The following is a 54,973-nucleotide window of genomic DNA, read 5'->3' as shown; positions in this document are numbered from 1 at the left end:
CTGTTCTTTTCCTCGTTTAAGCGGGCCAGATACCTGTCAACCGCCTCAATTGTGTTCCGCTGTTTCTCCGTTGTCGGGTCCCTATACCACGCGCTTTCGATTCCGCTCGCCGCTGAAACGATCTTATCGAACCACCCGTCTCGGTCTCTGGCATCCCGGCGACGTGCCTCATACCGAGAAACGAGAAGTGCGACGATGGCGGGAAGAATCAGATAGGAAGCGACAATCTGAGACCACGATGGCTGCATCAATTCAACCTTAGTCGACATAGTTTCAAACATTTTGTGAAGTTCGTGTGGGTGAGGACGCGTTCTCGGTCTACGTGGAGTGGCTATTGGGGCGAGCTGTAGCTGAGGACGGCTATTCCATAGCCGGAGGGACGTCGTATAGCCCAATTCACGCCCGTTGGGTTACTTCTAAGTGGCTGTATCGGGGTATATCATAACGGATTCAGAATGTCGGATGATTTTACACCGTTCCTCGCCTCGGGTAGCGCCGATTCAGTCTCCGAGAAGTACGAGGACCTTCAGTCGCTTAATGTCGAGATCGAGATGCAAAAGATAGCGGGCGAGAAGGTGGGCTACAGGACCTATGACGAAACAAACCTGCCGAGTCACATCACGTGTCCTGTATGCGACGCAAAGGCCTCAGTTGGGTGGACTGTGGCCGACCACATCGAAGATCAGGAGACCGATTTCGAGGACTCGATGGCGTGCGGCGGGGAGGTTCTCGAAGGTAAGAGCTGTGTTGTCAACATCAAGATCGACGGGACGGCCAGATACGAGTAGTCCGGCCGTAAACGGCTCCGCCGATCAAGGCCGAGCCGCTCGCTGATCCCGACGCTGCGGTAGACGCGAACGAGATACCCTCCTCGAACTCAGCATATAATAAGTAGCTCAACCGTATCTCAAACCTGACTATCCAAGTCGACCGGTTATATCCGGTGGTCTATTACCGAGGGTGAATGTTAGGCCGAGAACGCTTCACTCGATCTGGGGGAGGCCAGAGACGGCTCTCGTGTATGTTGTATGCGTATGAAGACTATGCCCAACAGGGCGTCGTGATTGCCTACCACGAGCGGCCCTGATTGGAGCAGACCGTCTTTCCGGTAACCAGCCGGTCAAGCGACGGCCTTAGTGTGCAACCCAACCAGATGGGGACTAAACCACCTTAGATTGCACCTTGTGGGACTACCCAACCAGAGTGGTCCCCAGAGTAGTGGATGGTTCGAGAACCAATAAACTTATCGAACAAAATATGCTTAGATGGCTGAGTATTTTATGGCGTGGGATTTTTGTCGATTTCCACAAGACCGCAAACGTGGGTGAGGACGTGACCCAGCCTACCACGACTCTGGCACGTCCCCACCCACACATAGGACGAGAGGGGTGTTATTTCAATCTGCCGGAGGTTACTATTCATAGAAATGTATCAAGACTGGCATCTAGTATATAAACCTCAGATAGGGTATATTAAAGGGTGTATCCTAATAGGGGTAAGAGGAAGCATCGGGACAGGTGGGATTTCTACTACGTTTTCTGGTTTAGGATGTCCCGGATAGGCAGCCTCTGTTCTACTTTTCTCTTTTCGGGACCTCCCAGCTACTCCGTAGAGGAGTTCTGAAACAGTTGGAGGGTTCCCGGTCTAATCAGGCTACGTAGGTTGGGTATTTCCCCGACTCGGAAACATCCGAGGAGGGGTCTATTTCTATACCTTCAGTCCGACCAACCAGCCTGACCAATTACTACGTAATCTGACAAATGGCAAAAGAACAGGTCTCAGGAAAGACAGACGAGGAGCTAATCGCAGTCCGCCAGAAGTTCCTCGACTCGTCGAAAGCGGAATGGTACAACTTCGACGAGTGGTACTGTCTGGCCGGACCTCTCAATCAGCCAGACGACTACGACGGCCCGCCACGGTACTGCACCAAATCGGCCAAAAAGTACGGCCGGTGCAAGTTCCACGGCGGCTCGTTCAACGCGGACCCCCAGACGCAGCATCTCGACAGATACGCGAATCTCAAACATTCTATGAACGCCCAGCGACGAACCATTTTAGATACCCTCGATGAGGCCGAGCAGGACCTCTACGAAGCGATCACGACCGAGTGGCCCAAGGCCTACGAGATCGACCTCGACTCGGACCCGGTCGCTCAATACGAGTTCCACGCGCTGGCCGTCGAGATCATCCGAAATGAGCGCGGGTCGGGCTACGTCCTCCGAGAGGGCGAGAAAGGTCAGAAGAAGGTCTTTAGCCCGCAGGGCGACGTCCTCTATGAGGATATCCCGCACTACCTTTCTGAGATGCTCCAGCGGAACCGCAAGCTGGTGATGAAAATGGAGGACAACCTCGGTATCTCGCGGAAGGCCCGCCAGAAGCACGAGGACAATCAGGACGCAACAGACGTCCTCAAGTCCTTCGCCGAGGTCGGAGCCTCGCTGATCACCAACTCCGAAACGACTTACGACCCGACCCAATTCGACCCCGACATCTAACCCCGACCGGCCGAGAAGCGAGCCGGTCTCTGATATGACTTCCCTCATCTCTTTCAGTTCCGGCTACTGGCTGGCCGACGACCTCGACGTCTCCACCTACGGAGGCGCGTTCGCGGCCGTACAAGACACCGTCTACGACGAGCTTGTCTACCGCGTCGGTGGACCGCTGATCGGCACGGTCGGCGGTGGGCACTTCCGTATCTACCCGGATGCGGCGATGCCCACACACATCGTTGCCGTGCCCGACGATCACGGACTCAGGCCCCGCGACGGCGACCCGCTCTTGCTCCGCAAGACGCCGGGCGACGACGGCCGCGGGCTGGTGTTTTGACGTCGATAGCCGGACCGGGTGAAGGCGTTGACCCGCCCGATGACATCCACATCGAGCGCGTCGACCCGGATGGGTCCGATTGGGAAGCGGCGATTTTGACCATACGCTGGAGCGGGAACGGATACGACCCAGACGAGTGCTGGATTCGAGTCGACGAAGACTCGGCATCCAGCCTCGGCTGTTGGGAATAGTTTGCCCCAGCCCAGCCTAAATTAATCTCTAAATCTACTTGGAAAATGACTACGCAACTACACGACACCGGAGAGGAGTTCATCATGCAGGAAGCGTTCGGCAGCGGCACGGGCGCGACGACCGTCACGGTCGGTCTCTACAACGACGCCACGGACGGCCTGTCTGACTCCTCAGACGTCTCTGCGATCACGACCGAACCATCTGGCTCGAACTATAGCCGCCAGACGGTCACGCTGGGAGCGGATTTCACCATTCAGGACAGCGGCTCGAATTGGGAAGCGATCCTCGCGGACGTCACGTTCGACACCTCGAACTCGTCCCAGCAGGTCGACTCCTACTTCGTCGTCGTCAACTTCACGAGCGCCGACAAGGGTGACGCTGGCGACACCGATCACCTGCTCTTTACGGGTAGCCTCGATCAAACCTACGATCTTGGATCGGTTGACCAATTCACCCTCAGCGGCTCCGGCATCAGCATCAACTAATAGGGATTAGCAAAAGGATTCAGACAGTCACGCAGTCTACTCTCCAAGAGTTGTCAGAAGCGGCGTGCTGAATATAGAGGATCCCTTCATCACCGATTATATTCCAAGTGAAATTCCTTGCAAAAGGAACCCTGTGATTAACAGGCATAATCCCATACGTCTAAATCGCGCATCTGACCGTCTAAGTTTGTTTTTTATCGAAGCAAATGGATTATCGAATGAGGATTTAAGTTTGACCTCAGGTTCTCCGTTTTTGTTATGTAATACGTAGATTCTGTGCTCATCATGTTCATCTTCATAAGTCTTGAATCCGAATACATGATTCCAGAGACTATCGTTTGTTCCCTCATGGAACGCTCTTCTGAGTTCATAGAAACCCTCGGTAGACGGTTCTGGGGCTCTGCGCACATTCTTTAACAGTTCACTCTCCGATATTGATTCTCCAGAAACATCCTCTACAATATAAAGAGAATCAACGAATATTTCCTCGGTTTCTGGCTTGACAAGAACGCTCTCCCTTGCGGTCCATTCCGGATCGAGATGGTCAACGGCACTCTGAACCATACCTGAAAAGAAGAGTCGATGAATCGTTGGTATATCCGGAATGGCAAGAATAGCAGCACCAATTATGTCAAGAAAAAGGCCCGCAGCTAAAATCGTATCAGGTAACTCTGTCCCAAGATAATGCCACACACAAAGAGCTATAAAGTTGACAACAAAGACGATAACCGCAGAGTACCGGGCCTTGGGCAGTTTTGGTTTTGTCACTCAGAAAAACTTCCGAAAGGAATTGTAAAATAACTTGCTCTGCCGAACACTCAGAAGTTAATAGAAACCTCATTCTGAATAAGCGTCCTGAGTTCAGCACGCAGATTTCAGCAGGTCGGAAACGTGTGACGTTGAAGAGTACGAAGACTTCCGCTAATCGCGATAAGCATAGACTGGCCCCCTCACGGGCTGTTTTTATACTATAGATGGAACGATTTGCTGAAACCGGCTCTGTTCAGTTGGCCGGGAATGACGCTGGCATCCCGAACGCCGCGGACAGCGCCTCCATCTCATTCAGTAAGCTCTACTCGAACCCCGTTGTAGTCGGGTTCATTCCGACCACGGCCGGTGGCGAGGACATCAACGTCCGGGTGACCAATCTGACGTCATCCGGGTGTGACATCTTCGTCCACGAGCCAGATCACGCCGGTCACAACGACGAGACCGTGACGTGGATGGTCGTCGAGCAGGGCGCGTGGGAGACCGCTGACGACGTTGTCGTTGAGGCGGGTATCCACCAGACCGAGACGTCGCTTGAGGACGGGGAGTCCTTTGTCGGCGACGCTGTCGAGTTTGAGTACGACTGGCAGGAGACGCCTATCGTCTTCGCCATGCCGGTCACCCACAACAACGCGGATTGGGCGACGGTCGGCATCGAAAACGTCTCGGCAGCTGGCTTCGAGGTTGCCCAGCAGCGCGGTGGGGATACCCCGACGACGAACGCGGCTGCCTCAGAGGAGATCGCCTACGTGGCTATCAGTCCCGGTTCCGGGACCTTCTCCGGTAGCCAGTTCGAGGCGGGGCTGACGACCGCGACAGCCGTCACCTACGGCGCAGCGTTCTCGGCCCAACCGGACGCCTTTGTCATGTGGCAAGAGCGGCCCGGAACCGAGTGTGGCTGGGTCCGTGGCAGCTCGTGGACGACGACTGACCTCGATTGGTACGTCGAGTCTGCGGCCGGAAGCGGCACCTACGGTTATCTGGCTGTCAAGCCCAACTCGACGTTTGACGGTTACAACGTCGGAAACTCGGGGTCCGGAACATTTGCATACCGCTCTGCGTCCGGCTCTTCTGATCCGGTGGCTGGCTACAACAGTACGACTGGTTCCTCCGGTGGGACGTATTCAGGCGTGCTGACGGTGAACAAGTCGGTCAAGTCCGTCTCGTCGACGGCTACTCCGACGGTGTTCGAGGCGTCTGGTTCGGCGGCGACCGCGACCGGGGCGTCTGCTTCGGCCGGGAACGCGACTGCCTACGACGTCACCTCGTCTGCGGCGACCGCGACCGACATGGTCGTACAACCCGCGGTGATCTCGTCGACCGAGTTCGGCAGTTCGCCGTCGACGGCTTCGGTCTCGGAGATCACCCTTGACGGGATGCTGACGTTCCCCCAGACGGGGACGGGCGTCAACAGCGTGACCGGAAACGCGACGAAGAACCTGTTTCGGACAAAGGAGAACGAGCCGTGGTACATCGTCCGCCACGGGAACGGCGACGGTCGGATCACCTACGATTACGACCGCGTCGATGCGCCCGTTGGCGGCCAAGTGGTCGTCTTGGAGAAGCTGACGACCAGCGACGACCCGGATACCACGACCGACGATCAGGTCTGGCACGGTGTTCATACGAGAGCCGCCCAGAAGCAGTACACCCTACCGGGTACGGTGTGGACCTTCTCAGGATACTACAAGCTCTACGACGAGACCGGGAATCCGCGCCCGCTTCGTGCTAATCTGTACGAGGAAGACTACGACCACGGCTGGCACCATGCGGGTGTTGAGTTCTACGATACGGTTGCCGACGATACGTGGCGACATTTCGAGTTCTCGGTCGTTCAAGACGACGGACACGGCGACTACCCGGTCACCCCATCCATTCAATGGGGATACGACTACGGCTACCAGAAGCTCGAACTTTGCGGGCTTCGGATTGAGCCGGATGGTCGGATTCAGGCGAGAACGAGCGGCGCTGTGTCGACCTCGGTGGTCGACTCGGCTTTCGTAGCCAGCTACTCGTCGACCCCGATCATGGCGACCGCAGCGACGGTTACGGGCGCTGGTTCTGGTGTCTCTGCTGTGTCTCACGAGGGAGCCGTGGCGGCCCCGTTAGCGGCTTCGGCCGCACAGACGACCAATCCCGTTGCGGGGGTCACGGTGGCCGCTGCTGACGGCTCTGGATCGACGACGGGGGACTCTCTTGGGACTCCGTTCTCGACTGGCTCACACGCGGCACTCGTCGACACATCCGCTTACGGCGGCGGTGTCGTGTCCGCGTCCACACAGGCGCTTCCCACGGAGGTTGTGACGGCCTTCGTCGCCAACGTTGGGCCGCAGACGACTAATCATCCCTCTCCGGTCACCGCGGACGCCCACACGGCCAAAACTGGGCGCTCTGGTGAACTTCCACAGTCGCCGGTCGTTACGGATGGTCTGGTGTCCTACTGGCCACTCGATCAACCCGGCGACGTCGTCTACGACGCGTGGGGCGAGAATCACGGCTACTACGAGGGCGTGTCTCACGATGATGGGTACTCCAACAGCGGTGTCTCCGTCGACGAGCGGACCCAGCGTGTTCGGATTCCCTACGACCCGTCTCTGGACGTCACGGGTGGGATCACGATGGCGGCGTGGGTGTATCTGGACTACGACATTGACACGACCGAGAGCAACGACTACCGACATCTGCTCACTCGTGGGAACAATCACGTTCCATACGGCCTCCTGTTAGAGGAGGGCCAAGATTGGACCGGAAATGCGTTCATCAACGGTCAACGCCGATTCATTGGTAGATCTGACCCGATTCCGATTGGCGAGTGGACGTTCGTCCTCTACACGTTCGATGCCGCGACCGGCATCGGGCGCGTCTACCAAGACGGACAATTAACGCTCGAACGGTCGTGGACTCCAGATGGGCCGATTGACACGTCTACGGAAGACCTGTTCATCAACGGCAACTCGGGAACCACCAAGTGGTGGCCCGGCGACGTTGACGAGGTCTATCTCTACAATCGGGCGCTGACTATTGAGGAGGCCGACGTGATCTACGAGTCATACGCGACTCAGCGGTCCGTCCCGGCGGCGTATGTCTCGGTTCAGCCGATCACGACGCAGCTTACGGCGGCCGCATCCGGCCCCTCGTTCGGCTCGTTGACGATGACGGCCGTGGGGACGCCGCGGCAGGTTGCGGGCGGCATGGTCGCTGCTGCGTTCGAGTCTTCCGGCGCGGTCGGTGGCACGGCTGCTACCCACTCGGGACGAGAACGCGATCTCTCCCCGGTGATGACCGCGGCGACCGCGACGGCGACCACGGCAGTTGCCGGTGGTGGCTCGGTCGTGGCTGGGATCGGCCCCCTCGTCCCGAGCGGCCACATTCACAATATCGGCGAGGCGTCGAACCCGGTGGCTTCGGTGGCCGCGGTGGCCCCGACGACTGGACTCAATGTCCGGCCGTTCGTTGAGACGGCCGCTCTCGGATTCGTCCCCGCTGACGGCCTGACGTGGTCGTCTGGCGGTACAACCGAGCGGATTCGGGCGACCTCGCTGGCTCTCGATCCCGCGACCTCCTCTGGGGCGGTCGTGATCTCCGATGGGATGCTGGCTGGTGGGAAGCGGGCGTCTGCGTCGACTATCCAAGTGGTCGATGCGGCTCAGACGTCGTTCGCGGCGTCCACCCACGGCGGCGGTGTTGCGGCGTCGTTCCCGGTTCCGTCGAATCCGGTTGGTGGCTTCGACTCCGGTGCGGCAGTCACGTTCTCGGCTGTGTTCGACGATTCGGCCACGGTTCCGGTCTCGACGTCCGGTGTTGTGTCAGGGTCGTTCACGGAACAGGTGACGGTGCCTGTGCTGTCTGCGGCGACGTCGTCTTCGGCTGGCGGCATCGGTGCGACGGCGACGTCTGATGGCGGGTTGACCGGGTTCGGCCACTCGACGGCTGGGTTTGGGTCGACAGCGACGGTCGGTGAGAGTTCGGTTGGGTCGCTGTCGGCGGCGACCGTGGTTGGCGCTGCTTCTACGGCGTCGGTCGTTCCGGGCGCTGTCCACACCGGGTGGACGTACCCAGCGACGCTCGATCCGTTCGTGGTTGTTGACCGCGACCAATCTGTGACGCCCGCTGGGGCCGAGACTGGCGCTGGTGCAGGCACGACGAGTGTGTCTGCGTCGGCGCTGGTGACGGCTGCTGACGTCTCCGAGGCCCCGTGTTCGGTGGCGACCGTGACCGGGGCTGTTGGCGGCGTGTCTTCTTCGGCGGTGATCGAGGAGGAGGCGGCCGCGTTCTCGGTCTCGGTGGACCACTCGTTCCCGGCGCTCGGTTCTGTCGAGTCGCTCCCGGCGGCTGTTGAGGCAACGACTGTCTCCGGCTCGCCGATGGAGCTGTCGATGGCGTCGACGAGTGGCGGTGTGGCCGCGACGGTCACGACCGGCACCGATGACGGTCCGACGATGGTTGCGACTGCGTTCAGTACGATCTCGATTCGGGCGACGGTTACGGTCAGCCGGATCGACGGCCCGATTGGTAACCCGGTGGTGAGCTTCCCGAGTACGGGGACGCTTGGCGCGGGTCGCCTGACGTCGGTCTCGGGTGGTGGTCATGGGCGAATTCGTCCGTTCACGGCCTCGACGACGACGGTGGCAAGTGCGACTGCCGAGGTGGCTCATGTGGAGGCATCTGGTACGACTGCTGCGACCGGCTCTGGTTCGGTCTCGGCGACCGCGACCGGGACGACTGGTTTCTACTTCGTCGGCTGGCGTGGGTCGGGCCTCGTCGTGACAGAGGAGGTCGTCCTCAGCCGAGAACCCTCCTCGTCTGTGGTGATCACGTCTGCGGCGAACGATGCCGAGACGGGCGATTCGGCCAACTCGGCGGATACGGATAGCTGATTGAACGACTCCGATTCTGACTCTCGAACTCTGGCTCTCATATGGTGACTTCCGATGACTGACTTTGAACTGAAACGTAACGATACTTCTCCGGCTATCGAATCGACGCTCCAGCAGCCCGATAAGCAGGGCGAGGACTTGACCGGGGCGGTGGTTCGGTTCAAGATGGTCTCGGCGTTCACTCGGGAGGTCGTCGTCGACGCTGTTGCTGACGTGGTTGACGCGACGGCTGGTGAGGTTCGCTATCGTTGGCAGCCCGGTGACACCGCCGAGGCGGGGAAGTACCTCGCCGAGTGGGAGGTGACGTGGGCGAAGGATACGAGCGGCGAGCAGGTGGAGACGTTCCCGAACACGGATTTCATCGAGATTTTCGTACACTCAGATAATTGATATGAATACGGACGTTCTCGAAACCTTCGCCGACCAGCTTGGCGTCGATTCGTCGGTGGTCGAGGAGAGGTGGGCTGGTCGTCCTGATCGGGTCATCGAGGACATCTTCCGTATTCAGGATATGGACACGGGGGAGGTCGGCGACCTCGAATTGTTCGACGCCCAGCGGAAGGCCGTCATGGCCTACTTCTTCGGCGACGCGGACAAGATTAACAACTACAAGGGTCGCCGTATCGGCTACTCGTTCATCTACGGGGCCTGCTTCCTCCTTGAGGGGATGTTGATTCCCAACTCGGTCTACCCGGTGGTGGCGAGGAAGTACAAGCAGGCCGAGAATCGGATTCGTGACATCAAGAATCTGATTGATAACTCCAAGGTCGCTATCCCGACCCAGAAGGACAACAAGGGTGAGATCGTCCTCTGGAACGACTCGAAGTTCAAGGCGTACTCGGCCAACCCGGACGCCGAGCGTGGTGACGATTCTGCCCGTGCGGTGATGCTCGACGAGATGGCCTTCATGGAGGATCAGAAGGCGGTCTCGCGGGCGTTCGGTGCGTTCATTGCCCTCGGGAAGGGCCGGAAGATGGTCCAAATCTCGACGCCGAACGTCAAGAACGACCTGTTCATGCAGACCCATAATCGTGGGTCTCCGACCGGGTACGTTGATGCGGACGGGAACGCGTGCTCTCCAGACGAGCCGGGCGCGAAGCGGGTGGGGATCATCTCCATCAAGCAGCCGTCGTTCTGGAACGCCGACGACATCGACATCCACACTCCGCTGACCGAGCAGGAGCTTCACCCGGCGCGGCCGGACATGAACATCTCCGTGATCGATGAGGAGCGGGCGGCCGATCCCGAGGGCTTCGGTCAGGAGTACCTCTGTCGGCCGGTCGTCGACGAGTACCGCTTCTTCTGTGCTGACTCTATCGAGCGGGCAATGGCCCGTAGCGAGGAGTCAGGCTACATGACGGGTCTTTCGACCCCGAAGTCTGGGTTCCGCGCTATCGGCGTCGACATCGGTATCTCCTCTGACGATACGGTGGTGTCGGTGTTCGATCACGTCGGCGATCAGCGCCTCCAGCGGTACATGGAGGTCATTACCGACGAGTTGCTGTTAGAGTTCGGCATCCCGAACGCCGACCGCGGAAACGCGGATCATGTGGCACAGCGGTTGTCCTACCTCTACAGGCAGTTGGATGCGGACTTGCTGGTGCTGGATAAGACCGGCCCCGGTGAGACCTTCGCTCGGCAGGTGGAGGCGGCTATCGGACGCGGCGTGCTCGGGTTCAACTTCTCGAATCTCAAGGATGTCAACCGGATGATGGGCGACATGAACGCTGCCCTTCGTAACGACCGGGTGACTCTCCTGAACGACGAGCGGCTCCAGAACGAGTTGGAGTCCATCGTCAAGGAGAAGAAGCAGGAGTCGTCGACGCCGAAGTTCTCTGGGAAGGATAACTCCGACTCGGGGAAGGACGACGCGGCGATGGCGTCTGTGTTGGCGGCGTTCCCGCCCGGTTACGGCGTTGAGCCGGGTCGCGGGGCTTCTCAACGGTCGCCGGAGGAGGTTGTTCCGGGTGAGGCCGAGAACCTCGCGCCTACTGGAGAGCCGCAACAGCACTCAGACGGACTTGTATCACGACAGCCTGCCCAACGCGAGAGTGGACAGTTTGGGCTGGCCAGTATCGCGCCGCGGAGTAACTCTCGCTCCCGGCGGTATTCTTCAAGACATAGACGATAACGAATGGGCGATATACGAAACGAAATCCTACGCCGAGCCGCGGCTGGAGAAATTCCGGGCGCGACGTTCGCGTTGGATAAGCCCAAGGCGGTAATCCGACAGACGGAGGGTCGTGGCAACGCTGCCCGGCCGTCCGCTGCGCCGAAGACGAAGATCGAGGATTATCGACTGATCGTCGACACCGACCCCCACGTCGGCGAGGCAATTGATACCCTCGTCGACTATCTGGTTGGGTCGGGCTTCTCTATTGAACCATACAACATCGTCGGCGTTGACGACCAGCAGACCGACGAGGACATCGCCCCGCTCAAGCAGCTCATCGAGACTTCCAAAAAGTTCGAGACCGAGTTGTATGAGTGGGTCTGGCACGCCCTCGTAGACGGGACGGGCTTCTTGGCTATCGTGGTCGAGGACGATGTCTTTAAGCCCAAGGTGTTGCCGACCGAGTCGATGGAGATTCTCCCCGACAAATTCGGTAACATCGTCGGGTACAAGCTCTATACGTCGGACGGCGACGAGGTCGAGTTCGACCCTTACGACATCGCTATCCTGACGTTCCACAAGCACCCGGACGAGGACTTCGGCCGGTCGCTGGTGGGCCGTATCGAGGAGCAGGCGGATATGCTCCGGGATATGGAGATCGACATGGCGCGGTTCATCGCCACCAAAGCGTACCCGCCGATCCTCTGGAAGCTCGGAACGGACGAGCGGCCGTGGACGCAGCCCCAGATCGACGCGTGGCTCGAAACCATCTCTGAGATCGAGCCGGAGTCGATGCTGGCGGTTGGCCATGACGTCGATCACGACATCGTGGGGACGACCAGTACCTCGTCGACCTCGGGCGCGATGCGTCTGGAGCCGACGTTCGTTCACCTGTTGAAGCGGATTTACACGGGGCTTGGGTTACCGGCTTTCCTCGGCAACATCGACTCCGATGGTGGCCGGAATGAGGCCGTTGCGACGATGCCCAAGTTCGACCGCCGGATTCAGCGGTATCGGAGCATCATCCGGTCGGCGATTCGCCACCAGATGTTCGTCTCGATTCTGGCCGGTGACCGTGATCCTGCTGAACTCGACATCATCCCGCCGGACTTCCAGTTCGGCCAGCACTCCTCTGAGGAGGAGCGGCTGGACGCGGAGATGGCGATTCAGCTTGTGAACAACGGGCTGCTAACGTTCGAGGCCGCGGCCAAGCGGATCGGGATTGACCCCGAGACCGAGATGCCGGGCGAGGACGAGATTGCCGAGCACATCGCTCGGATTCAGCAGTTGGCCGGGAAGGGCGACTCGATTCAGAACCCCGACGGCGGCCACCCGACGGATACGGGCGGAGGAGCAGAGTCGGCGGACAGGGCAGTAAAGACTCGGCAGAACCCGGAGCGAGTTTCCGGTGACAGCCGCAAGAAGCGGTCTGTAGAGGACGAATGAACGATGACGAATTAGCGGTCCTCTACCGGGTCGACGAACGGACGGCGCGGATGGATAGGCGAATCGAGCTAATGGAGGCTCGGATGGAGAAGCAGGATGACGACGTCAACGAGCGGTTCTCGGCTGTAGCCGACGACCTCGCTGGGCTTGATGATCGTGTCCAGCGTAACACGACGATTCTCACGGCTATCACATTCGGGGCGTCCGCGCTCGTCACCGCGGTAGCGACCAAAATAGGCGCTCTTTTACACATTTTCAAATGAGTGACACGAACCACAGCCAACACAGGATTCATCTGGGCGAGGACCTCACGTTCTCGGTCCAGTTAGACCCCGTCGACCTCGGCATGGTCGGGTTCAACGAATACGGCGTCAAGGAGTACGATGACGGCTCGATTGACGTGATCTTCGCGGCGATGGAACCCGGCGTCCGAAAGGGGATTCGCGTCACCGAGGAGTTCCTCGCACGGGTTGCAGGTAACTTCGCCTCTGAGCTTCCCCTCCAGCTTGACCACTCGATGGCTCAGATGGCTAACGTCGGGGTCGTCAAGGAGGTCAAATTCTCGGATAACTTCCTCCGGGTCCTCGGCCACATCCCGAACACGGGGTCGAGTGTCCGGTCGGACGTGATTGCCGATTTTACTCACAGCCCGCCAGCGATCTCGGATGGCTCGGTTGGGTTTGGACAGTCTTACGAACTTACCCGGAATGACAACGGCGAGTTGGAGTTCACCAACGGGACTCTCAGCGAGTTCTCGTTGACTCCGTTCCCGGCCGGGTACGATAACGGCGGGTTGAGTCCGGCTTTCTCGGACGCCGTTGATGCCTACGTCGCCTCCGTCGATGACCCCTCTGCGGGCGAGAACGGTGGCGCTGCTGGCACGTCCCACGCCAAGGTGGGGCGCTCCTACGCGAATATATCTGATTTCTAATATGAAGCACATCGAGCTTGAAGTCCCCATCGAGGACATGGACGAACAGGACCTCCGAACGACCTTCTCGGAGGTCATGGAGGCACACGAGCAGAACGCCGCCGTCTTCTCTGAACTGGAACAGGCGAACGAGAACCTGACTGATCAGGTTGAGGCTCTTGAGGGCGACATCTCCACCTACAAGGAGACCCACGAGAAGCTCCACCTCCAGTATGCGGAGGTCGTTGCTGAGCAGACGCCTCTGTTCGACGCCGAGGAGGTCGCCGAGCGATTCTCGCTGGCTGACCTTCTGGAGAAGGTCGACGGGCCTGTCGCGTTCTCGGCTGAGGACGACGATCCCGTTGACGACCTCGTCGACGACGAGGGTGACGAGGGCGAGGGCGAGGACGAACAGGTCTTCGCCGACAAGCCGGACAAGGCACCAGTCGAGGGCGGTAACCGCTTCTCGGAGGAGGTCCAGTCTGACCTCGACCGCGCTCTCCAGTTCTAATTCTCATTCGACTACCTGCTGACTACTCTACTTTCAACTTTCTAACATGACAAAGGTTCGCATTGCGACTTCGGCTGAACAGCCTATCAACAAGGACGGTGCCCTCGCGCAGTACGCGGGCGAAGAAGGTGACCTCGTCGGGATGGACTCGACGGGCATCATCAAGGCCGACGCTGACTCGGTGGTCGCCGTCAACGCTGTCGGTCTTCTGGCGGCTCCGGTTCTCGATCTTGAGGCCAAGTACGGCTCGCTCAAGGAGGAGATTCCGGCTGTCTACCACACCGCCAAGGAGAAGTACACCCTCCTCGGCGAGCACCGCGTTGCCGTCGTAAAGAACGGCATCATCGTCGAAAACCTCGACGAGGATTGGGGCTTCGACGTTGGCCAGCCGGTCTATCTGGCTCCCGGTGGCGGCTTCACCCAGACGAAGCCCTCCGCTGTTGGCGACATCGTTCAGGTCCTCGGCACGGCGACCGACGATGGCGAGGCTGTCTGGCTGGACATCCAGCCCGGCTACGAGGTTGTCGCCTAATCAGGCCGAGAACCCCCCGACCGCTCTCTGACTACTCTCTGACTTTCAAGTCAATTTCTCTAACTTTCTAATGGCAAGCAACTACCGCACCCGCGAACTCAAGACGAAGGACGACATCCCGATTTCGGAACTGCTCGACTACGCCTACCAGCTTTTCGACGCCTACAACGACGAGGCACCTCGGGGCTTCGTTGGGCGCTTCACCGAAGAAGTCTCCAGCCGCACCTTCCGTCAGAACATCCCGCGTGAACTCCGCTTCATCGAAGCAGCAGAGATGGAACCGGCCCGCATGGGTATCGAGGATGGTAGCTCCCGGCACGCGACCTTCCTGCTGAAGACCTACAACCGCTCGCTCGGCTACACCCGCGAGTTCATCGAAGACAACCCCTCGGAGATGGTCCGCGAAGACCTCCGCTCGCTCATCCGCGGTGCCGAGATGACCCGCTGGGAACAGCTCTTTGAGATGTTCAAAACGGGCATCGCCGACGGCTCCAAGCTCTGGTTCGAGCCGCAGGACTACGGGGCGTACTCCTTCTCGGACACCCACAACCACACCTACGGCAGCACGGCCGAGTTGTTCAACGACTCGACCGCGGCGCAGACGCCGTCGGACCACATCCGCATGATGAACAAGGACCTCCGCCACCATGGCCTCAAGCCCGACGTGGCGATCATGGGGTCTGACCTCGCCGAGAAGTTCGTCAAGGAGCGCACCGACGACATGAGCTTCCACATCCCCGAGGCAGAAGGGATGCGTGAGACGGCCCTGCCGGACCAGACGCTCATCGTCGACGGCACCCGTATCATGCAGACGGCGTGGCTCACCGGTAACGACTGCTATGTCTTCGCTTCGGGCGCGAAGCCGATCAAGACGCACACGCTGCGGCCGCTCGAACTCACGGACAACACGGGCGCTCCGATTGGTGGCGCTGGTGGCAGCCGCGGCGACCCGTCGGCCCTCCTCGGTGCCTACGCGTCGATGCGCTTCGGCAACATGGTCGCTGACCCGCTCGCTGGTGTCAAGGCCACGTTCGACGACCTCGCATAAACGGAGTCTAACTCATGGCCATTGACGACTCTACTCTGATGGCCGAGGTGCGGGCGCTGACCGACTACGACGAGGCTATCCTCGATGATTCGGACCTGTTCGACGTCGCCAATCTGGCCAAGGAGGAGATTCTAACCGAACTGGAAGACCCCTCCATCCAGTTCTACGGCGAGAACTACCGGGCAACCCGTGCGCTGTTCTGGCTCACCTGCCTGTTTGCGAAGGTCCGCGTCGGCGAGATTGCCTCGACTGACGTCAAGATCGGCTCGCTCCGCGTCCAGCAGACGGAGATGACGACCCAGATTCGCGTCTGGTTCGACAACTTCGAGCGGCACCTCGCGGCGGCGCGTTCTCGGCCGATCATGGGCCACCTCAAAGGGCACCGTGAAGACCGCACCTACGTCTTCGAGAACCGCTAAGATGACGGCCCGCAGTAAGCGGCGTCTGATGAAAGTCTTCCTCCGGCGCGAGGGGATAGACGCCACGATCTACCGGCCGGTCTCGGGCGCTCGAAACGCCTACGGGAAGGCCGAAGAACGGTGGACCGACGCAGGCCGGGAACGCGCCTACCGATCCTACTCAGAGTCGAACGACCCCCAGCGGACGGATGACGTTGCTGGCGCGGTCGTTCGCGGTGCTCCGGTCCTGCTGCTCCCCGCTGACACCTCGGTCCGGGCTGGCTACAGGGTCGAGTATGACAACCTCCTCTACGAGGTCGATGCTGTGACTCCTTACGGCAGCCACGTCGAGGCCGACGTCACTCGCGTTACGCTCTAATAGAGATTTACAGAAGTTCCCATACATTCGATTGACGTACATCCCTCTGATTGATAGGTTAGGCGTGCTGAATAGAGGGCGCTAATTCAGTAGAGGCGATGGACAATACTATTAAGTAGACCTCTCGCTTGCGATAGTCATGTCGTGACAAGTACAAATTATCTTCTGGTATTAGGAACGCTGATAGATATGACAGGAGCAGTAATACTTGCATTTCCGGATGTCTCAAACGCTGGAGTGAAAAAGCGGGTGTACCAAAGATTACCAAGAATTGGCATATTAGAGAGGCATCGGAAAAGACTCATGGAGAGGACGGACACAAATATTGTTCTTGAAAAAGAAAGGGAAGTGATTTCTAACTTATATCCGTTTCTTGTTGACGAGTTTGATCTTGACCCGGCTCTTGAATCTTCAAATATTGATCGTATTGAAATTGACCGACAGAATATCGTTATTCGGGATGGAAGAGGTAAGCAATGGAGAACCAGCTCAATGGTGAAAAAGAGGGCTGGTAATTGTCTTGAACGCTGCGTCAGACAAAAACTCATCCGAACTGGATTGGTGTTAATGTCGATTGGGACATTACTGATAATTGTAGGAACAATTCTTGGCCCTGTATCGGTCCCGTTTTCCTCCATCTCATAACAAGTCGGATCTAATAGATCTGTTTGATTTGGCTGGACGTTTACACTAATCGTTGTGAATTCAGATTTTCTAGTCACACATGACCATCTACGTGAACGTTGACGACACAGACATCGGTGCGGACATCAAGCGTGCTATCGAGCACGGTGTCCGCGGCGGGCTGGCCAAGACTGGCAAGAAGGTCAAGCGCCAAGCTCGTTCGCAGATCGTCTGGGAGGATGCTATCTGGGAGGGCAATCTCCTTGATGGCTTCAACGTCACGTTCGATGGCTCGTCGAATCAGTACCGGGTGATCGTTGAGAATACCGCTGACCACTCCCCGTTCGTCGAGCACGGCGTTTCGGGGACGGAAGTGAAGCGAGATACACCTTTTTCATACGACATCAAAGGGCCGCCTATCGAGTCTCTCATCCCGTGGATTCAGGACAAAGGCCTTACTCTCTCGTCCGTCCGGTCTCGGGCGAGCATCGGTCGCTCACGGAGTCTTGATTCTGGACCCGGTGGCCGGGGCGTTCGTCTGTACGACGGCGGGGGTTCTCGGTCTGATGGGGATTCCCAGCCAGATACCGAGACAGACTCCGACCCAACCGAGGTCGAGGTCGACGAGGAGGAGGTACTTCCTGAGCCGGATGATCCGAGCGAGACCGGGAACCCACAGTCCATCGAGGACCTCTCGTGGGACCCGGTCTCGACCGAGCCTAACGAGTTCATCCAGTCGTTCGAGCAGGGCGACTTGATCGACGTCGTCGGTGACGAGCGGGTCATCAGGATCGACCCCAAGGGCGGGGTGCTGGCCGGGTGGAACGAGGTCAAGCACCTCTACCGCCCGGACTACAACGGCATCTGGGTCTACCCGGTGCGGGGTGGCGAGGTGTCTGACGACCCCTACCTCAAAGACTCGGCACGAATCTTCCGGCTCTCCCAACTGGAGGACCACGGCGTACTCGGTATGGTCCAAGGCAGCGATGCCGAGGACGGCGATTACGACCTGTTCACCGAGGACATGCTCCCGCCAAACATGGACACGGACACGGTCGGCGACATCGGTTCGCTGGACGTGGCTCGTGAGCTTGACGGTGAGCGGCTCGCGTTCTCGTCTAGAGACGGGATCATCTTCTACGGCACCGTCTACGATTCCGGCTACGAGGACCGGGTGATCGTCGTCGCCGAGGTCACCGAGTTCGACTACCGGTGGAACCCCGAGGACCCCGACCTCTCCGAGGTGCGGCCGATTGCGTCCGACCCGGATGTCATCGCCGACGCCGTCGAGGTGGCGACCCAGCCCGAGCCGAGGCAGAATTATCACCCACGGATGGGCTTTGACGAACTCTCGGAGGGCCGCCGGATCAAGGTCGATTCGACGATGTACGCTGGCGGTTATGCGACGATCTCGTCTGTTCTCGATGACGGGAACTACATAGTCTCTTACGAGGAGTCCGGGACTCAGGTAATCCCGCCGCGGGCGCTGGAGTGGTTCGAGGGGATGGGCACCAAGCCGGATGACCTCTGGGTTGGCATGACTATCTACTTCCGTGGGTGGAACGCCTTTGGCGAGGTCCTCAACGTGATCCTCGACCCGGATACGGGCGACATCTCCGGTGTCAGCGTCGACTTTAACGGCGATGGGCTGTCCGACAAGATTCTCGACCCAGAGCAGGTCGTCGAGGCTGCCGACGTCGATGATCCGTTTGGTGACTAACTGATTCTGAAATGAGTACGAGACTTTCTGACGTTTCTCCTGAGACCCGAGACCTCGCGTTCTGGTTGCAGGATAAGATCAAGCGCGAGGGCTTGGAGGGCATCGGCTTCATGGCTCGTGGCCGGGAGTGGGCTGAGGATCACGCCGCCAACGAGGTGGCCGATGCGATTGACCGACATCTGAGGAATCTATGAATGAATCCGACGTAGTCACGACGCTGGTCTCGACGCTCGCTAACGGCCTTCCCGAGAAGGTGACTGTGGCGACCGTCGGGGGCGACGCCGTGATGGCTCCGCCGTTCGTCCGCGTTCGGTGGAGCGCCGACCGAATCTCTGAGGGTGCGAATCCCTATGCGGGGCCGACTCGGGACGAGAACGGTGTCGCAACTGGTCGTGAGTACCATCTGTGGTACGCCGCGACCGTGGACCTGATCCTACGGTCGACCGATGAATCCGAGCGAGACGCGCTGGCACATTCGCTCGACGAGGTCTTTGTGCCGTTCGAGTACGACGGTTCTCGGTTTAGCGAGGACACGACCGAGTGGGAGTGCGGTGATACGAAGCCGCGGCAGAACTCCCTCGTTGAGACTGACTACTACGAGGCCGTCAAGACGGTCTCTTTCCAGTTCGTCAAGCGCGTGACGGAGACGGCAGAGCCGCTCCAGTCGCTTGAGCCGGACTACACCTATATCTGAATTTCTACTATATGGCAACCAACAGACCCGGAGTAGACACTTCTGTCGAATCCGTTTCGAGCACCGACCTGAACTTCAACGCCGCTGCGGAAGTGGCGCTGGTTGGACAGGCGGACCTTTCGAGTGGCACCGCACAGGAAAACGAAGTCAAGACCATCACGACGCCCGTCTCAGCTCGCACCGAGTTCGGCGCTGGTGGCCTTCTGACCCGAGCGATTCAGGACGCCCTCGCCGAGGGTGCCTACCCCGTTCGAGCGGTCGCCCCGGCCGAAGTCTCCGTCGTCGACGAAGACATCTCCGGTGTCGGTAGCTCCTCGGGGACGCTCGAAAACGCGCCGGTCGTCGAGGATGTGTCGGCGGTCTCGTTCACGGTCGATGGAGAGACCCAGACGACTGTTCTGACGAACGGTGACCCCGCGGCTGAATCGCCCGCTGGTGGCGAGGTATATCTGAACCCCGCTGACGGCTCGTTCGAGCTTGGCACCGTTCCGGCGTCTGACGGGTCGGTCGATTACACCTACTTCGATTACGATGCTGCTGTCGACGCGCTCGCGTCGGTGGCCGAGGTCGTCGATCTCGTCGGCGTCCTGACCGAGAACGACGCGGCTGTCCAGCACGCTCACGACTTTGCGACGACGCAGGCGGGCGTCGGCAACGAGGTTGTGATCATCGCCGGGACCGGCAGCATCGTTGACACGGCCGAGTACGTCAACTCGTTCGATTCCTCGCGGATCAGCCTGTGCTACCCGTCGCGTCGGCCTGACGGCTCGTCGATCATCGGCGCGAAGGTTGGCCTCCACGGCCGCCTCGGCATCAACGCCAGCCCGATGTTCAAGCGCCTCCAGACGGCCAAGGACCTCCGCGTCACGCTCTCCATCGCCGAACAGGAGGACCTCATTGCGGCGAAGGTTGTCCCGGTGGCCAACGAGGCCCGTGGCGCGAAGCTGATTGAGGACCTGACCTGCGTCGCTGACGATAACCAGCCCGAGGACGCCATGCGGCAGGTCCTCCACCGGCTGATCGTTAACCGCGTGAAGGCCGACGTCGACGACGTTTCGGAACCCTTCATCGGCGAACTCCACACCCAGAACGCTCGTAACGCGCTTCGGTCGAACCTCTCGGCCCGTCTTAAGCGCCTTCTCGATCTCAACTCGCTCAAGGCGTACACCGTCTCTGTCGAGCCGGTTGACTCGATGACGGCGACTGTTCTCGTCGGGATTGACACGGCTGACCCGCTCCGCAACATCATCGCCACCATCGCGGCTGGCGAGGTCCAGACGGCGGCGGTCTAATTCGGCCGAGAACGCTCCCGTACCGCATTTTCCCTAACTCTCTAATTTTCTAATGGCTAACCGCAAGGAATCCGCTGCTGACATCAAGGTGAACGTCGGTGAGGAGGAGGTCGTTGTCGAAAACCTCTCGCTCACCCGCAACGTCGAAGTTTCCCAGATTTACGGCTCTGGGAAGCCCAAGCCCGACGGCTACTCCATCGACCAAGTCTCTTTCGAGGGGTCGATGACCTGCAAGGGTAACCGACAGGACCTCGAAGACAAGTTCTTCAACGACGACGGGACCCCGAAGGTCCTCGACTCTATCTCGATCACCCACCTCGATGGGTCGGTCACCGCCTATCAGGACATTATCGTGACCTCTGACGGCTACGAGATGTCTTCCGGCGAGACGACCGAGACCCAGTTCGAGTTCTTGGCGATGGACAAGGAGCGGACGTCCGCCCCCAAGTAATCGTAGTATAGCCCGCTAACCACCGTTTTCACTCTTTTATCATACTCTCATCATGCCTGACAGTTCCAACTCCGACACCGGTCGTCCCGTCTCGAAGCTCTATGAAATGTGCGTCCGCGGTGACGAGTACCGCGAGACCCACGAACTCGAAATGTTCGGCGAGACGGTCCCGGTCATCATCAAGCCGCTCAAGGACAAGAAGTTCCTCTCGATTGCGGCGTTCCTCAAGGCCCACCTCGACATGGACGAGGACGAAGCAGTCGACGCCGTCCGCGAGGCCAAGGAGGTGGCTGAGGCAGAGGGCCGCGACTCTATCGACATCTCGAAGATGGACGAGGAGTTCGTCGGGGCGATGCAGCACGCCGCCCGGCTCGGGATTGCCGCCGAGGACATGGGCCACACCCAAGAGGAGGTTGACCAGATGGTCGACATGATGGTTGGCGGGTTCTCGGTCGAGATCGGCGGCGCTGTTCTGGAGGTGTCCGGCGACATCCGTGACGCGACGAAGTTTCGTGGAAGCCGGGGCGGCCAGCGGCGTGCTGGCGCTAAATGAGCATATCCCGCTCGCGCCCACCCAAGCCGATCTCACCCCGTTTCAGCGGATGGTGCTCCTGAAAGAGATGGAGCGACAGCAAGAGCAAGATGGACCGCAGTCTGAACAGGCTCCCGGTCGGGTCAACTCTCGCCACGTCCCCGGCGGGGGCGGTCGCGGCGAGACCGTGACCTACACGAACACCCACGCTAATGAGTGAAACCAAACCCGTCGAAGTTGTTGTCGACGTCGTCGATAAGTTCTCGAAAAAACTCGACAAGCTCGATGATAAGCTCGACAAAATAGACGGCCGGAAGCTCGACGTCGGCCTCGACATTTCTGACGAGGAGGTCGACAAGGTCAAGGCTAGACTCAAGACGCTGGAAGAGTCCCTCGAAGCGTTCCTTGACGTTGAATCGAATCTGGAGGAGGTCTTCTCCAAGCAACAGGCGCTCCAGAAGGATACCCGCTCGACGCACTTTGTTCGGCGGGTCGTCCGGGGCGATGATCCCGGTGGCGGAGGTGGGTTGCGGGGTGTCCTCTCGAAGATGGGCGGTCCCGGCTTCTACGATTCGGACGGGAAGCGGGCGTATGACCGGACCGTCAACCATGTCATGTCCATCGAGGGTGATCTCGACCTCCGAGACCCCCTCGCGGAGATGGAGGAGGATTTCCTCGGCTCTATCGAGCGGATGACCGATGCCTCCGCGGAGTTCGAGAACCGTGGCGTCGGTGCCTCGCGGGCCGAGGGTGGCCGCTCGAACTTCATGGGCGTCCCTATGCCGGATGTCCGACTCGACCGCGACTCTCTTGAGGAGGCGCTGGAGATTGCCCGGACGCAGAACCGCCGTGGGCGACCGTTCTCGAAGGCGATTGGTTCCTTACGGAACGCCTCGACCGGTGCGGCCGCTACGCTCGGTGGTGTGGTCGGCTCGCTTCTCGGTCGATTCACGGACTTCGGTGAGGGCTTCGACCTGAGTGCCTCCTCCGGGAGCATGGCGAAGGCGCTCAAGTTCATCCAGAAGCATCGCCCGACGATTATGATGTGGTGGCAACTGATTGCGCTGCTCATCCCGATGATGATTTCCCTCGCTGGGGCGGCCGTTGGGGTCGTCGCAGCGTTCGGGGCTATCGCCGGGGCTGGCGCGGCTATCGTCGGCCTCGGGGTTCTCGGCTACGGGTCGTCGATGGAGGACTCGCTCAAGCGGTTCCAGCAGCGCCTTGAGGAGGTCAAACAGGACCTCTTTGAGCTGTTCCGCCCGGTTGGAATGGCCTTCCAGCCTATCCTTGATGACCTTCTGACGTCGCTGCCGGTTGTCGCCCGGAATCTGGTTGACCCGCTGATGGGCCTGACCGTCTTCGGCGACTTCTTCGAGTCCGCCCTCTCGGGTGGCTTCTCGTGGCTGGCTGAACTCATCGACGTCATCGTCAATCACGTCGACATGATCACCCAGCTTGGCGCGAAGATGGGTGCGTTCTTCGGTGATGCACTTATCCGACTGTTCACGTGGGGCATCGAGGAACTCTATGAGAACCAAAATGCCTTCCTCGAACTCGGGGCCATCCTGATTTACACCATCGGTATCATCTACCGACTGTCGAAGGTGGCCTCGTTCGTCGTGGCCGCGTTCTGGCCATTCTTCTGGCTGGTGTCGAAGATCGTGGAGGCTATCGACAACAAGTGGGTTGTCGGGCTTCTCACCCTCATCAGCTACCTGTTCCTGATCAAGGGGTTGGTTCTCGGCCTAACTGCGGCGATGAACGTGCTGTCGATTGCGATGATCAAAAACGGCATCGCCGCGATGATCGCCCCGATCAAGTCGTTGATCGTCTGGATGGGGGCGCTGATTGCGAAGGCGTGGGCGGCCAACGCCGCGTTGGGCGTGCTCGCGGCTATCGTGACTGGCGGGCTGGCGCTCGGCGCTGGCTACATCGCCTACAAGCAGGTTGAGAACATGAGCGGACCCACCTCGGCTAGTACCGGATACAGCGGCGGCTTCGGTGATGGACCCAGTTACGGTGGCGGGATGACCGTCATCAATATCGAGGGCGACGTCGGGAAGAAGGAGTACAACAAGCTGCTGGACAAGCAGTTCGGCTCCCGCTACCGCGAACAGAAAACGATTGACTCGGAGATGTCCCGATAACCATGAACGATGAATTTCTCTTGATGGGTAGCGACCTGTTCTTCGCCCCGCTGTTCACGCCGAGCCGGATCGGCGGCGGCAAGGAGCGGAACGTCAACCGAAAGGATTCGTTCTGTGGTGGCGAGGACGTTACCGACAACGGCTCGAAGAACCGGGAGATTCACGTCTCGGGCGTCTTGCTCAAGCGGGAGCTTCCCGTGTTCCACGCGATCCTCGACGGCGGGGATCAGTTCGACCTGATCACAGACGGATGGTCGGGCGAGGTGCTGCTGGAGGGTGGTGATTGGGACGGTCCGGTCGGCATCGAGCCGCAGACAGGTGAAAAGCTGTTCGAGTATAGCTTCGACTTTGTCTCGACCGGCAAGGACGAATACGGCCGAGAACCCTCCACCCATTCGGGCCTCGATGTCGACGGACTGGGGCCGGAATCGGCTGACTACAACGGACCTGCGTTCGGATTATGAGCTGTGAGAACCCGCCTGTCGAACTCCGGTTCCTTCGGAGCGGTATCGACATCCAGCCGTACGAGGTGAACACCCGGATGGAGCAGGGCAAGTACCGCCACCTGTCAGCGGTCATCTCCCGGACGGCCGGGAAACAACTCGTCGACGCGGCGATCACGGGCGAGCCGGTTGCGGTCTATATGCGCGGCGCTCTCCAAGGGCGGTACGTCCTTCCGCAGAACAGCGTCAAGCTGGCCGTCGACGAGGCGAGGCTCACGCTCAAGGATGCCGCAACCATCCTCACCTCGGGTGTCGTCGAGAAGCACTTTGACGGGGTCTCACTCGAAGACGTCGTCGCGTTCATCTACGATCAGGTGGACGACCCCTACGGCGTGCTGACCGGCTGGGAGATGCTGGATGAGACAAGCGCCGGGCTAGTCTCGGAGAGCTACCGGCAACAGGCAGCCGAGTGGTTGGCTGGAGAGGACGCCCAACCGACGGCGGTTCCCGGTCTAACTGGAAGCATGGACGTGGGTGCGATCACGGCTGCGCTCGAAAAGCTCTGGAACGGGATGCCCATGATCAAGGGCGACGAGGGTGGGTTCACCTTCACCGGCCAGACGCCGTGGGAGGCGCTCCAGCAGGTCCAATCGGAGTTTGGCGTCGAGGCGTGGGTTGACCGGGCAGGCGTGCTCTGGGTGGGTATCCCGGCGCTTACGGATGGCGTCATTCACCAAGTGGACGTCGGCCTCGGCTCGGACTACGCGCTCCACCAGTACAACGTGACAACCGCGGACGTCCCGGTGCGGTCGGTGACGGTTCGCGGCCGGACGCGGTGGTATTCGGATGCCGATGGCGGCAACTCCCAGCGCGACGGTGCCCACCTGTACCCGCAGGCGACCGCCTACGTCGACGGGATTGATGGCGACGATCTGGCTCACGGGGAGCCGATTGCGGTCAAGACCCAAGGCGCGGTCGAGCGGGCAGCCCAAAATATGTTCATCAAAGCCTCGATGGCCTACCAATCCGGGAACATCGTGATCAACGGGCTGGCTTCCGAAGCCGTCGACGCGCTGGCTTCCGCCGACATCGGCGACGCGCTTGCGGTTCGACCCGGCGTCCAGAACTACTGTGAGAACGTGGATGGTGGGCTGTTCTTCATCACGCGGGTCCAGCACAGGCTGACCCCGACGGATGGATGGGAAGCCACCTTCGAGGTTGCGGGTGTCCCGACCGGGCTATCTGTCCGGTCGAATCTGGTTAACCCGCAGAACCACGAGACGTATCCAGACTACGAGACATTCGTCAAGGAGACCTAATCAACGATGGATAGAGTGCGGAAGCTCGGCGTGGTTACGACCGCCGAGGTCGACACGGCCGAGAAAGAAGTGTATGTAAATGTCGTGATGGGTCCGAATCAGGAGGCTCGTCGGATGCCGTTCGTGACGCCAGCCTCGGGGATGTGGATTGTCCCCGAGGAGGGCGAGACGGTTGAGGTGGTCGAAATAGACCGAGAACTCGTCGCCCGTTTCCCGAGGTCTCGTCCGAGCTTCCAGATGCCCGATCTGGCTGCGGGTGACTTCTGTTTCAAGTTCGATGAAGGCACCCAGATACGGGTTGCCAACACCGGCTCTGGGTTCGACGTCTCTATCGAGGCATCTGGCTCGGTGACTGTAAATGGAGTCGACATCGAAAACCACACCCATTCTGTCCAGACGGATTCGGGGACTTACGAGTCCAGTCCGCCTAATTAGGCTGTCTGGGAGGGTATATCAAATGATGTATCCTCATAAGGGTAAGGAGGTTTCCAGTTGGGTTCTACCTTATCAGGAGTACCCCGTTAGACCGAGAACCACTCCGGTTGGGTTATCCCATTAGGTCGGAGGGTTCTCGGTCTAATTAGACATCCTGTCAGGACTATCCTATTAGGAGTACCGTAGTAGAACAGTCTTCCCAGAACTCCGGTTTTGTTCGTGGGAAGTTCCTCTCCACCCTACCTTCGGTAGCCAGTAACATAACTATTCTGTATAATCTCATTAAGAAATATAATTGATACTCATTAGCACATGGTAGACATTGGACTTGACGAGAATTTTGATGCCTTTCTGAACACTCGGAAGGACGTCCAGACGGTCCGTGGCCGAGCACAGTTCGAGCAAAATCTCCGTGTTCGGCTGACGGCCTACTTGCTGGAGAATATCGGGCTTCTGGATACCGACGCGGCGTTGGCGAACATCAAGTTGCAGGTCGAGCGGGCGGCCCGTGACTATGATGTCATCGAGCGGCTGGCCGGGTACGATGCCCAGCTTTCTGACGACTCTCCGAACACCGTCGAGGTGACTGTCTTGTACGACACCGGGGAGGCGTTCACCTTTTCTCTAACTGACTGATATGACTGATTTTCAAAACGGACGCTATGTAGGTGATTCTGTCGAGGCGAATCTCGCCGCGCTGATGTCCATTGCGAAGACGCTGTGGTCGGAGGACCTCAACGACGACGAGTTCGCCGCGATCAGGCTGTTCTACCGGCCGGTCGCGGTGCTGCTCTCGGAGTTGCAGGGAGACCTCGCAGCCGTCCTTGATGCAGCGCAGCTTGACTATGCGACCGAGACAGCCCTCGACTTGCTGGTGGCGATCATCGGCGTTGAGCGGAAGCCCGCCAAGAAGGCGACCGGCTCGGTGACCTTCTCTCGGGACTCGGCAGCCAGCGTCGACTACGTCATCCCGAAGGGGACTATCGTCCAGACCGACGAGATCGCACCGGTGCAGTTCCAGACGACCGCCAAGGCGACGCTGACCGCGGGGACGACCTCTGTGTCGGATGTCCCCGTCGAAGCCGTCACGGGCGGCGAGAGCGGCAACGTCGGGGCTGATACCTTGACGGTCTTGCCGGACCCGCCGGTCGGGTTCAACCCGGTCGGTTCAACGACCAACCCGGCGTCGACGTCGGGCGGTGTCAATCGGGAGCCGGATGACGAGCTACGTTCTCGTGCTCGCAAGGAGATCAGCGAGGGGTCCCGTGGTACGCCCGCGGCCGTCAAGAACGGGATTCTGAACACGACCGAGGCGACGTCGGTCACCTACTTCGTCAACGATGACGACGCCACGGACGCGGACGGTATCCCGCCGCACCACATCGAGTACGTTGTCGACGGTGGTGATGATCTCGAAGTGGGTCAAGCCATTTGGGACCACAAGGGCGGCGGCTCCGGGACCTATGGCGGCGCTCATGGATCGGCCGTGAACGTCTCCGTTGAGATCGGGAATGGCCGGACGCACCCGGTCGACTACAGCAGGCCCACACAGGTCCCTGTGTACGTCGATGTCTCCGTCGAGATCGATGCCACGTTTGAGGGCACGGCGTCTATCGAGGCGGCCGTGGGTGGCTATGTGGCTGGCCTCGGCGTGGGCGATGACGTCGTCTATGCCAAGCTGATCTCGGCGGTCCTGTCGGTGAAGGGCGTGCTTGACGTGCCGTCGCTGACGGTCGGGAAGTCTGCGTCACCCACGGGCACGTCGAATGTGGCTATCGCGGATTCAGAGAAGGCGACCGCGCCGCTGACGACCGTGACGGTGGTGTAGATGGCCCACGATACCATCGAGGAGCGCCTTGTCCGTGAGCTTCCGTCGTTCTTTCCGAAGGCGGACGATTCGGGGAACTACGCGCTTCTCGGCTCGATTGGGCAGAAGCTCTCTGGTGTCGAGACTGACACCGAGAAGGTTCTCAACTCGATCAATCCGCTGACGGCCGAGTCGGTCGAGCAGCTTGAGCGGAACGCCCGGCTTGTCGATCTCCCGTCGAAGGCGGGCGAGGGGCTGGAGCATTACCGTGCTCGGGTGCTGGCTGAGTATCTGGCGGCGACCTCGAAGGGGTCCGTTCGGGATATTCTCCATGCGGCGACGACGATTCTGTCTGTTCCGGTTGACGGTATCGGCTACTCGGAGCAGACCGGGAACGCTCGCGTCGAGGTGGAGGTCCCTACGTCGGCGCTGGAGGACATGACGCTGACGTCGACGGAGTTGGCAGAGTACCTCCAGAAGGTTGCCTCGGGCGGTATCGCCGTCGATGTCGTCACCTCCGGCACTTTCACCTACCGCACCTCGACTGAATCGAACGACGCCGCGGCTGGCTACGATAGCCTGAACGCGAGCGGCGAGCCGACTGACTCCGGTGGCACCTACGCCGGGAAACTCTGATTATGGCAACCTATTCTACTAATCTGAAATCGTGGGGGACTGCCGGGTCTGCATACCCGGACGGGTACTCCTACACGGTCGGCGAGCAGCCGGTAGATGCGTGGGACAACTTCTTCAACAGTAACGTCATCAAGGACATCCAGCATCTCGTCTCGCTGACGAACTCGTTGGATGCGGACGTGTCGGGTCATACGGCCGATACCGGCAACCCACACTCGGTGACTGCCTCGCAGGTCGGTGCGGTCTCTCTGTCTGGTGATACGCTAACCGGGCCGCTGGAGTTCACTCCCGGCGTCCGCCCGGAGCTTCATTACGAGTCGTCTGCCACGGGCCAGCTTGGAAACGCGATCTTCGAGTTCTGGGATGACGTGGATTCTGCCAGACATGGGTGGTTTGGGTGGTATTCCGGTAACATCCGAATCGACCATGAAGACTCGAACAACTGGCTCGAAATCGGCAATTCGGGGCTTCTGTACTCTGGGAGCGACGTCTGGCACTCGGGGAACTTCGACCCGGCGACGAAGTCGGATACAACCCACAACCACGACGCTGACTATCTCGGTATTTCAGCGAAGGCCGCTGACTCCGAGAAGTTGGATGGGCTGGACTCCTCGCAGTTCCTCCGGTCGGATACGACGGACAAGACGACCGGGAACTTCTACATCGACAACAACGGCTTCGGTGGGACGGCCGCGATCTCGCTTGCGGTTGGAGACACCGACACGGGTCTTCATTCCGATACCGACGGTCGGTTGGAAGTCTGGTCGAATAACTCCGAGCGGATCACCGTCACCCACGGCTCGACGAACGTCCTGAATACGCTTCAACAGAACGGGAACGATGTCTGGCACGCGGGTAACTTCGACCCGACGACGAAGTCGGATACGGGTCACAACCACGATGGCCGGTATTACACCGAGTCCGAAGCCGACAGCCGGTTCGCCGGTCGGAAGCGGGAGACGTTCTTGTTCTCGCAAGACGCTCCGGGCTGGTATCGGATTGCGGAGAACGGGCTGGTTACGGACGGGTCTTCTGACGGTGATCGAGCCGGGGCGCTGTTCACGGTCTCGGATACCGAAAGCGGCGAGCACCGCTGGGTGACGTTCTATGCAAGCGCCGTGTTCGGCCAAGAACCCACGCTGACTGTGGTTGCCTCGTCGGCCTATGGGAGCAACGGTATCGCCGAGAAGCTCCGACTGGTCACCGGCAGTACCTACGAGGGTGCTGCTGTTGAGGCGTACTTCAACGGAGACGGGTCGACCTCGACGGCGGAGATGGAAGTCATCGTTCACAACGACGAGTGGCGCTCCGGGTGGGACCTGTCGAATGTCGGCACGGCCGGGAGCGTCCCGACCGGCTTCACCACGACTACTGTCGATCTGACGAAGGGCTACCTTCTCGGTGGGTCCGCCGACGGCTACGACGATGCCTTCCGGGTGTCCCGTAGCGGCGACGTCTACTCCCGTGGTGACAAGCTCGCCTCGGAGACGTGGGTCTCCTCGAATTACTCGCCGAACTCACACACCCACGATGGGCGCTACTACACCGAGACCGAGGTGGATACCCTCCTCTCTGGGAAGTCCGATACGGGTCATGCCCATGACGGCCGGTACTACACGGAGACTGAGGTCGACAATCTCCTCTCTGGCAAGTCGGATACGTCCCACAACCACGACGGGCGCTATGTCCGGCTCGCTGGTGGGGCTGAGCTTCCGGTTTTTGCGTCGACCGCAGACGTCCCGGCGCTCTCTGAGGGCGAGGTCGTCTATGTCTCTGGTGATGGGCTGTATGTCGAGAACGGCGTGTAAACAACTTCTAACTCTGTATGACTAACTACTCTACTCAACTCAAGACGTGGGGCGATACTGGTGAGGCATACCCGGATGGGTATTCGTACCTCGCTGGGGAGCAGCCCGTCGACGCGTGGGACAACTTCTTCGCCTACAACGTCGTCAAGGACGTCCAACATCTGGTATCGCTCACGAATAGTCGGCTGGACTCGTCGCGGGGGAGTTCTCGGCCCGCTTCGGCGTCGCCGGGTCACATCCACTTCGATACCGCCAACGACCGGGTCGAGGTCTACAACGGCTCGGCGTGGAAGGTAATCGCCAAGGACGGCGACGTCTCGAACCACCTGAGCGACACCGGTAATCCGCACTCGGTAACTGCGGCTCAGGCGGGGGCGATCCCGGACGAGAACGGCGCTGTCTCCGAGGCCCACTTGGCCTTCTCTGTGGCGACACAGTCCGAGGTTGACTCACACCTGACTGATTCGACGAACCCGCACTCGGTGACCGCCGCACAGGTCGGCGCGTACAGCAAGGCCGAGGTGGATGCAGGCTTCGCCGCGAGTGGCCACGACCACGACGGTCGGTATTACACCAAGTCACAGACCGACGGCCGCTATGCCGATGCTGGGCACACCCACGACGGGCGCTATGTGAACGCCGCGGGTGACGCCATGTCCGGTGATCTGGATTTGGCCGGGAACCTTCTGTCGAATGTGGCGGTCCTCTCGGGGTACAACGGGGCGCTGTCGCTTTCGGATGACCTGCTGGATGACGCCGCGAACGTCGTCTACGATATGGCGGCCAAGCGCGTCCCGGCTGACCGAGTCGAGCAGGGCGCAGGTTCTCGGCTGGACGCGGATACCCTCGATGGACAGCACGCGTCGGCCTTCTCGCTCGCGGGCCACGATCACGACTCTCGGTACTACACTCGTGGTCAAGTAGACGCCAAGAAGGGTGCCATGCCCGAGTACAGTTCGACGACCGAGGCCGATGCCGCTCTGAATCCGGGTGAGGTTGGCTACGTAACTGGTGACGGGTTCTACGCGAAAATTTAGATTCTACTATGGTTCTTGATAAGATTCCCTCATTTCAGGAGGTAAAGGATTGGGCAAACAACCGGTTCTCCCAGATCGGCCACTCTCACGACGGTCGCTATTACACCGAGTCCGAGATCGACAGTCAATGGGGTAACTATGGGACGAACGGCTCGCGCGATTTCTTCGGGAATGGTAACGGTCGCCTGTTCGTGACCTACGTTGACGCTAACGGCGACCCGGAGAGCGTCACGATGAACTACTCTCAGGATTACGCCAATGGGGTGAATATTCTGGGTCCGCTCAAGAATAACGGGAACACGGTTGCGACTCGGAATTGGGTGAACAATAATATCAAAACAGCGCCCGCAGATGACGGGAGTGGGAATATCTTAATGCACAACGGGGGGAGTGGAGACGTCAGACGAACTAACTCTGGTGCTTCTCTCTACCAAGGTTCGAGTGGAATGGAGAAGATGGGTGAAGTTACGCTTGATTTCACCGGGTTCCAGTATGCATCGTTTCGGATTAAAGGAAGTGAACTTCATGGGGAGCACCGGGCGGAAATTGAACTCCGAGCACCCAATGGAGCGACTCCCGTTAAGCTATACGATATACCACCAAACGGTACTAAAACCAGCAATTGGCAGGGAACATACAACTGTATCGACAAAACTACCGAAGTATTTGAAATTTGGGCGGATGTATATGGTGCTTCTGGTGGAACAGATTGGGAGGCGAAATTACATTGGGTCGAGGTTGACAGGAACAAATACTGGACAGAGGTGAACTAATGCTCTCTCTCGGCCCATCTGCTGATTGGGTAGAGACATTGCGGTGCTGGTTGTTCCCGAAGCTCCATCCGTTCTTGGTGCGTTCCCGGCTGTCGTATGGCGTCGGCTCGGTCGGTCCGAACCAGTACGTTGGGACGGTCAAGGTCGACGAGGAGGCGCTGGAGCGAGAGCTTGCTGCTATCGGCGGGCACCGGAACTGGCTCGCCTGCTTCAAGTATCGCGGCGAGGTCTTCGTCGGCGATCCGTCGGAGGGATCGTGGCGGATGACTCGTGAGACGGACCCGCGACCCTATGATGAGTGGCTGGAGCCGGGTCGCCAGATTCACTTCACGTTCTTCCAGAATACGGAGAACCCCGAGTGGGTCGACATCTACGCCCACGAGGAGTGGATGCCCGAGGTGAAGCCGATTGATCACAAGAATGGGGTTGGGTTCTCGGCTGAGGACGGCGCTCGCCAAGCCCGTGTGCTGCTCGATGAATACGCCTTCCTCGTGGTGTTTGACGAGGTTTCTGTCTCTGAATGAATCTTACTCTTACTGACTTACTGAAACTGTATCCGAGAATCGGCGCGTCTGCCGTTCACGATGACTATGCTGGCCGTGGAAGCTACCCGGTCGGGCCGTCGTTGACGGTCAAGGATGCGGATGCGATTGTTCTGACTGCCAGCCAGCTTGAGCGAGCGATCTCGGACCCGTCTGTCACGTACATCTGTGTCTATGACGATCTGGACGCGACCGGCTACAAGTATGTCCTGTCGTCTCGGAAGGTCATCTACGGCGACGACGTCGTGATCTCTGTTGAGGACCGCCCACACCCCCTGATCGACGTGCGGGCTGATTACTGTCGTCTGAGCGGGCTGCATTTCGAGTTCCCAGATGCGGGTTACTACCAGATTTGCGAGCGGTTCGGTGTCGACAGTATCTATGCGGACGGGAACGCCTATATTTCGACGGGCGTCTCCGTTAACGGCGCGTATTTCGAGATGGACTACTGTTCCGTTTCTGGGACTACCCATGCGGGCGTCGAGGTCGGACGGGCATCCTACCCGAACTGGTGTCATATCCACCATTGTGAGTTCGTGAATGGTGCGTCTGAGTCGCTGGGCTATGGCGTGACGGTGTTCCGTGGCTGGCCGCTGATCAACTACTGTGTCTTCGATAATAACCGGCACAGCGTGGCCGGTGACGGTGCTGCGGACTGTGCGTTCCGGGTGTCGAACTCTGTGTTTGGCCCGCGAACGATGTCCCATGTGATTGATATGCACCGGGGTGACGAGGTGACGTCGTCTGAGGGGAGCTATGGTGGGCGACAGGTTCACGTCCATGATTGTGTTGTCATGGCGACCGAGGCCGACCGGACTCACAAGGGCGAGCCGCTACCGGATCCGCGTCCGCAGGAGGCTGTGAAGCTCCGTGGGCCGCCGCTTGAGGGTGGCTCGATTGAGCGTAACTGGTTCTTCCACCCGGAGCGGTCTGTCGCTCCGCTGGACGTCTCGGGGACGTGTACAGCCTTGTATGGCGCGGAGTCGTTCGAGGCCTGTGGTGTCGTGATGCAGAATAACGTGTACGGACCGACTGGGCCGGAGATAGTCGGGCCGGTCTAATTGAGGTCACAAAAATGAATCTTCCTGAGATTATCGTTGTCGGTGATGTGGAGCTACTCTTTGTGGGTATGGCGATTGCGGCTGGGTTGCCGCAGATGGCTCGCCGGATTCTGGCGCGTCGGTATGGCGTATCGGATCAGACCGAGAACGCTGCGAGCTATGAGGTCCCCGGGAAGGACCCCTGTAAGCCAGACCAGTAATAGTCGGATTCGTTGAGGTCTGTTGTGAAGTAGTCAGATAATAAGCGGCCCATGAATCAGGATATTTCATTCACAGATTTGGCACACAAATTCAACCCTTTCTAAGACGAGAAGGTGCCTTTATCAAGGACCCTCCTCGTTCATTTGATAACGAGAATGGTGAAGCCAGTTCTAAAATGGGCGGGCGGTAAGACGCAAATTCTGCACGAGATAGTACCGCGTCTACCGTCTGAATACAACCATTATCACGAGCCGTTTTTCGGTGGCGGCGCAGTTTTCTTCGATCTACAACCACCGAATGGGACAATCAACGACCTGAACAGTCGGTTGATGAACTTCTATCGAGTCGTGCAGGAGCGTCCTGAGGACCTTATTGAAGTCAATCAAGAGCACCAACGCGACATTGACGAGTTAGACGAAGACGGGGTAGAGGACTACTACTACGATAGACGAGACGAGTTCAATTCTCTCCGGCGACATGGTCTCTGTGAGAACGAAGTCAAAGAAGCCAGCCTGTTGTTATTCTTGAACAGGATGTGCTACAATGGCCTGTACCGTGAGAACCAGTCTGGAGAGTACAACGTGCCCTTCGGCCATCGGTACGATGTGGACGTAGTTAGGAAAGACCGCATCTACGGTGTCAACGATGTTCTACAAGACACAGACATCCGTAATCAGGACTTCACGTACATTCGCCACGTAGCGCAGGAGGGTGATGCGGTGTACTTCGATCCACCATACAAACCCGTGAGTGACACGGCGAATTTCGAGGACTATCTCGCAGGAGGATTTGGTGCAGAGAAACAGCGAGAACTTCGTGACCTCGCCATCGAACTGCATGAAAAGGGCGTGTACGTTACTATTTCCAATTCGTGGCCAGCCCGAGTACTCTACGGGGAAGACGACGAAGAAATTGAGGACGATCTTGACACGGACGTAGACATCCCGGAGGAGTTTGAAGTGGAGCCTATCACGGCGAATCGCAGTATCAATCGTAACGGCGACGACCGTACCGGGACGAAAGAGATTGTCGTCACAAACATTCCCATAGGCCAGCGTCAGGGGACGCTGAGTTCGTTCAGCCAAAAACAGGACGATTAGTAGTCCGTTAGGCCCTTTTTGAGGTATTCATACGTCGAGTTCTTGAGGTTTGGCCCGTGGCGTACCACCTCGGGCAATTTCTCTATCCATCGACCAATCGTGTCCCCACGACGGTAAGCGGTGTTCTCTGAGAGTCCGTGCTCATGATTTTCAGGTAGAGTATTCTCAAAGACAATTTCTTGTAGCTCGGTGTGTTCCATTGTGCCCCGCCTCTCTAACTCGTCCAACACACGCTTCGCTATCTCCATCCCCCGTATTCGCTCAAATAGGAGTTCCTGTGCCGCCTCATCGTCCCCCTCATTTAGATATTGTACGTACTCCGCACCAATGCGCGAGAGTGTCCATTGGCGGCGTTTGTATCCCGAGTGTTTAACTCGCGTATCCTTGTGAACGAACCCAAGCGGCCACGCGGCGTGGGGGTAATAATCCGCTTGCCTCTCGTCCCACTCCTTGCCTGTCTCCAGTTCAAGGAACTGGGCGATTGTCGGCTTAACATCATATCCCTGACCGATGCCGCGTAGAGCGATATTCAGCACCTCTACCGTGTCTGCTTGCGGAACCGCATCGGAGCGAACGAGATTGTTGTCCTCCAACTCGAATATGTCCCAAAATTCCCAATCCGTCGCATACTCGTTTTCATCCTCTTGAACGACGCCAAGCTCACTCTGGAGCATGATGTCCGCCAATTGGTCGCCATCAATGAGTCGGATATGGCCCTTGTTTGCGCTCGTTTCTGCCGGACCGCTAAAGTAGGAGGTGGTGATGAACGTCCCGGTTTGGTATTCTCCTTCCCGAAGCGATCCCTTGAACGTCCGCATCTCGTCGGATGAAACGCTATTTCCGTGATCTTTCCGTTTCGCTTGAACGCCGAGCCGGGCTTGGAAAAGATCGCGGTCAATTACCGCATGAACGTCGATACCCGCGTCACCAGAGCGCGGGGTCAGTTCAAGTTCCTGAGTGGGTTCTGACCGCTTAATAAGAATACGGCAGAGCTGTTCAAATTGGCTGGGACTAATGGAAAGAGCGCGGTCGAGGATGTCATCTTTTGCCGCGGACGCTTGCATCGTTTCCTCACAGAGGGCTATGTGACAAAAGTCTGCCTATTCAATCAGTACGGACATTTCCCGTCCGGGGTTATATACACTTCATTTTGCCAATCATCGTTGGCTAATATCCATTCACCTTCGTTGACAAGGCGCTCAAATTCGTCTCGGTCATACTCATACGAGTCACCGGGTGAGGGGCCAATAAGTCGAACTTTGTCGCCCTTGCGCTTTAGCTCGAAAAATAGTGGGTCACGACGGGACTGAGGACCCAATGCTCCTTCCCAATCTCCAACATCAACGTCATTTCCAGACATACTATTCTTTCCTACGAAGTTCTATGATCTCGCCATTTGGCTCGTACTCCATCTCACCGGCCTTTTCAATTGACTCGCCTTCCTTGAGGTGACTAAAGTTGTCCTGTACCCATTGCTGTAAGTCAGAATCGAAGGGGTCTGGAAGGTCTGGGCGGTGTTCTGAGAGAACGCCAAATACGTCCTTTCCACCATCTGGCGCATTGTCGCAATATACTTCGATGTTAACAGTTCGAGTCATAGATTATGAACCAGTTTCCCATCTGGGATAAAAAATATTCCTTCTAAGGGTGCTTACCCAGTCTCGTGGAATTACGCATCCACCGGCTTTGGAACCCACTTGATTTCACCGTCTTCGCTTTCTTCTCGAACCAACTCGGCATCTGCGAGTTTAGCAGCTTCCTTTGCCACATCCAGCGTGACTGTCGCTTTCTTCATGCTGCCTGAGCCACGTTCGTAGTATTCCTCGTTATCGGTGATTTTGACATCAACATATGGCCCAAGCCCTTCTCGGTTCAATACGGAGGCACGCCCCGCGCCAACACCACCGAATGACCGCGTCTCACCATCGACGGTCGTAACTGTGCGACTTACCCCATTACCCGACCCCTCAACGAAGTATTCGACGTATCCATTCTTCTCAGCATACCAGTAGTCACCCTTGTGGTCAAATCTGAACTCACTACGGTCAGGGATGTCTTCATCAACCAGTAATGCCAGTTTGATGTTCCCTATGAAGGAATAGAGCTTGGCGTCGATGACCTTCATGCAATATCGGGATTCGTGTGTCGGTTAAATATATTGACTGGGCGGACGGCGGTTGCTGTTGGTCTACTTACGGTTAACCCGAGAGGTAGCTGTCGATTTCGTCGCTGAACTCGATCAGTTCGCGGCGTTCGGGTTCGGAGATCCTTTCGTGGGCGATGGCCTCATAGATTCGTTCTTGGACGAGAACTGCCGCCTGTTTTGAGGGTTTGAGGCTCATGTTTACTATTTGTACTTTAAATATGATAAGTGTGTCGACAATTATATATTCACACGGTGAGGGAGCGCAGCTTCGTGGTAATATTTATCTCGGTATATTTATGTTTATATGTCTCGTTCTCTTGTTTGTTGCCTACCACGACCGGTTTGGTCTAAATATGAAAATGGACTAACCGTCATTGCCCAACAGGGCTTTTTCCGACCGTCACCACGCGCTGTCAGTACGGGGTATTTGCTACCTTACTGAGCGTTTAAGCAGATTTCATAAGTATCGGTAGTAAATACATTCTTGATGGTCCAAAGACGTACTCCAATCGGATTTGGCCTCTATGATCTACTAACTCGGATTGTTCCCGGTAGCATCTTCATCATCGGCACTCTCATTCCAGCAGGCGATTTTAAGATGGTTTTGTCATACGCAGATTCCACTATCGGGTTAGTGATGTGCGGGATTACCGCTCTCGTATTGGGAGAGGGAATTGATCTGATGCGTCGAAATATGATTCCAGTTCCCGGTGTATTTGGCCGAATTTTATATACCGAAGATCGAGACCCAACTCATTTGGGGATAATTGATCGGTGGATGCGGGAGCGGGAGATTGAGATTTTTGACACCAAGTTTAAAAAGACAATATCTGATACACTCTCGATATATTCTCAGACAGATCGTGATTTCTTACAGGAGCTTAGGGATGAGTTCGGCCTAAGTGAAGATTTCCAAGATACACACGATCTTTACAATTTGTTATTAATCCGGGTGGAGCCAACTATGTCCAGTCAGACGAAGCGGTATCAGACCATGTTTACCTTTTATGAAAATTCGAGGGTTGCGGTGCTCTCAATATCTGTGACAATAACTTTCCTGTCTCTAATATCTGATTCCTACACACTTGTATTAGCAATCGGAATTACTTTTTTGTTGTTCCTATTTCAGGTGGGAATATCGACCCTTTTCGATTTCACCGGTCGTGTTGAGAGCCTATATATCAATTCTCTCGTAATTGAATTTTTCAGTCAGTATGATCCATCTCCGGATCAAAACCCGGTCGAGTCATCACGGTCTGAAAACACCGTGTCGCAATAGAAGATTGGGAGATCAGTCGAGGTTGTCAAGGAACCGCTTTCGGTTCTGGCGCTTCGAGCGTTCTGTCTGACGGTCGTAATGCTTGGTCAGGACTGTGACCGAGACATTGGCTCGTTCGGAGAGCTTCTCTTTTGGCCAGTCGCAGTCGAGGTGGAATGTGATTGCTGATCGGCGAAGTGGGTGTGGACTCATTGAGCCGGGGCATTTTGAGGCCTGTTTCTTTTTCGTCGCTTCGCAGGTCTCGGGTTCTCGGTCGTCGTAGGGACAGTCGCGTCCGATGTGGCAGGGTCGGGTTATCGCGTAGATGTCTTTTCGGAGGAGGCTTCGGTAGAGACGGGTTGTCGGTGTGGTGAATAGCGGGTTTCGTCCATGGTCATCGACGACGTCGTCTCGGTGCTTGGCAATGTAGTCGTCGAGGACGTCTCGCATGGCGTCGTTGAGGTTGAGTTCTCGCTCGGCCGCTTTGTCGTTTTTGAGGGTGGTTCCGGTTTCCGGCCGGTGTCGGATTTCGATGTATCCTTCTTTGGAGTGGTAGTCTTCGAGGTCGATGGCGATGAGGGTCCCCATGCGGATGCAGGTGTGCCACATGAGTTGGAAGGTGGCGTGCCGTCGGGTGGCGTATTCGTAGGTGTGGAGGTAGTCGAGGATGTCTTCGACGCGGTCGCGCGGGAGCATCTTTTTGCTGACAACGTCTTCGTTGTCGAGGTCGGGGAGGACGACTTTGTCGGCGAGTCCGGCTGTGACGATGTCGTATTGTTCGCACCACCAGAGGAATTGCCGGAGGTAGGAGAGGTAGTTTTTGAGGGTCAGCGGTTTGATGTCTCGTGCTTGTTGTTCCATGCGGAACTGCTGGAGGTGGTAACCGTTGAGTTGGTCCATCGTTTGGATGTCGTGTTCTCGGCAGAACTCGGTGAACATCCGCAAGAGGTATTTGTAGTCTCGGTAGGTGCTTTTGGCGTATTCGTTTTCGGCGTGCTGTTTGAAGTCCTGTGCGGCTTGTTCTGGGGGGAGTTCGACTGCTGGTTGTGTCATCGTCGGTCTCTGTCTGGGGGCAAGAGGCCGACGCGTCCGATGTCGGGTGCGGCGAGCGGAGCGAGCCGTGTGGGGTCGGGTGAATTGGCGAGCGGAGCGAGCCAAGTTCAAATCCCTCCGACCCCACTTCCTTGCGAACTCACACGGTGAGCGTCCGGTGTGCTCGCGAGTCGAGCGTCTCGTCGGCGGTTCTCGTCGCACTCTCACGCGACCGGACGGTTTCCCGGGTGCGTGACTCGACTCGTCGAACGCCGCGAGAGAGCCCGGCTCCGTCGCCGTCGTCCGCCTCGGGGGAGTCGTCCGACGCCGACGGCGAACGTTTCAGCGAGAAAGAAGTTAAAAAGGGTCCTTCTGCAGTAGCAGACGCTCCAGATATTGTATACTATTGACAATTGCTATGCTCTCGCAGGACGTACTGTGGAAGTATGCTGTTCGACCTCACCGGGTTCCAGCGTGACCTACTGTACGTCATCAGTGGACTCGACCACCCATCGGGACAGGACATCAAAGAACGGTTCGAGCGCGACTTCGGACAACAGATCAAACACGGTCGGCTCTATCCGAACCTCGATCACCTCGTCGAGAGCGGGTTCGTCGAGAAGGGCCAACTCGACCGGCGAACCAACTACTACCACCTGACCGACCTCGGGCGGCAGAAGTTGGACCAACGGCGCGAGTGGGAGAATCAGGTGCAAGCCGATACGTCGACCGCGTAGCCGGGTGTTTCGATCAGCCCGTACCGACCGCGAACCGTCGGTAGACCAGGAACCGTCGGTACCCTTTGATCACCGTCGAGCAGTGCGTACGCCGCGAGTATCGTCTCCGGTCGGGCAAGAAGCGGACGGTCGCTCGACGTGGTAACCGGTTGCTCGGCGTCGACACGACCGTCATCTACGGGGGAGCGTGAAGTAGAACGTCGCCCCCTCTCCCGGCGTCGACTCGACCCAGATCTCTCCCTCGTGGAGCTCGACGATCTTCTGACAGATCGCGAGACCGATCCCGGCGCCGTCGACGCTGTTTCCGTAGAAGAGCGTGAAGATCCGCTCTCCTTCCTCGGGGTCGAGTCCGATACCCTCGTCCTCGACGGCGAACCGCCACTCGTCGTCTCGCCGCTCGACCGAGACGTGGACCCGCGGTGTCCCCTCCGAGTACTTGATCGCGTTGTTCAGCAGGTTCTGCAGCAGTTGGACGAGCAGCGTCTCGCTCCCCTCGACGGTCGGGAGGTCGTCGCTCGTGATCTCGGCGTTCGTCCGGTCGATACTGACAGTGAGGTTCTCCTTCGCGCGGTCGACGACCGACTCGAAGTCGACCGGTTCCACGTCGTCGAACTCCCGTGAGACTCGCGAGTAGGCCAGTAGGTCGTTTATCATCCGCTGGAGTCGCTTCGACCCGTCGAGTGCGAACTGCAGGAACTCCATCGCCTCTTCGGGCAGCGTCTCGCCGTGCCGCCGTTCGAGCAGTTCGAGATAGCTCGACACCATCCGCAGCGGTTCCCGGAGGTCGTGGGAGGCGACGTAGGCGAACTGCTCCAGTTCGGCGTTCGACCGTTCGAGTTCGGCGATCGTCTCGTCGAGCTCCGCCTGCTGCTGTTGCAACAGCTGTTCGCTTCGCTTGAGGTCGGTGACGTCTTCGGCGGCGACGACCATCCGGACGACGTCGCCGCTCTCGTTCCGTATCGGCGCGAAGCTCGTCGAGAGCCAGCGGACCGTCCCGTCTTCCAGTTCGACCCCGTGTTTGTAGCCGAGCACCGCTTGCCCCTCTTCGAGCACTCTCCGCGTCGGGTAGTCCTCGAGCGACAGCGGTTCGCCCTGCTCGTCGTACAGCGTCCCTTCCGTCTCCTCCAGACTGCGGCCCAACAGCGGCCGTCCCTCCTCGCCGAGCAACGCCTCGGCCCGTGCGTTGCTCTGGACGACCGTTCCCGTCGCGTCGAAGACGGCCATCGCCATCGGACTCACCTCGAGAATCCGTTCGACGAGCGCCTTCTCCTCGCGAAGGCGTTCGTGTTGCTCCTTCCGTTCGGAGACGTCCTGGACGTAGACCGAGAGACCGCTGTCGGAGGGGTAGATCCGCACGTCCATCCAGCGGTCAAGCAGCTCCGAGTAGTGCTCGAAGTCCGTCGGTCGCTGGTTCTCGAGCGCTCGCAACAACTCGTCGTGTATCTTCGTCGACTCGATCGTCGGGAACTGCTCCGTGAGCGACCGGCCAACGAGCTCCTCCTCGGGCCGCCCGAGGAGCGCCGTCGCCTGGTCGTTCACGTAGGTGAACCGGAGTCGCTCGTCGAAGGCGACGACTGCGTCGCTGATGCGGTCGAGGATCTCGTCGACCCGCCGGTGTTCGGCCAAGTCGTGGGTGACCTTGCTGTAGCCGCACAGCTCGCCGTCCCGCCAGAGCGAGGTGATGACGACGTGTGCCCAGAACCGCGATCCATCTTTTCGGACGCGCCAGCCGTAATCCTCGGCCCGTCCTTCGTCGGCGGCGACGGCCAGTTCACGTTCGGGGAGGCGGCGCTCGCGGGCCTCTTCGGGGTAGAACGTCGAGAAGTGTCTCCCTCGTATCTCCTCTGCGGTGTACCCTTTGATCCGTTCTGCGCCGGCGTTCCAGGTGACGACCCGGCCGTCCGGATCGAGCAGAAATATCGCGTAGTCTTCGACCTGCTCGACGAGTAACCGGAACTCTGACTCCGGAGCGAGATCTGGTTCCGGAACGCCCATACCGCTCGTTGTGTTTCTATCCGCTTTTATCTATCGGATAAAAATATAGTAGCTAAACAAAGAATGTATTGCACGCTTAGACGAGCGTTCGGAGGAACGCTCGCACCGTCTCGGCCGTCTCGCGCCACGTGGGATGCGACCGGTGTCGGTCGAGCGCCGCGAGACTCAGTCTGACGAGTCGCTCGCGGTTGCGACACAGCGGCGCGAGTGCGTCGGTGACGGCGCTCGGATCGTCGGGTTCGACGAGCAGTCCGTTCACGCGGTCCGTCACCAGTTCGGCGGCTCCGCCCGCCGTCGTCGCCACCGCCGGCAGTCCGAACGCCATCCCCTCGAGGTACGCGATGCCGAACCCCTCGTAGGTCGACGGCATCGCCAGCACGTGACTCTGCGCGAGCACGTCGGCGACGTCGTCGTCCGCGAGTCGCCCCGTGAAGGTGACCGACCCGGCGACGCCGAGTCGCTCGATCCGTTGCCGGAGAAGCGTCGTGTACGCCGGGTCGGCCGCGTCGTCGCCGACGACGGTCAACGTCCAGTCGCCCCGCGTCCGCTTCAGCCCCTCGACGAGCGTGTGGATCCCCTTCCGTGGAGTGACGTTTCCGAGCGTGACGACGCGGAGCGTCGATGCTCGCGCCCGCTCGCGGACTGTCTCCGGCGAGAGCGTTCGGCCGAAGCGGTCGCCGGCAGGATAGGCGACGACCCCCGGCGACGGCTCCGTGAGCGCCGCGACCGTCGATCTGGTCGTCTCGCTGTTGTAGACGTAGCCGTCGACGCCCCGGAGGTACTGTCGTTCGACCCGGCGATAGAGCCTGTTCTTCCAGGGGGCGCGCCGTTCGGCCGACCGGAGGTGGTGGACGAGCGCGACGACCGGGGCGTCGAGGTCGAGTCGACGGTTGGTCCAGACGAGCGAGGGGTGACACAGTTCGTCTTCGAGAAGCACGTCGAGGTCGGCCGCACGGAGACGGCGGCGGAACGACCGATCGACGTTCTGTGCGAACGCCCGACCGTACCGCCGTTCCGGCAGCGAGAACAGTTCGACCTCGTCGCCCAGTTCCCGGAGGTGGTCGACGAGCTGTCGGTCGTAGACGTAGCCGCCGGAGCGCGTGTCGAGGTCGCCGTAGACGACGAGACCGACGCGCATCAGTCGCTCACAGGGCGGTCTCGTAGCTCGCCCACGCCTCGTCGTCCTCCCAGAGTCTGACTCGTGCGCGCTCGGGGACGTCGGCGTCGACCTCGGTGACGACCGCCTCACAGAAGATCCGTGCGAACCGCTCGACGCTCGGGTTCTCTCCCGCGAACCCCTCGTGGTCGTTGAGCGTCGTGTCCCGATAGCGGTCGATGACTGTCGTCATCGCCGCCTTCACCGCGTCGATGTCGACGAGGTAGCCGAACTCGTCGAGTTCCGGTCCCTCGAACCCCACCTCGGCCGTGAACCGATGGGAGTGGACGTCTCCCTCGGGACCGGGGTCGGGCACCGTCAGGAAGTGCTGTGCGACGAACGAGCGCTCGACGGTCACGCGATACATGTCCCGTCCATCACTGCCCGTAGGTAAAGAGGATTTGCACGGTCCGCTCGCGGTCGGTGTCGAGGCGACGGTAGGCGTCGGCGGCGTCGCCGAGCGCGAACCGGTCGGTGACGAGGCGGTCGACGTCGAGTCGGCAGAGCCACTGCCACGCCTGTTCGAACCGCCGTTCTGCGGTCCACCGACCGCGAAGCGCGGGGTCGATGGTGCTCACCTGACTGCTCCGGATATCGATCCGACTCCGGTGGAACCGCCCACCGAGCGCGAGGTCGGATCGCTTCTCGCCGTACCACGACCCGACGACGACGCGGCCGTCGTAACCGGTGACGTCGATGGCGTCGTCGAGCGCCGCGGGGTCCCCCGAGAGTTCGTAGACGAGATCCGCGCCCGTCGGCACGTCGGCGTCGGCAGACGGATCCGCGGCCGAGAACACCTCTCGTATCCCGTCCGGCGAGAGACTCTCGTCCGCATCGAACGACCGCGACAGCTCCCGGCGGCGAGCGACGGTGTCGACGGTGACCAGTCGCTCCAGCGGGAACGTCGACAGTATCGCCGTCGTGAGCAATCCGACGACGCCCTGTCCGAAGACAGCGACGCGCTCGCCGACGATCGGGCGGCCGTCCATCACGAAGTTCAGCGCCGTCTCGACGTTCGGGAGGAGCGCCGCCGTCTCGGGCGAACAGTCGTCGGGGACGAGATGCAGGTCGTCGGGGTCGGCCAGGAAGTGGCTCTCGTGGGGGTTGAACGCGAACACCGTCCGGTCGAGCCAGCGGTCGTCGACGCCGTCGCCGACGGCGGTCACCGTTCCGACGGCCGCGTAGCCGTACTGCAGCGGGTAGTCCAGGTCGCCCTGGAGACTCGGGATCGAGGCGTCGGCCGAGAGACCCGTCGGCGCGTCGCCCCGATAGATGAGTCGTTCGGTACCCGGACTCACCCCGGAGACGTCGGTCCGAACGCGCACCTCGCCCGAGGCGGGAGCGGGGACGGGTCGCTCGCGGACGCGCACCTCGCCGGGAGCGGTGAAGTAGAGCGACCGGGCGGGCATCGTCAGTCGGTGTCCGGAATCGGGTGGTCGGCCGCACCGGCGAACTCCACGGCGGTGCCCCGGTGCCGGCAGTCTTCGAGAGCGTGCTTCGCGGCGAACCCGGCCTCGTGGGGCGTCGCCGCGGTGCCGACGCCGACCTTCAGTTCGACGCCGACCGACTCCTCGACGGCGTCGATGGCGGTGGCGTACTGCTGGGTGGAGAGCTCCGGACAGACGGCGATGATGTTGTCGCCGCCGACGAAGAAGGAGAGCGCGCCGTGCTCCTCGCGCATGTACCGCATGAGCGCCGCGTACCCCTGCTCGATGCGGATGAACGTGTCGAACTCGTTGAGGCGGTCGGTGTACTTGCCGGTGGCGTCGTCGACGTCGAAGTGGGCGACGTGGAGGTCGTCGGCCGCGTCGCCCGCGTGGAAGTCGCCGGCGAGCACCTCGCGTCGCGTGCTGTCCTGTGCGCTCCCGGCGGCCTGCACGTACGCCGTCGCCGTCTCGAGCGCCTCGATGGGAGTCTCGTGGACGCCGACGCCCAGACTCAGGGTCACCGGATAGCGGTTGCCGACCGACTCCTGCAGCAGTTCGTGGTCCCGTCGGTCCAGCCCGTTCGTGACGGCGACCATGTTGTCGAAGCGGGTGAAGAAGACGTACCCGCCGCGCCCGCCGACGAACTGCGCGAGATCCGCGAACAGCCGCGACTGGAGCGTCTGGAGGTCCATCTCTCTCCGTGGCTCCGGCGTCACCGTCCACGGGCCGTAGTTGTCGATCTGGATGTGCGTCAGCTGCGTGTTCGTCACTACGACGCTCTGAGGGGCGCTGGCTATTCGTTCTTTGGTTCGCCGAACCGTCCGTTCGCTGGACGACTGTCCCCTTCCGGTGGGCAAGCTTCAATCCGTCGCCCTCCCTACGACCTCCAATGACCTATCGCGGTGTGGTGCTCGACGTCGACGGGACGGTCGTCCGCGGCGACACCCCGATCCCCGGCGCACGCGAGGCGCTCGACGCGCTCGACGACGCCGGTCTCCGACGACTGTTCCTCTCGAACAACCCCACGAAAGCGCCGGCGGCGTACGTCGAACGGTTCGACCGCGCCGGGCTCGCCGTCGACGCCGACGAGGTGATGACCTCGGGGACGGTCACGGTGTCGTATCTCCGCGACCACCACGCCGACGACGCGCTGTTTCTCGTCGCCGAGTCGGGGTTCCACGAACAGGTGGTCGACGCCGGACTGTCCGTCGTCGACGACCCGGACGCCGCCGAGGCGGTCGTCGTCTCCATCGACCGCGAGTTCAGCTACGACCGACTGACGGCCGCGCTCTACGCGCTCGACGACGGCGTCCCGTTCGTCGGCACCGACCCCGACGTCACCATCCCGACCGACGAGGGGTTGGTGCCCGGTTCCGGCGCGATCATCCGGGCCGTCGCGGGCGTCGCCGAGCGCGACCCCGACCGCGTGCTCGGCAAACCCGACGCGTACGCCCGGTCGCTGGCGCTCGACTACCTCGGCGTCCCCGCGGCCGACTGTCTCGTCGTCGGCGACCGACTGAACACCGACATCGCACTCGGCGCTCGCGCGGGGATGACGACGGTGCTCGTCCGGACGGGCGTCACCGACGAGCGGACGCTGAACGAGTCGGACGTGCAACCGGACTACGTGTTGGACTCCGTCGCCGACCTCGGAACGGTGCTCGACGACTGAGCGGTCGACGAACTCGCTTCCGAGATTGCCGGAGACGACCGACCCGGGGCGATGCCGACCGACTGGCATCGACGCGCCGACGTCGGCTGACTGGACTCCCTTCCGGGCCGATTCGGACCGGGCCGGCTCGGGCCGACGCGACGCGCCGACCCACGGGACGCCGCTACCGGAGGTACGGTTATGGGTTCTCGGCGAGACGATTCGAACGCCATGTCCGGACAGCAGATCCTCATGATCGTCGGCGACTTCGGCGAAGACTACGAGATCATGGTGCCGTTTCAGGCACTGCAGGCGGTCGGCCACGAGGTCCACGCCGTCTGCCCCGAGCGGGAGGAAGGCGAGACGGTGAAGACGGCCATCCACGACTTCCGTGGCGACCAGACCTACCTCGAAGAACGCGGACACGACTTCGAACTCACGGCGACGTTCGACGAGGTCGACCCCGCCGACTACGACGCGCTCGTCGTCCCCGGCGGCCGCGCTCCCGAGTACCTCCGCACTTACGACGCGGTGCTCGACGCGGTACGGCACTTCTTCGAGGCGGACAAGCCGGTCGCCTCGCTCTGTCACGGCCCGCAGATCCTCGCCGCCGCGGGCGTCCTCGACGGCTACGAGATGACCGCCTACCCCGCCGTCCAGCCGGAAGTCGAGGCCGCCGGCTGTTCGTGGGTCGACGAGGTGACGACCGACGGCAACCTCGTGACCGCGCAGGCGTGGCCGGACCACCCCGAGTGGCTGGCGCAGTTCCTCGACCTGCTCGGCACCGAGATACAGCACGGCCAGCCTGCGGCCGCAGACGACTGACAGTCGGCGACCGACTGCGCTGTCGTCTCTTTTCGTCCGGCGTCGGCGACGATACGTAGCGACAGTCATTTGCGGCCGGCCGGAGGAGCGACTGACAGACCCACGTTGGCCATGATCGACGACGTCCACGACGGAGACAGTGCACTCGAGTCTGCAGACCCGTCGGCCGATCGCCGCTTCGACGAGACGATCCGGCGGCTCGACCCGGCGTACTTCGGCCTCGTCATGTCGACCGGGATCATCTCCATCGCCTTCCACGACCTCGGCAGTCGCGTCGTCGCCGAGACGCTCGCGGCGTTCAACGTCGTGTGTTACGGCCTCCTGCTCGCGCTTTTCGCGGTGAAGGTCGGACTGTTCCCCGGACAGGTCGTCGCCGAGCTCCGGGACAGCAGTCGCCACTGGGGGGCGCTCACCTTCGTCGTCGGGACGAACACCGTGGGGGCACAGCTGCTCCTCTTCTCGGACCGCGTCGCCGTCGCGACCGCGCTCTGGCTGACGACCGTTGCGGTGTGCCCGCTCTTGCTCTACTATCTCTTCGCGACCGAGATCATCGGCACCTGGGAGTCGGACGTTAGCGAGCGAATCGACGGTGCGTTCCTCTTGATCATCGTCTGCATGCAGTCGCTGGCCGTCCTCGGGGGTCTCCTCTCGGACGTCCTCCCGGCCTACGCAGAGGGGATCGTCGTCGTCAGTATGGCGTACTGGGGGTCGGGATACGTGCTCTACTTCGTCGTCGCCGCCATCGTCACCTACCGGCTCCTGGAGGGGCGGATGGACCCGGACGACTGGACGGGGCCGTACTGGATCCTGATGGGGGCGGCGGCGATCACGACGTTGGCGGGGGCGACGCTCGGCCCCCGTCTGTCGGCGTTCCCCCCCTGGGAACCGTACGTCCAGATGACGATCGGCGTGACGTTCCTCGCGTGGGCGATCGCCTCCTGGTGGATCCCCCTGCTCTTGGCGCTCGACGTGTGGAAGTTCCTCACGACCGGAGCCGAGGGTCGACCGCCGGCGTGGGTGCTCGCGCTTCCGTGGTCCCGACTCGGCTTCGGGCGACGTCTCCACTCGTACAACCCGCTCGCGTGGGGGCGAGTCTTCCCGATGGGGATGTACGCGGCCTGCACCGTCAACCTGGCCGGCGTCAACGCGTTCAGACCGCTCGTGGTCGTCCCGCGGTACTGGGGCTGGTTCGCGCTTCTCGTCTGGCTGCTGACGCTGGTCGGCACCGTCCGGGCGGTCGGCCGCGCGCTGTCACGAGGGTCGCCGTCTCTGCGAAAGCTCACGGGGCGGATCTGATCGGGATCAGCAAACGGATTCAGACGGTCGCTCAGTCTACTCTCGGGGAGTCGTCAGCGTCGGCGTGCTGGATAGAGAGTGTATGTTCAGCACTGGTGTGCGAAGGAAGGGAACCTCTGACTGGGTTTGTAGTAATTGGGAGCGAGAAAGTATTTGTCAAACCACAATTATGATTTCAAACATCCAATGCGTCACACCCTCCACATTGTATTAGTTCTGCTCCTCGTCAGCGCTGGTTGTATTGGGAACGGCAATCCGCCCACATCCCACAATACACCAGACACTGACAGTGACACGGTGACGACCACTAAACACACGCCTTCGTCTGACCCGGTCACACCAGCGAATCTCACATCTTCTGGAGTCGCTTGTGACGATGACCTCTGGGTCGGGTTGTGGGAACTCAACAACGAGGATGTTTGGGACCCGGACGTCGTTCGTGTCGGTTACTACACCCCACCGAATTCGAGCTTTCTTTTGGTTGCCTACGTCGATGGAAACGTCGCGGGGGTAAATCAGATCGAGAATCAGTATGACAGCGGTGAGCACGTTGACGGTGACAAAATCATGCTAGACTCACCCCTCTCCGGGAAGCACTGGGTGCAGGTGGTCGCCTTCAGCGACGAGAATACGAACGGTCAATTTGACAAAGGAGTCGATAAGGCGTGTCTAGTAGATGGAGAACTCGTCCAAACCGACTCATACTTGATTGATTTCAGCCGACTCTAATTCAGTCACACTAAGCGAGTCTCGGGACGTCGTCTTCGAACGTCGCCGTTCGCTCACTCGTCTATCAGGTGTCTGACGAAGGTATTTATACCACCACCCCACATAGCCGTGGTATGGAAGAACGTGACACGCCGTACGCCTTCCGCGACGAGGTGGAGCAGTCGCCGAGCTACGACGACGAGGAGCGCGAGGTCGTCATCGTCGACGGCCAGGCGATGACGTATCGAAGCTACCGACGATAACGCTGCTTTTCGGCGTCGCTGTCGGGTCGAGCGACGGCCAAAGAATCGGTGAACTGCGTCGACGGCGTCCGGTTAGAACGCGTCGCCGTGGACGGTGATGTCGGCGTGGAGTCCCTCGCGGAGCGCGCTGTGGACGTGGCAGATGTCCTCGGCACGCTCGACGATCTCGTCGAACTCCTCGTCGGAGAGGTCGGCCGCGACGTGGATGTCGAAGCGGATGGCCGTCAGATCGTCGTCGTCGTCGAGGTCGGCGCTGGAGTCGATCTGGATCTTGCCCAGGTCGTCCTCACCGCGCTGCTGGCCGCCGACGCGGAAGGCGGGCAGGAAACAGGAGGCGTACGTCGCGACGAGCGCGGAGTTCGGGTCCGGGCCGGTCTCACCCGTGGCGTCGATCGACATGTCGAAGTCGCCGACCTGACTGTTGCATCCGAACCCCTCTTCGCTGACGGTGGTGGTCTCGATGTCACTCATTGCAGGCGAAACGTCGTCTGCTACCGTACTAAAGGTAACCCAAGCGGTGGTCGTTCGCGTGTACCGAAAGAACGCCGTCGGCTGGTTCGGGCGCTACTCCAGCGTGAACGACTCGTCGCCGTCGAGCGCGTGCAGTTCGGCGCTCACGCCCGCGGCGTCGAGTTCGCGCTCGAAGTCGTCCATCTCGATCTCGATCGGCGGGAACGTGTCGTAGTGCATCGGGAAGACGTGGTCGACGCCGAGCCAGTCGGCGGCGACGGCCGCCTGCCACGGCCCCATGGTGAAGTGGTCGCCGACCGGCAGGGCGGCGGCGTCGGGTTCGAGATACGGACCGATCACCTCGCGCATCTCGGTCATCAGGCCGGTGTCGCCGGCGTGGTAGAACGTGTTGCTCTCCTCGTCTGCGACCTGTGTCGGCTTCGTGTCGCTGATGACGAACCCCGCGGGCATCCCGGCGCTCGTCCCGTAGCTCGTGTCGATGCCGTTCGAGTGGTCCGCGCGGTGCATCGTCACGAACGCGTCGCCGCACTCGACGGTGCCGCCGAGGTTCATCCCCATGCCGCCGACGGCGTCCTCGAAGTCCCAGTTCTCTTTCGCGTACTCGACGAGCTCCGGCGTGGCGACCAGCGTCGCGTCGCTGAACTTGTGAGCGTGAGCGACGTGGTCCTGATGGCCGTGGGTGAGAAGCACGTAGTCCGGGTCGTCGATCTCCTCGGGGTCCATCGACGTCTGCGGGTTGTCGAAGAACGGGTCGATGAGAAGCGACGTCTCGCCGACGGTGACGTACCAGGTAGAGTGACCGTGCCAGGTGAGTTCCATGGTTCGTGCGACCATACACCCGGCTGTCACATAAAAGATAGCGAGCGGTACAGTGCTGCCGGAGGTCGACCGGCAGTCGTCGGCTGTCTGTCAGGGCGTCTCGTCGGTGATCTCGATGATCTCGGCGTTCTCGACGTACGTCGTCTCGCCGTCGATGCGGAGCTGGATCGTCTCGCCGGGGAGCGCCGACGGTTCTTCGACGTCCGCCGGGAGCGACACCCGCGTGACGTCTTCGTAGGTCGTCGGCTTCCGGAGGACGGTCTGCTCGCCGTAGTCGACGCGCTCCCACTCGTCGACCGCGAGGCTGTCGGTGTCGAAGTACTCGCCGGTCGAGACGTCGACGACCTCGTCGCCCTCTCGGACCGTCTCTTTGGTCTCGTCCTCGCTGTACTGATGCAGGTACACGAGCATACCTCACAGTTCGGTGGCACGTCGAATGAGGGTTCTGGCCGTTCGGCTCGGCGTCGGTCGAACGGCGGTACGGTGCTCGTCGGGTCGACGCCGACACCGTCGGCGACGTCGAGGACGACGGCTTCGCCGCTGTGACAAGGACTAAGCGACGTGGGAGACACAGCCACGCTATGCATCACGTCCGATTCCGTGACCCCGCAGGGGCGGTCCGACGGGGCGAGTGGCACGACGACGCCATCACCTTCGGCGGCGAGCGCTACGACCACGACGAGGTCGACGTCCTCCCGCCGGTCGAACCCTCGAAGATCGTCTGTATCGGTCGCAACTACGCCGACCACGCCGCCGAGATGGACAACGACGTCCCCGACCGGCCGCTGCTCTTTCTCAAACCGCCGAACACGCTGGCGGGCCACGGCGACACGGTGACGCTCCCCGCCGGGAAGGAGCGTCTCGACTACGAGGCGGAACTCGCGGTCGTCATCGGCGAACAGTGCCGTCACGTCGCCGCCGAGGACGCGATGGACGTCGTCGCCGGCTTCACCTGTCTGAACGACATCTCGAACCGCGACGACCAGAACAGAGAGACCAACTGGGTCCGCGGGAAGGCGTTCGACGGAGCCGCACCCGTCGGCCCGGTCGTCGCCGACCCCGAACACGTCCCCGACGACGCCGCGGTCCGTCTCCGGGTCGACGGCGAACTCCGCCAGGAGGGGAGTCGCGACCAGCTGTTCTTCGACGTGCCGACGCTCGTCGAGGAGATCACGACCTACATGACGCTCGAACCGGGCGACGTCATCTCGACGGGAACGCCCGCCGGCGTCGGTCCGCTCGAAGACGGCGACCGCGTCGAGGTGGAGGTCGAGGGCGTCGGAACGCTCGAACATACGGTTCGGATCCCCTGACCGGAACGGACGACGGGGTGCGCCGGAGGAGGAGGAATCAGGGCGCGGAGTACCGGAGTCGCGGCTCCGAGGGACGGGGGAGGCTGCCGTCGTCGAGCGACTCGACGTCGGCGCGGAGTCGGGCCGCACAGTTGAGCCGGAGTCGGCGCGCCTCGTCCCGTCCGATCTCGTCCGGTCCGGACAGTTTCGCCGACAGCGGGTCGTAGCGGTCGACGTCGAACCCCATCGCGTCGAGGTACTCACAGACGCGCGTCGAGTCGAGCCCTCGGTCGATCGCCTCGTCGCTGAGCGACCGGAGTTCCTCGAAGCGAGGAACCCGAATTCGGTCGGCCGACACGCCGGGTTCACCCTTCGTGACGGGCTTCGTCTCAGTCTGTGTCATCAGCCGGTCGACGCCGTCGGCGAGTCGAAGCAGTTGGCTCGGCAGCGCGGCGTCGGGTGCGCGCCACTCGACGGTCGGCAGTTCGTGCCGGAGGCGGACGGGCGCGAGCACTGTGTCCTCGGCACAGAAGTACTCCCGGACCGTCTCGGCGTCGACACCTCGGTCGGTGGCGATGTCGACGAACTGCTCGAAGTTCCCCTGGACGCTCTCACACCAGGCGTCGACGTCGTCGGGGTAGGGCCACAGGTCGCAGTACTGTTGGAACCGTTCGCCGCACTCCTTCCGGTAGGCCTGTGCTCGCGCACAGCTGACCGTCCGGGAGCCACAGTAGTAGGGCGAGGAGCTGACCAGCGCGATGGTGGGGTCGAGCGCGGTCAGCAGCTCGATCTGTCGTTTCACGTCCGTCTTCTCGAAGTGGATGTGGGTCCCCGCGCAGTTCTTCGGACTGGTGACGTTCTCTCCGTAGATCTCTTCGTACAGCTCGCCCCTGTCGCTCGTGGCGGGGGTGTCGTGTTCCGTGAGCGGCGTCCCGAGCGGGACGAGTTGCCGCCCGGTCGCCTCGGCCGCGTCCAGCACCGTGCTGAGTGTCTCCTGTAACTCTCTCCCGAGCGCAGTCACGTCCTCGTGCGGTGAAGTCTTGACTTCGAGCAGCGGCCCGACGAACTCGGGTTTCACGTGCTCGTGGCAGTCGACGAGGTCACGACCGTCACAGAGTCGTCCGTTCTCGTCGACGACCCAGTACTCCACCTCGAGTCCTAGTGTCATGGTGAATCCGGGATACGGCTCGTGGTCCGTCGCCCGGACTCGTAGCTTCGACGGAACTGCGGCTAAGCACGCTGGCTGTAATTACAACGATTTCATATGGGGTCCCACGGCCGAACGGCAGCCCTTAAGTTTAGGTCTGCCTAATCCACGGCCTGATGGAACTGACACGCCGTGACGCGCTCGTCGCGCTCGCGGCCGCCGGAGGCGTCGGTGCCGGTGTCGGTGTCGCCGTCGACGGTCGGTTCGACCTGCCGCTCGGCGAGGACACACAGACGACGCAGCCGAGTCCGGCGGAGACGCCACCGCCGGTCGTCCTCGACACGCTCACGGCGGCCGCGGAGGTGCTGTACCCCTCGCAGGTCGACGGCCACCGAACGTTCGTCGAGACGTTCGTACTCGGCCGTATCGAGGGACGCCAGTCGTACCTCCAGGGGATGGTCGAGACGACGCGGGAACTCGACGACCTCGCCGACAGCTGGTACGACGCGCCGTTCGCGGAACTCGACCCCGTCGTCCGCGACCGACTCCTGCGGGAGCTCGGCGTCGAGACGGCCGACCCCGACCCGGAGGGGCCGATCTCCGAGCGCGTCCGTCACTTCGTCGTCGACGACCTGCTGTACGCTTTCTACTCGTCGCCGACGGGGGGACGACTCGTCGGCATCGAGAACCCCATCGGCCACCCCGGCGGCCACGAGAGCTACCAGCGGGCGTCGATGGAGGACGAAGCTTCGGAGAGTGGTGGTGGCGGCGATGGCTGACGGCGACGGCGTCGACCGGACTCCCTCGGACCGACCCGACGTCTGCGTCGTCGGCAGCGGCCCCGCCGGGTCGATACTCGCCCACCGACTGGCGGCGGCGGGCCACGAGGTAGTGGTGCTGGAGGCCGGGCGACGGTTCGAGATGGACGAACGGGTCGAACAGCTGGAGGCACACGTCCGTCCGAACGGCGGGCCGATCTGGGGGATGGGCGGCGAGCGCGACGCGTTCACCTCGTCGGGCGAGCGCCACTACCCGCTCAACGCCGCCCGCGTCAAGGGCGTCGGCGGCACGACGCTCCACTGGCAGGGGATGGTGATGCGACTCCACGAACGCGACTTCGAGATGGCGTCGCGACACGGCGTCGGCGCGGACTGGCCCGTCGGCTACGACGACCTCCGACCCTACTACGCCGCCGCCGAGCGGGAACTCGGCGTGGCGGGCGCGGCCGACAACCCGTACGCGCCGCCGCGGGAGGAACCGTACCCGATGACGGCGTTCCCGCCGTCGCACTCGGACAGCATCTTCGCCGAGGCCTGCGAGCGACTCGGCATCGACATGCACTCGGTGCCGAACGCCCGAAATTCAGAAGCATACGACGGGCGGTCGCCCTGCGTCGGCTACGGCACGTGCAAACCGGTGTGTCCCTCCGGCGCGAAGTACACCGCCGAGCGCCACGTCGAGAAGGCCGAGGCGGCGGGCGCGCGGGTCGTCGACCGCGTCCCGGTGCAACGACTCGAACACGACGACGCCGGCGAGTCGGTGACGGCGGCCGTCTACGTCACCCCCGACGGCGAGGAGCACCGACAGGAGGCAGACCAGTTCGTCGTCGCCTGCGGCGGAGTGGAGACGCCGCGGCTACTCCT

General features: G+C 60.6%; 63 protein-coding genes (2 of these 63 cut by a window edge). 46 read left to right on the top strand and 17 right to left on the bottom strand.

The features are described 5' to 3' along the window. Positions 1-248: the start of a hypothetical protein gene (locus tag EOHIBHHM_RS18685; protein ID WP_497253290.1), read on the bottom strand. The gene continues 592 nt to the left of window position 1, outside the view; only the first 248 of its 840 coding nucleotides appear in the window; it begins with the start codon at positions 246-248; its stop codon lies beyond the left edge, outside the window. 207 nt (positions 249-455) lie between these two features. Between EOHIBHHM_RS18685 and EOHIBHHM_RS18680 the strand changes: the two genes are divergently transcribed. From EOHIBHHM_RS18680 to EOHIBHHM_RS18665, 4 genes are all read left to right on the top strand, one after another. Next, positions 456-788, top strand: a complete 333-nt coding sequence (locus EOHIBHHM_RS18680) for a hypothetical protein (RefSeq protein ID WP_497253288.1) — start codon at positions 456-458, stop codon at positions 786-788. A 972-nt stretch (positions 789-1,760) separates the two neighbouring features. Further along, the gene (locus EOHIBHHM_RS18675) at positions 1,761-2,495 is read left to right on the top strand and encodes a hypothetical protein (RefSeq protein WP_497253286.1); all 735 of its coding nucleotides are present in this window, start codon (positions 1,761-1,763) and stop codon (positions 2,493-2,495) included. 34 nt (positions 2,496-2,529) lie between these two features. Beyond that, positions 2,530-2,826 carry a hypothetical protein gene (locus EOHIBHHM_RS18670; protein ID WP_497253284.1) on the top strand — a complete coding sequence of 99 codons (297 nt, stop codon included), beginning with the start codon at positions 2,530-2,532 and terminating at the stop codon, positions 2,824-2,826. A gap of 236 nt (positions 2,827-3,062) precedes the next feature. Further along, complete coding sequence (locus EOHIBHHM_RS18665; RefSeq protein ID WP_497253282.1) at positions 3,063-3,503, top strand: hypothetical protein; 441 nt, start codon at positions 3,063-3,065, stop codon at positions 3,501-3,503. A gap of 96 nt (positions 3,504-3,599) precedes the next feature. Here EOHIBHHM_RS18665 and EOHIBHHM_RS18660 read toward each other — a convergent pair whose 3' ends face one another. After that, a complete protein-coding gene (locus EOHIBHHM_RS18660; RefSeq protein WP_497253280.1) occupies positions 3,600-4,271 on the bottom strand; it encodes a hypothetical protein in 672 nt (223 codons plus the stop codon). A 206-nt stretch (positions 4,272-4,477) separates the two neighbouring features. On the opposite strand from EOHIBHHM_RS18660, the gene EOHIBHHM_RS18655 reads away from it, so the two are divergent. The 19 genes from EOHIBHHM_RS18655 to EOHIBHHM_RS18565 all read left to right on the top strand — a co-directional run bounded on the left by EOHIBHHM_RS18655 (position 4,478) and on the right by EOHIBHHM_RS18565 (position 22,018). Further along, a complete protein-coding gene (locus EOHIBHHM_RS18655; RefSeq protein ID WP_497253278.1) occupies positions 4,478-9,148 on the top strand; it encodes a LamG-like jellyroll fold domain-containing protein in 4,671 nt (1,556 codons plus the stop codon). A gap of 54 nt (positions 9,149-9,202) precedes the next feature. Beyond that, entirely contained in the window at positions 9,203-9,538 is a 336-nt protein-coding gene (locus tag EOHIBHHM_RS18650) for a hypothetical protein (protein WP_497253276.1), read from the top strand. Between the two features lie 55 nt (positions 9,539-9,593). Then, on the top strand, positions 9,594-11,279 hold the full coding sequence (locus EOHIBHHM_RS18645) for a terminase large subunit domain-containing protein (RefSeq protein ID WP_497253274.1): 1,686 nt from the start codon (positions 9,594-9,596) through the stop codon (positions 11,277-11,279). Positions 11,280-11,282: 3 nt separating this feature from the next. Further along, positions 11,283-12,707 (top strand): hypothetical protein, encoded by a 1,425-nt coding sequence (locus tag EOHIBHHM_RS18640; protein ID WP_497253272.1) that lies wholly within the window; start codon positions 11,283-11,285, stop codon positions 12,705-12,707. Further along, entirely contained in the window at positions 12,704-12,970 is a 267-nt protein-coding gene (locus EOHIBHHM_RS18635) for a hypothetical protein (RefSeq protein WP_497253270.1), read from the top strand. The genes EOHIBHHM_RS18640 and EOHIBHHM_RS18635 overlap by 4 nt, the downstream gene beginning before the upstream one ends. Continuing rightward, positions 12,967-13,638, top strand: coding sequence for a hypothetical protein (locus EOHIBHHM_RS18630; RefSeq protein WP_497253268.1), 672 nt, complete (start codon positions 12,967-12,969; stop codon positions 13,636-13,638). The genes EOHIBHHM_RS18635 and EOHIBHHM_RS18630 overlap by 4 nt, the downstream gene beginning before the upstream one ends. A 1-nt stretch (position 13,639) precedes the next feature. Further along, entirely contained in the window at positions 13,640-14,128 is a 489-nt protein-coding gene (locus EOHIBHHM_RS18625; protein WP_497253266.1) for a hypothetical protein, read from the top strand. Between the two features lie 46 nt (positions 14,129-14,174). Further along, the gene (locus tag EOHIBHHM_RS18620; RefSeq protein WP_497253264.1) at positions 14,175-14,660 is read left to right on the top strand and encodes a hypothetical protein; all 486 of its coding nucleotides are present in this window, start codon (positions 14,175-14,177) and stop codon (positions 14,658-14,660) included. Between the two features lie 70 nt (positions 14,661-14,730). Continuing rightward, on the top strand, positions 14,731-15,708 hold the full coding sequence (locus EOHIBHHM_RS18615) for a hypothetical protein (RefSeq protein ID WP_497253262.1): 978 nt from the start codon (positions 14,731-14,733) through the stop codon (positions 15,706-15,708). A gap of 14 nt (positions 15,709-15,722) precedes the next feature. Then, positions 15,723-16,127: a hypothetical protein gene (locus EOHIBHHM_RS18610; protein ID WP_497253260.1), complete on the top strand. Its 405-nt coding sequence runs from the start codon at positions 15,723-15,725 to the stop codon at positions 16,125-16,127. A 28-nt stretch (positions 16,128-16,155) separates the two neighbouring features. Continuing rightward, positions 16,156-16,485, top strand: a complete 330-nt coding sequence (locus EOHIBHHM_RS18605; protein ID WP_497253258.1) for a hypothetical protein — start codon at positions 16,156-16,158, stop codon at positions 16,483-16,485. A gap of 189 nt (positions 16,486-16,674) precedes the next feature. Next, on the top strand, positions 16,675-17,130 hold the full coding sequence (locus EOHIBHHM_RS18600) for a hypothetical protein (protein ID WP_497253256.1): 456 nt from the start codon (positions 16,675-16,677) through the stop codon (positions 17,128-17,130). A 79-nt stretch (positions 17,131-17,209) separates the two neighbouring features. Next, a complete protein-coding gene (locus tag EOHIBHHM_RS18595; protein WP_497253254.1) occupies positions 17,210-18,829 on the top strand; it encodes a hypothetical protein in 1,620 nt (539 codons plus the stop codon). Positions 18,830-18,840: 11 nt separating this feature from the next. Further along, positions 18,841-19,023 carry a hypothetical protein gene (locus EOHIBHHM_RS18590; protein ID WP_497253252.1) on the top strand — a complete coding sequence of 61 codons (183 nt, stop codon included), beginning with the start codon at positions 18,841-18,843 and terminating at the stop codon, positions 19,021-19,023. Next, entirely contained in the window at positions 19,020-19,523 is a 504-nt protein-coding gene (locus EOHIBHHM_RS18585) for a hypothetical protein (RefSeq protein WP_497253250.1), read from the top strand. Before EOHIBHHM_RS18590 ends, EOHIBHHM_RS18585 begins: the two co-directional genes overlap by 4 nt. Positions 19,524-19,534: 11 nt before the next feature. Next, complete coding sequence (locus tag EOHIBHHM_RS18580) at positions 19,535-20,815, top strand: hypothetical protein (protein WP_497253248.1); 1,281 nt, start codon at positions 19,535-19,537, stop codon at positions 20,813-20,815. 52 nt (positions 20,816-20,867) lie between these two features. Beyond that, positions 20,868-21,266, top strand: a complete 399-nt coding sequence (locus EOHIBHHM_RS18575) for a hypothetical protein (protein WP_497253246.1) — start codon at positions 20,868-20,870, stop codon at positions 21,264-21,266. 52 nt (positions 21,267-21,318) lie between these two features. Next, on the top strand, positions 21,319-21,819 hold the full coding sequence (locus EOHIBHHM_RS18570) for a hypothetical protein (protein WP_497253244.1): 501 nt from the start codon (positions 21,319-21,321) through the stop codon (positions 21,817-21,819). Continuing rightward, positions 21,779-22,018 carry a hypothetical protein gene (locus EOHIBHHM_RS18565; RefSeq protein ID WP_497253242.1) on the top strand — a complete coding sequence of 80 codons (240 nt, stop codon included), beginning with the start codon at positions 21,779-21,781 and terminating at the stop codon, positions 22,016-22,018. The genes EOHIBHHM_RS18570 and EOHIBHHM_RS18565 overlap by 41 nt, the downstream gene beginning before the upstream one ends. Here EOHIBHHM_RS18565 and EOHIBHHM_RS18560 read toward each other — a convergent pair. Next, positions 22,008-22,409 (bottom strand): hypothetical protein, encoded by a 402-nt coding sequence (locus EOHIBHHM_RS18560; RefSeq protein WP_497253240.1) that lies wholly within the window; start codon positions 22,407-22,409, stop codon positions 22,008-22,010. The two genes, EOHIBHHM_RS18565 and EOHIBHHM_RS18560, sit on opposite strands and share 11 nt — an antisense overlap. Positions 22,410-22,412: 3 nt before the next feature. On the opposite strand from EOHIBHHM_RS18560, the gene EOHIBHHM_RS18555 reads away from it, so the two are divergent. From EOHIBHHM_RS18555 to EOHIBHHM_RS18495, 13 genes are all read left to right on the top strand, one after another. Beyond that, complete coding sequence (locus tag EOHIBHHM_RS18555) at positions 22,413-23,945, top strand: hypothetical protein (protein ID WP_497253238.1); 1,533 nt, start codon at positions 22,413-22,415, stop codon at positions 23,943-23,945. Between the two features lie 2 nt (positions 23,946-23,947). Then, a complete protein-coding gene (locus EOHIBHHM_RS18550) occupies positions 23,948-24,409 on the top strand; it encodes a hypothetical protein (protein WP_497253236.1) in 462 nt (153 codons plus the stop codon). Further along, positions 24,406-25,707: a hypothetical protein gene (locus EOHIBHHM_RS18545; protein ID WP_497253234.1), complete on the top strand. Its 1,302-nt coding sequence runs from the start codon at positions 24,406-24,408 to the stop codon at positions 25,705-25,707. The genes EOHIBHHM_RS18550 and EOHIBHHM_RS18545 overlap by 4 nt, the downstream gene beginning before the upstream one ends. Before the next feature lie 6 nt (positions 25,708-25,713). After that, the gene (locus EOHIBHHM_RS18540; protein WP_497253232.1) at positions 25,714-26,142 is read left to right on the top strand and encodes a hypothetical protein; all 429 of its coding nucleotides are present in this window, start codon (positions 25,714-25,716) and stop codon (positions 26,140-26,142) included. Between the two features lie 312 nt (positions 26,143-26,454). Continuing rightward, on the top strand, positions 26,455-26,778 hold the full coding sequence (locus tag EOHIBHHM_RS18535) for a hypothetical protein (RefSeq protein ID WP_497253230.1): 324 nt from the start codon (positions 26,455-26,457) through the stop codon (positions 26,776-26,778). Between the two features lie 64 nt (positions 26,779-26,842). Beyond that, complete coding sequence (locus tag EOHIBHHM_RS18530; protein WP_497253228.1) at positions 26,843-27,970, top strand: baseplate J/gp47 family protein; 1,128 nt, start codon at positions 26,843-26,845, stop codon at positions 27,968-27,970. Then, the gene (locus tag EOHIBHHM_RS18525; protein ID WP_497253226.1) at positions 27,971-28,585 is read left to right on the top strand and encodes a hypothetical protein; all 615 of its coding nucleotides are present in this window, start codon (positions 27,971-27,973) and stop codon (positions 28,583-28,585) included. It abuts the gene before it with no gap. A gap of 2 nt (positions 28,586-28,587) precedes the next feature. Then, positions 28,588-30,393, top strand: coding sequence for a hypothetical protein (locus tag EOHIBHHM_RS18520; protein WP_497253224.1), 1,806 nt, complete (start codon positions 28,588-28,590; stop codon positions 30,391-30,393). Between the two features lie 17 nt (positions 30,394-30,410). Continuing rightward, positions 30,411-31,430: a hypothetical protein gene (locus EOHIBHHM_RS18515; RefSeq protein ID WP_497253222.1), complete on the top strand. Its 1,020-nt coding sequence runs from the start codon at positions 30,411-30,413 to the stop codon at positions 31,428-31,430. Between the two features lie 191 nt (positions 31,431-31,621). Further along, the gene (locus EOHIBHHM_RS18510) at positions 31,622-32,203 is read left to right on the top strand and encodes a hypothetical protein (protein WP_497253220.1); all 582 of its coding nucleotides are present in this window, start codon (positions 31,622-31,624) and stop codon (positions 32,201-32,203) included. Continuing rightward, positions 32,203-32,727, top strand: a complete 525-nt coding sequence (locus EOHIBHHM_RS18505; protein WP_497253218.1) for a hypothetical protein — start codon at positions 32,203-32,205, stop codon at positions 32,725-32,727. The genes EOHIBHHM_RS18510 and EOHIBHHM_RS18505 overlap by 1 nt, the downstream gene beginning before the upstream one ends. Beyond that, the gene (locus tag EOHIBHHM_RS18500) at positions 32,724-33,806 is read left to right on the top strand and encodes a hypothetical protein (protein WP_497253216.1); all 1,083 of its coding nucleotides are present in this window, start codon (positions 32,724-32,726) and stop codon (positions 33,804-33,806) included. The genes EOHIBHHM_RS18505 and EOHIBHHM_RS18500 overlap by 4 nt, the downstream gene beginning before the upstream one ends. 356 nt (positions 33,807-34,162) lie before the next feature. Continuing rightward, positions 34,163-35,107: a DNA adenine methylase gene (locus EOHIBHHM_RS18495; protein WP_497257054.1), complete on the top strand. Its 945-nt coding sequence runs from the start codon at positions 34,163-34,165 to the stop codon at positions 35,105-35,107. On the opposite strand, the gene EOHIBHHM_RS18490 is transcribed toward EOHIBHHM_RS18495, so the two are convergent. From EOHIBHHM_RS18490 to EOHIBHHM_RS18475, 4 genes are all read right to left on the bottom strand, one after another. After that, entirely contained in the window at positions 35,104-36,171 is a 1,068-nt protein-coding gene (locus EOHIBHHM_RS18490) for a restriction endonuclease (protein ID WP_497253214.1), read from the bottom strand. The genes EOHIBHHM_RS18495 and EOHIBHHM_RS18490 overlap by 4 nt on opposite strands. A gap of 297 nt (positions 36,172-36,468) precedes the next feature. Then, complete coding sequence (locus EOHIBHHM_RS18485) at positions 36,469-36,705, bottom strand: hypothetical protein (RefSeq protein WP_497253212.1); 237 nt, start codon at positions 36,703-36,705, stop codon at positions 36,469-36,471. A gap of 71 nt (positions 36,706-36,776) precedes the next feature. Beyond that, entirely contained in the window at positions 36,777-37,232 is a 456-nt protein-coding gene (locus tag EOHIBHHM_RS18480; protein ID WP_497253210.1) for a hypothetical protein, read from the bottom strand. Between the two features lie 73 nt (positions 37,233-37,305). Beyond that, a complete protein-coding gene (locus tag EOHIBHHM_RS18475; protein WP_497253208.1) occupies positions 37,306-37,449 on the bottom strand; it encodes a hypothetical protein in 144 nt (47 codons plus the stop codon). A gap of 291 nt (positions 37,450-37,740) precedes the next feature. On the opposite strand from EOHIBHHM_RS18475, the gene EOHIBHHM_RS18470 reads away from it, so the two are divergent. Next, complete coding sequence (locus EOHIBHHM_RS18470) at positions 37,741-38,532, top strand: hypothetical protein (RefSeq protein ID WP_497253206.1); 792 nt, start codon at positions 37,741-37,743, stop codon at positions 38,530-38,532. A gap of 12 nt (positions 38,533-38,544) precedes the next feature. On the opposite strand, the gene EOHIBHHM_RS18465 is transcribed toward EOHIBHHM_RS18470, so the two are convergent. After that, complete coding sequence (locus EOHIBHHM_RS18465) at positions 38,545-39,564, bottom strand: tyrosine-type recombinase/integrase (protein WP_497253204.1); 1,020 nt, start codon at positions 39,562-39,564, stop codon at positions 38,545-38,547. A 428-nt stretch (positions 39,565-39,992) separates the two neighbouring features. Between EOHIBHHM_RS18465 and EOHIBHHM_RS18460 the strand changes: the two genes are divergently transcribed. Next, positions 39,993-40,280, top strand: a complete 288-nt coding sequence (locus EOHIBHHM_RS18460) for a PadR family transcriptional regulator (protein WP_089824692.1) — start codon at positions 39,993-39,995, stop codon at positions 40,278-40,280. Between the two features lie 171 nt (positions 40,281-40,451). On the opposite strand, the gene EOHIBHHM_RS18455 is transcribed toward EOHIBHHM_RS18460, so the two are convergent. The 5 genes from EOHIBHHM_RS18455 to EOHIBHHM_RS18435 form a co-directional block, all read right to left on the bottom strand. Further along, positions 40,452-42,275, bottom strand: coding sequence for a PAS domain-containing sensor histidine kinase (locus tag EOHIBHHM_RS18455; protein ID WP_497253202.1), 1,824 nt, complete (start codon positions 42,273-42,275; stop codon positions 40,452-40,454). Between the two features lie 76 nt (positions 42,276-42,351). Next, a complete protein-coding gene (locus EOHIBHHM_RS18450) occupies positions 42,352-43,413 on the bottom strand; it encodes a glycosyltransferase family 4 protein (protein WP_497253200.1) in 1,062 nt (353 codons plus the stop codon). Positions 43,414-43,420: 7 nt separating this feature from the next. Continuing rightward, positions 43,421-43,798, bottom strand: a complete 378-nt coding sequence (locus tag EOHIBHHM_RS18445; protein WP_497253198.1) for a 6-pyruvoyl trahydropterin synthase family protein — start codon at positions 43,796-43,798, stop codon at positions 43,421-43,423. Positions 43,799-43,808: 10 nt separating this feature from the next. Beyond that, positions 43,809-44,840, bottom strand: coding sequence for a zinc-dependent alcohol dehydrogenase (locus tag EOHIBHHM_RS18440; RefSeq protein ID WP_497253196.1), 1,032 nt, complete (start codon positions 44,838-44,840; stop codon positions 43,809-43,811). Between the two features lie 2 nt (positions 44,841-44,842). Then, on the bottom strand, positions 44,843-45,628 hold the full coding sequence (locus EOHIBHHM_RS18435; RefSeq protein WP_497253194.1) for a GTP cyclohydrolase III: 786 nt from the start codon (positions 45,626-45,628) through the stop codon (positions 44,843-44,845). Between the two features lie 119 nt (positions 45,629-45,747). On the opposite strand from EOHIBHHM_RS18435, the gene EOHIBHHM_RS18430 reads away from it, so the two are divergent. The 5 genes from EOHIBHHM_RS18430 (at position 45,748) to EOHIBHHM_RS18410 (ending at position 49,601) form a co-directional block, all read left to right on the top strand. Then, positions 45,748-46,530, top strand: a complete 783-nt coding sequence (locus tag EOHIBHHM_RS18430) for an HAD-IIA family hydrolase (RefSeq protein ID WP_497253192.1) — start codon at positions 45,748-45,750, stop codon at positions 46,528-46,530. 210 nt (positions 46,531-46,740) lie between these two features. Further along, entirely contained in the window at positions 46,741-47,334 is a 594-nt protein-coding gene (locus EOHIBHHM_RS18425; RefSeq protein WP_497257052.1) for a DJ-1/PfpI family protein, read from the top strand. A gap of 111 nt (positions 47,335-47,445) precedes the next feature. Next, the gene (locus tag EOHIBHHM_RS18420; protein ID WP_497253190.1) at positions 47,446-48,630 is read left to right on the top strand and encodes a tellurite resistance/C4-dicarboxylate transporter family protein; all 1,185 of its coding nucleotides are present in this window, start codon (positions 47,446-47,448) and stop codon (positions 48,628-48,630) included. Positions 48,631-48,816: 186 nt separating this feature from the next. Continuing rightward, positions 48,817-49,359: a hypothetical protein gene (locus EOHIBHHM_RS18415; protein WP_497253188.1), complete on the top strand. Its 543-nt coding sequence runs from the start codon at positions 48,817-48,819 to the stop codon at positions 49,357-49,359. A 113-nt stretch (positions 49,360-49,472) separates the two neighbouring features. Further along, the gene (locus EOHIBHHM_RS18410; protein ID WP_497253186.1) at positions 49,473-49,601 is read left to right on the top strand and encodes a hypothetical protein; all 129 of its coding nucleotides are present in this window, start codon (positions 49,473-49,475) and stop codon (positions 49,599-49,601) included. A gap of 72 nt (positions 49,602-49,673) precedes the next feature. Here EOHIBHHM_RS18410 and EOHIBHHM_RS18405 read toward each other — a convergent pair whose 3' ends face one another. The 3 genes from EOHIBHHM_RS18405 to EOHIBHHM_RS18395 all read right to left on the bottom strand — a co-directional run bounded on the left by EOHIBHHM_RS18405 (position 49,674) and on the right by EOHIBHHM_RS18395 (position 51,302). Beyond that, complete coding sequence (locus EOHIBHHM_RS18405) at positions 49,674-50,072, bottom strand: OsmC family protein (RefSeq protein ID WP_497253184.1); 399 nt, start codon at positions 50,070-50,072, stop codon at positions 49,674-49,676. A gap of 93 nt (positions 50,073-50,165) precedes the next feature. After that, positions 50,166-50,891: a metal-dependent hydrolase gene (locus EOHIBHHM_RS18400; protein WP_497257050.1), complete on the bottom strand. Its 726-nt coding sequence runs from the start codon at positions 50,889-50,891 to the stop codon at positions 50,166-50,168. Between the two features lie 90 nt (positions 50,892-50,981). After that, positions 50,982-51,302 carry a hypothetical protein gene (locus EOHIBHHM_RS18395; RefSeq protein WP_497253182.1) on the bottom strand — a complete coding sequence of 107 codons (321 nt, stop codon included), beginning with the start codon at positions 51,300-51,302 and terminating at the stop codon, positions 50,982-50,984. A 170-nt stretch (positions 51,303-51,472) separates the two neighbouring features. Between EOHIBHHM_RS18395 and EOHIBHHM_RS18390 the strand changes: the two genes are divergently transcribed. After that, positions 51,473-52,204, top strand: coding sequence for a fumarylacetoacetate hydrolase family protein (locus tag EOHIBHHM_RS18390; protein ID WP_497253180.1), 732 nt, complete (start codon positions 51,473-51,475; stop codon positions 52,202-52,204). Between the two features lie 37 nt (positions 52,205-52,241). Here the strand turns inward: EOHIBHHM_RS18390 and EOHIBHHM_RS18385 are convergent, their stop codons facing one another. Further along, entirely contained in the window at positions 52,242-53,351 is a 1,110-nt protein-coding gene (locus EOHIBHHM_RS18385; protein WP_497253178.1) for a glutamate-cysteine ligase family protein, read from the bottom strand. A gap of 155 nt (positions 53,352-53,506) precedes the next feature. On the opposite strand from EOHIBHHM_RS18385, the gene EOHIBHHM_RS18380 reads away from it, so the two are divergent. Continuing rightward, complete coding sequence (locus EOHIBHHM_RS18380; protein ID WP_497253176.1) at positions 53,507-54,109, top strand: gluconate 2-dehydrogenase subunit 3 family protein; 603 nt, start codon at positions 53,507-53,509, stop codon at positions 54,107-54,109. Continuing rightward, a protein-coding gene (locus EOHIBHHM_RS18375; RefSeq protein ID WP_497253174.1) for a GMC family oxidoreductase crosses the window boundary here: on the top strand, positions 54,102-54,973 show its 5' portion. The gene runs 727 nt beyond the window's last position; only the first 872 of its 1,599 coding nucleotides appear in the window; it begins with the start codon at positions 54,102-54,104; the stop codon falls past the right edge of the window. The genes EOHIBHHM_RS18380 and EOHIBHHM_RS18375 overlap by 8 nt, the downstream gene beginning before the upstream one ends.

The organism is Halogranum roseipondis (assembly GCF_059695585.1).
Note: the sequence above shows the minus strand (reverse complement) of the source record. Positions and strands in the feature narration are given on the sequence as shown.

Bases quoted from the DNA above. Each gene is read 5' to 3' on its own strand.
- EOHIBHHM_RS18680 (WP_497253288.1), top strand. From the start codon at position 456: ATGTCGGATGATTTTACACCGTTCCTCGCCTCGGGTAGCGCCGATTCA.
- EOHIBHHM_RS18675 (WP_497253286.1), top strand. From the start codon at position 1,761: ATGGCAAAAGAACAGGTCTCAGGAAAGACAGACGAGGAGCTAATCGCA.
- EOHIBHHM_RS18670 (WP_497253284.1), top strand. From the start codon at position 2,530: ATGACTTCCCTCATCTCTTTCAGTTCCGGCTACTGGCTGGCCGACGAC.
- EOHIBHHM_RS18665 (WP_497253282.1), top strand. From the start codon at position 3,063: ATGACTACGCAACTACACGACACCGGAGAGGAGTTCATCATGCAGGAA.
- EOHIBHHM_RS18655 (WP_497253278.1), top strand. From the start codon at position 4,478: ATGGAACGATTTGCTGAAACCGGCTCTGTTCAGTTGGCCGGGAATGAC.
- EOHIBHHM_RS18650 (WP_497253276.1), top strand. From the start codon at position 9,203: ATGACTGACTTTGAACTGAAACGTAACGATACTTCTCCGGCTATCGAA.
- EOHIBHHM_RS18640 (WP_497253272.1), top strand. From the start codon at position 11,283: ATGGGCGATATACGAAACGAAATCCTACGCCGAGCCGCGGCTGGAGAA.
- EOHIBHHM_RS18635 (WP_497253270.1), top strand. From the start codon at position 12,704: ATGAACGATGACGAATTAGCGGTCCTCTACCGGGTCGACGAACGGACG.
- EOHIBHHM_RS18630 (WP_497253268.1), top strand. From the start codon at position 12,967: ATGAGTGACACGAACCACAGCCAACACAGGATTCATCTGGGCGAGGAC.
- EOHIBHHM_RS18625 (WP_497253266.1), top strand. From the start codon at position 13,640: ATGAAGCACATCGAGCTTGAAGTCCCCATCGAGGACATGGACGAACAG.
- EOHIBHHM_RS18620 (WP_497253264.1), top strand. From the start codon at position 14,175: ATGACAAAGGTTCGCATTGCGACTTCGGCTGAACAGCCTATCAACAAG.
- EOHIBHHM_RS18615 (WP_497253262.1), top strand. From the start codon at position 14,731: ATGGCAAGCAACTACCGCACCCGCGAACTCAAGACGAAGGACGACATC.
- EOHIBHHM_RS18610 (WP_497253260.1), top strand. From the start codon at position 15,723: ATGGCCATTGACGACTCTACTCTGATGGCCGAGGTGCGGGCGCTGACC.
- EOHIBHHM_RS18605 (WP_497253258.1), top strand. From the start codon at position 16,156: ATGAAAGTCTTCCTCCGGCGCGAGGGGATAGACGCCACGATCTACCGG.
- EOHIBHHM_RS18600 (WP_497253256.1), top strand. From the start codon at position 16,675: ATGACAGGAGCAGTAATACTTGCATTTCCGGATGTCTCAAACGCTGGA.
- EOHIBHHM_RS18595 (WP_497253254.1), top strand. From the start codon at position 17,210: ATGACCATCTACGTGAACGTTGACGACACAGACATCGGTGCGGACATC.
- EOHIBHHM_RS18590 (WP_497253252.1), top strand. From the start codon at position 18,841: ATGAGTACGAGACTTTCTGACGTTTCTCCTGAGACCCGAGACCTCGCG.
- EOHIBHHM_RS18585 (WP_497253250.1), top strand. From the start codon at position 19,020: ATGAATGAATCCGACGTAGTCACGACGCTGGTCTCGACGCTCGCTAAC.
- EOHIBHHM_RS18580 (WP_497253248.1), top strand. From the start codon at position 19,535: ATGGCAACCAACAGACCCGGAGTAGACACTTCTGTCGAATCCGTTTCG.
- EOHIBHHM_RS18575 (WP_497253246.1), top strand. From the start codon at position 20,868: ATGGCTAACCGCAAGGAATCCGCTGCTGACATCAAGGTGAACGTCGGT.
- EOHIBHHM_RS18570 (WP_497253244.1), top strand. From the start codon at position 21,319: ATGCCTGACAGTTCCAACTCCGACACCGGTCGTCCCGTCTCGAAGCTC.
- EOHIBHHM_RS18560 (WP_497253240.1), bottom strand. From the start codon at position 22,409: ATGGTTGACGGTCCGGTCATACGCCCGCTTCCCGTCCGAATCGTAGAA.
- EOHIBHHM_RS18555 (WP_497253238.1), top strand. From the start codon at position 22,413: ATGTCCATCGAGGGTGATCTCGACCTCCGAGACCCCCTCGCGGAGATG.
- EOHIBHHM_RS18550 (WP_497253236.1), top strand. From the start codon at position 23,948: ATGAACGATGAATTTCTCTTGATGGGTAGCGACCTGTTCTTCGCCCCG.
- EOHIBHHM_RS18545 (WP_497253234.1), top strand. From the start codon at position 24,406: ATGAGCTGTGAGAACCCGCCTGTCGAACTCCGGTTCCTTCGGAGCGGT.
- EOHIBHHM_RS18540 (WP_497253232.1), top strand. From the start codon at position 25,714: ATGGATAGAGTGCGGAAGCTCGGCGTGGTTACGACCGCCGAGGTCGAC.
- EOHIBHHM_RS18535 (WP_497253230.1), top strand. From the start codon at position 26,455: ATGGTAGACATTGGACTTGACGAGAATTTTGATGCCTTTCTGAACACT.
- EOHIBHHM_RS18530 (WP_497253228.1), top strand. From the start codon at position 26,843: ATGTCCATTGCGAAGACGCTGTGGTCGGAGGACCTCAACGACGACGAG.
- EOHIBHHM_RS18525 (WP_497253226.1), top strand. From the start codon at position 27,971: ATGGCCCACGATACCATCGAGGAGCGCCTTGTCCGTGAGCTTCCGTCG.
- EOHIBHHM_RS18520 (WP_497253224.1), top strand. From the start codon at position 28,588: ATGGCAACCTATTCTACTAATCTGAAATCGTGGGGGACTGCCGGGTCT.
- EOHIBHHM_RS18515 (WP_497253222.1), top strand. From the start codon at position 30,411: ATGACTAACTACTCTACTCAACTCAAGACGTGGGGCGATACTGGTGAG.
- EOHIBHHM_RS18505 (WP_497253218.1), top strand. From the start codon at position 32,203: ATGCTCTCTCTCGGCCCATCTGCTGATTGGGTAGAGACATTGCGGTGC.
- EOHIBHHM_RS18500 (WP_497253216.1), top strand. From the start codon at position 32,724: ATGAATCTTACTCTTACTGACTTACTGAAACTGTATCCGAGAATCGGC.
- EOHIBHHM_RS18495 (WP_497257054.1), top strand. From the start codon at position 34,163: ATGGTGAAGCCAGTTCTAAAATGGGCGGGCGGTAAGACGCAAATTCTG.
- EOHIBHHM_RS18490 (WP_497253214.1), bottom strand. From the start codon at position 36,171: ATGCAAGCGTCCGCGGCAAAAGATGACATCCTCGACCGCGCTCTTTCC.
- EOHIBHHM_RS18485 (WP_497253212.1), bottom strand. From the start codon at position 36,705: ATGACTCGAACTGTTAACATCGAAGTATATTGCGACAATGCGCCAGAT.
- EOHIBHHM_RS18480 (WP_497253210.1), bottom strand. From the start codon at position 37,232: ATGAAGGTCATCGACGCCAAGCTCTATTCCTTCATAGGGAACATCAAA.
- EOHIBHHM_RS18475 (WP_497253208.1), bottom strand. From the start codon at position 37,449: ATGAGCCTCAAACCCTCAAAACAGGCGGCAGTTCTCGTCCAAGAACGA.
- EOHIBHHM_RS18470 (WP_497253206.1), top strand. From the start codon at position 37,741: ATGGTCCAAAGACGTACTCCAATCGGATTTGGCCTCTATGATCTACTA.
- EOHIBHHM_RS18465 (WP_497253204.1), bottom strand. From the start codon at position 39,564: ATGACACAACCAGCAGTCGAACTCCCCCCAGAACAAGCCGCACAGGAC.
- EOHIBHHM_RS18455 (WP_497253202.1), bottom strand. From the start codon at position 42,275: ATGGGCGTTCCGGAACCAGATCTCGCTCCGGAGTCAGAGTTCCGGTTA.
- EOHIBHHM_RS18450 (WP_497253200.1), bottom strand. From the start codon at position 43,413: ATGCGCGTCGGTCTCGTCGTCTACGGCGACCTCGACACGCGCTCCGGC.
- EOHIBHHM_RS18445 (WP_497253198.1), bottom strand. From the start codon at position 43,798: ATGTATCGCGTGACCGTCGAGCGCTCGTTCGTCGCACAGCACTTCCTG.
- EOHIBHHM_RS18440 (WP_497253196.1), bottom strand. From the start codon at position 44,840: ATGCCCGCCCGGTCGCTCTACTTCACCGCTCCCGGCGAGGTGCGCGTC.
- EOHIBHHM_RS18430 (WP_497253192.1), top strand. From the start codon at position 45,748: ATGACCTATCGCGGTGTGGTGCTCGACGTCGACGGGACGGTCGTCCGC.
- EOHIBHHM_RS18425 (WP_497257052.1), top strand. From the start codon at position 46,741: ATGTCCGGACAGCAGATCCTCATGATCGTCGGCGACTTCGGCGAAGAC.
- EOHIBHHM_RS18420 (WP_497253190.1), top strand. From the start codon at position 47,446: ATGATCGACGACGTCCACGACGGAGACAGTGCACTCGAGTCTGCAGAC.
- EOHIBHHM_RS18415 (WP_497253188.1), top strand. From the start codon at position 48,817: ATGCGTCACACCCTCCACATTGTATTAGTTCTGCTCCTCGTCAGCGCT.
- EOHIBHHM_RS18410 (WP_497253186.1), top strand. From the start codon at position 49,473: ATGGAAGAACGTGACACGCCGTACGCCTTCCGCGACGAGGTGGAGCAG.
- EOHIBHHM_RS18405 (WP_497253184.1), bottom strand. From the start codon at position 50,072: ATGAGTGACATCGAGACCACCACCGTCAGCGAAGAGGGGTTCGGATGC.
- EOHIBHHM_RS18400 (WP_497257050.1), bottom strand. From the start codon at position 50,891: ATGGAACTCACCTGGCACGGTCACTCTACCTGGTACGTCACCGTCGGC.
- EOHIBHHM_RS18395 (WP_497253182.1), bottom strand. From the start codon at position 51,302: ATGCTCGTGTACCTGCATCAGTACAGCGAGGACGAGACCAAAGAGACG.
- EOHIBHHM_RS18390 (WP_497253180.1), top strand. From the start codon at position 51,473: ATGCATCACGTCCGATTCCGTGACCCCGCAGGGGCGGTCCGACGGGGC.
- EOHIBHHM_RS18385 (WP_497253178.1), bottom strand. From the start codon at position 53,351: ATGACACTAGGACTCGAGGTGGAGTACTGGGTCGTCGACGAGAACGGA.
- EOHIBHHM_RS18380 (WP_497253176.1), top strand. From the start codon at position 53,507: ATGGAACTGACACGCCGTGACGCGCTCGTCGCGCTCGCGGCCGCCGGA.